Genomic DNA, 57,671 nt, shown 5'->3' on the forward strand with positions numbered 1-57,671 from the left:
GCGCCGCAATTCTCGGGTTTTCTGTGAACTTTGTTCACAAAAAACGCCTCGCGGAACGTTACCAGTGAACAGTAACGATTGCTGTTCACAGTATAGACCGTATTGGAAGAAATCATGCGAATGTATGATTTCTGTGCAGTGTGAAGTGCGTTACCAGTCAGGTTGTGAACAGGCTCTAAGGGAAAAGGAGGAACTATATTTATGAAATTCAGAGTTGAGGGCATTTATGATGCCAAAAAGCTGGGAATCCCACAGATGCTGATTCTGGGGCTCCAGCATATGTTCGCCATGTTTGGCGCTACCATTCTGGTGCCGATCCTGGTAAACAACTATTTTCACGGCGAGGGCTTATCCATTCAGGTAACCCTGTTCTGTGCCGGATTTGGAACACTTCTGTTCCATGTACTGACTAAGCTGAAGGTACCTGCATTCCTAGGATCATCATTTGCATTTCTTGGCGGATTTGCCACCGTTGCAGAGCTTGACACCGGAATTTTTGCCAACATGTCTTATGGAGAGAAGCTTCCATATGCATGCGGTGGTGTGTTTGTAGCAGGACTTCTGTATCTGGTACTTGCAATGATCGTTAAGGTAATTGGCGTAAAGCGCGTCATGCGTTATCTGCCTCCGGTTGTAACTGGTCCGATTATTATCTGTATTGGTCTTAGCCTTGCACCGTCTGCAATCAGCAACGCATCCCAGAACTGGATCCTTGCTTTGATCGCACTTGGAACTGTTATTTTCTTCAACATCTGGGGCGTTGGAATGTTCCGTATTATTCCGATTCTGATGGGTATTGTTGTTTCTTATGTGGTTGCCCTGATCATGAATGCCTTGGGTATGACAAACGCAGATGGAAGTGCTATCCTCAGCTTTGCAGGAGTAGCAAGTGCGCCGATCGTAGGTGTTCCGAAATTCTTCCTCTGCAAATTTAACATTACTGCAATCCTTGCAATGGCACCGATCGCAATTGCTTCCATGATGGAGCACATTGGCGATATTTCTGCTATTTCCGCAACGGTTGACCGCAATTTCATCGAAGACCCGGGGCTTCACCGTACACTTCTGGGTGACGGACTTGCAACCTCTCTGTCAGCACTGATCGGTGGACCTGCAAATACAACTTACGGAGAGAACACCAGTGTTCTTGCTCTGAGCCGTGTTTACGACCCGAAGGTAATCCGTCTGGCTGCTATTTATGCAGTTATCCTCAGCTTTATCCCGAAGATGGCTGAGGTGATTAGTTCCCTTCCGTCTGCGATCATCGGTGGTATCAGTTTTATTCTTTATGGAATGATCTCTGCTGTTGGTGTCCGTAATGTAGTTGAGAACAAAGTAGACCTGACACGTTCTCGTAACCTGGTTATTACAGCGGTTATCCTGGTTTGTGGTCTTGGCATTTCCGATGGACTTACATTTACCATCGCAGGCGCACATATTACTCTTACAGGACTTGCACTTGCTGCAATTGTAGGAATCCTGCTGAACGCCGTTCTTCCGGGAAATGACTATGTGTTTGAGACTGCAAAGAAGAAAGAGGAGATGGAAGACGACTGATCCGGCTGGCTTTCCTATATGGTGATGCTGCCGGAAGGTGAAATGTCTGTTTAGCTGATATATAAAAAGAACTCGATTCAAAGTAAATAAATGCGGGAGTCTTTTTCAAAGAGGCTCTAAGTACATTTATTTGCCATGTATGAATCGAGTTCTTTTTTATGTTGTAATAGGAAATGCTGTTGGAATTTCCTATTACCAGGCAGAATCGCACTGCGGCGGAAGGGGAGGTGTCGTTCGAGGCGACCTGCCGCAGTGCAATTCTGCAAGAAGGAATCTTTTTAGAAGCTTCCGCCTGTACCTCCGTGATCGCTGTCTGAGCCGCCGGAGGAACTGTCACTATCCTTCGGTTTCGCTGTTTTGGTAACTGTGTGATACAGGAAAATATCGTTTGATCTTGTCAGTGCCATACTTCCCTGGCGCACATAATCCACTGCGCTGTCCTGTGTCCGTACGCTTTTCAGCTGGGCTCTCATGCCCATGGTGCACAGAAACGCAAGCACAAGACCGATTCCCAGGGAAATGAGAATCCATATGGGAGAAAAGGGCTCTGTATAAGGCTCCCCGTTAGCAGCCATTTCCAACAGATCCTGACACAGATCTGCGTAGGTATCGAAAGCGCCGTAGAAGTTTTCATCCTTTAACAGAGGCTCTACATTTTCCTTCAGATAAGCAAGTCCGTCATCGTTAAACGCAGTCATACCATATCCGTGGGTGGTAATGTGCCATTCACGGTCGCCAATGCTGACCATGAACAGGATTCCGTCGTGGTTTTCGCCGGTTCCGTAACCATTCTCATCGAAGAAATGATCTGTAAAGTAGTTCATCTCATTGCCGTCTTTCGACTCTACTGTGGCAACTGCCACTTCCAGATTGTATTCCCCGGTGATGGCTTCCAGCTTATCCAGAAGCTGGGATTCTTCTTCATCTGTGAGAAGATCCGCCTCGTCCAGGACAAGGGAAAATTCGGAGGCTGCAAAGTCCTGATAAGAGTCATCTTCCTCACTGCCGGATCCGCCAAAGCTGTTGGAAGCTTCGGCCTGTACCGTAACAGCTCCCGTACCTGGCAAAGCAGTAGTAAAAAGCGCATCCGTGCCTGGAATAACTGCACTGAAAAGGCTTCCTGCTCCCAGCACTGCCGCCAGAATAATTCCAAATGATTGTTTTTTCATGGCATGTTCCTCCTTAACAAAATGTGTGAATCAGCCATGCAATGGCGTAAGCAGCAACGGAAAAACCTGCAGTAAGTCCAAGGAACCATTTAGTGAAAATACCTTTATCTACAGGCAGATTTCCTACAAATTTACCAGTCTGTCCGTTCATGCCGAACAGATAGTGGTTGCCCTTCCAGGTGGTGGAAAGAAGCCATACCGGGAAAAGGGCATAGTGGGTTTTACCGCCTTTTAACTGAATACGGGTATCTTCAGGGGTAACGCTGTCATAACCGATGACCGTATCGCGAAAAGCATCCTCAGCGGCTTTTCTTACACGCTGGTTGGCGCGCTCAGCAGATTCTTCTGCGGATACATCATATTTGTCCGCAACGTATCCTGCCAGGTAAGGAGTGGCAAAGTCCACAGCCTCGGAAATTACGTAAGGCTCCAGAGACTCTGTTAAATCATTGTCAATTTTGGAAGAACCGTCTACCGGAATCTGGTCGAACCCGATGTTTCCAGCACGGAAAACAGAGTAATGGCTGGTTTCCGTATAATCATAGTCGCTGTCACTCCAGAAACGGGTCTTGGTGGCATGATAGCGGATATCTGCAGAAGCGTCGGTGTCAAAAAGCCAGAAAGGCACATAAACACCTTTGATCTCGTCAATGTGATTTTCCTTTTTAAATACTTTGGGTAAAAGGATCTTGCCGTGAAGATGTTTGACCAGACCTTCTTTGGCTGCCTTTTTGTCCAGCTTAAACGGAATGATAAAATCCGGACGCAGGGTACCGGAAAATTTGCCGGACATTACTACCGGATTGCCGCAGAATGGGCAGGAAGAAGCACCTGTGCTTTCATCGGCAACGATTTCTCCGCCGCAGGACTGGCATATGTAAACGGACATTCCGCTGGCTTCATCTTCCTTCCAGGAGTTGTCTGAAGCACTTTCCCAGTTCAATTCATCAGATTGCTGGTTAGCTGCTGCTTCGTTAAATTCTTTGACGGTTTCCATATCAAATTCAGTGTCGCAGTAAGGACATTTCATCTTCTGGAGCGTACTGTTGAATTCGATTGCTCCGCCGCAGCAGGGGCATTTATATTCAAGTAAATCGGACATAGTTCATCTCCTTTTATGCTGCTTTTTTACTGGGTATCGTTTTCATTAAATGGATCGCCACAGTTCGGACAGAATTTTGGTGGATTGGTTGGATCTTCCGGTTCCCAGCCGCACTTGTCACAGCGGTACCGAGGCTTCATAGCCGGTTTAGGAGAACCGCAGTTGGTGCAGAATTTGCCTGTATTTACAGCGCCGCAGGAACAGGTCCAGCTTGCATTTGCTGCAGGTGTCTGAGGCTTTTTCGCGCCGCATTCCGGGCAGAAATTACCGGAAACCATAGCACCGCAGGAGCATTTCCACTGGTCAGTTGCCGGAGCAGAACCGCCTGCCTGAGCCTGGGATACGGCCGGATTTGGCTGTGGCTGTGCCATCTGCTGTGCCTGAGCTGCCTGCTGCTGTCCCATAGCGTAAAGATTCTGTGCGTTAAAACCGCCAGTCATGCCTGCCATATTCATGCCCATGAAACCGGTCATGGCACCGCCAGCGTTGCCTGCTGCTGTCTTCATGGCGTCTGCCTGTGCTCCTGCAAGAGTAGCGGCTGCCATGGCAGGATTGCGGAGGATAGCCATACGCTGCGCTTCTTTGATCATCTGGGCATCTTCCTCAGGAAGAGTGATCGGATTCATGGCAACAGATACGATCACGAGACCACGAAGCTGACTCCATTTCTGGGTGAGAGCCTGATTCATGGCATCACAGAGCTCCAGTGCATGAGCCGGAAGTGCGCTTGGACGGATTCCCTGCTGGGAAATGCTGGCAAATGCCGGCTGAAGAGCTGAGATAAATTCTGTCTTCAGCTGTCCCTCAATCTGCTCTCTGTCGTACTGCTGTTCAAAGTTTCCGCAGACGTTGGAATAGAAGAGAAGCGGGTCTGCAATGCGGTAGGAATAAACACCGCTGCAGCGGACAGAAACATCAATGTCCAGACCGATGTTCTGGTCTACAACACGGAATGGAATCGGGTTCGGAGTTCCGAATTTATTGTCTACCAGTTCTTTGGTGTTGAAATAGTAAACACGCTGGTCTTTGCCAGTGTCACCGCCGAATGTGAAACGCTTGCCAATGGTGTGGAAAGTGTTCATGATGGCGTCGCCCAGATTTCCGGAGAAAATACTTGGCTCGGTAGAAGCATCGTAGGTGTATTCGCCTGGTTCCGCGCAGATATCAACGATCTTGCCTTGCTCTACGATCATCATACATTGTCCGTCTGCGACTGCGATTCCGGATCCGGTGGTGATAATGTTGTCGCTTCCCTTGGTATTGGAGGAACGTTTGGATGTGCGTTTCTGACCTTTTACTGCCAGAACGTCATTGTCGATGGCATCACAGTAGAAAAATTCTTTCCACTGATCTGCAAGTGTACCGCCTGCGGCGCCAAGTGCTGCTTTAATAAGTCCCATATTGTAACTCCTTTCTTTTTGACCGGTCAATGACTGGAAAAATTATGTAAACGAATGCCACCTGATGCCAATAGCAGGAGTGCATTGGCGCAGAAACCATGGATTTCATATCTGGTGGTGCCTGTGTGAGCAGACATAGTGGTTTCGTTAATTTGTACAGTTATTGTCCGAAAATGATTTTATTAATTATTCTACATAACGATTCAGCAGACATTATTCCGCGAGGTGTTTTTGTGAACGAAGTTCACAGAAAAAACGAGAAATGCGGCGCGAAATCGTATAAAACATGATTTCTGTGTATCCAGAAGGATATCACTGTGAATGTGCGGAATCGTTACTACTCTACTATAAATTTTATCTGATTTTGTCTGAAAAAACAACCTATATGTGATAAATGACTGGTTTTCGTGACAATAAGACATAGATACTATCTGATTTGCAGTAAATAGGAATTGTATACCAGCCATTTGATGACAAAAAAATGTTTGGAATGCCGGAATAACAAAAATCTGCAGCCTATATATTATAGTACTGCAGATTTTGTCATTAGTAATATTGAACCTGGTATGGGGCACATTTAACCTTCTGAATTGTCATCAGATGCGTCTGAGCTGTCTGATCCGGAATTGCCTGATCCAGAGCCGTCAGAACTGGAACTGCTTTGGGTGGCAAGTGTCTGATAGTACCAGGAGGAGGTGATGGAATCATTATCCTCCACGTAATTTCCGTTGGAATCCAGCATATTTCCGTCGGAATCAAATGTGACATCCAGAAGATCCGTCTTAGTAGATGGTGTGACGTTCATGGACATGATTTCATCATATTTTGTCTGAAGGTTTTCTAGGGAAAACTCATCTCCGATGGACTGGCGGACGCTGTGTGCAGCTGCAAGAGCGTCCGTATAATCGTCCAGCTTATATGGTGCATATTCCGGGGTATCGTAGCTGTAATGCATAACCAGCGGTGTCAGTGTGGCATCCTGGATCTGGATGCTGGTCTGATCGCCGTCTACGGTCTTCTGAATGGTAAAGGCTGCCATTCCGCCAAGAAGCTGCTTCAGTGTTTCCTGACCAGTAACAAAGTTGCCAAGGGAGTAGTAGATCAGCATGTTGTGACCAGAGTCATCTGTAAGGTAGCCATATGGCTGGAGCACATTCGGATTGGTTCCGATCACAACGTCAACATCTTGCTCCATAAGGAAGTTGGCCCATTCTTTTTCGTATTCGGTAGGCATTGGTTCTTCGGTCTTGCCCCAGTTTGCAGAGAAAATCACACAGTCTGCGGAAGCTTTGGCCTGTTTGATGGCGGCTGCAACATCGGCAGTGCTGAACGTGTCAATCATAGAGCCTTTTCCGGAAGTGGATGTATCTGTACTTCCAGAACTGTCTGCATCTCCTGTTGAACTGTCGGAAGTATCCGAGCTGGCAGAGTCGTTTGCAGAACCATCGGAATTATCGGTGCTGTCGCCGGAGCTTACAGTCTGGCTTCCATATGACGGGAAGGTATAGTTAAGGAACGCAATCTTGATTCCGTTAATTTCTACAATCTTCGGAGCGTCTATACCGGACTGGTTTTTATGAATACCAACCAGAGTGACATCCGGATGGCTGGTTTCCCAGTAATTTAAAGTTTCGTTGATCATGGAAGAACCATTGTCATCGATCAGTGCTGTGGCAGATGTGACCACATTAAATCCGGCATTTACAAGTGCGTCGCCAACCTCTGTAGGAGTGGCGTAAGGCGCGGTACCGCTGACTGCGCTGTGGTCTGTGGTGAAAGGTGTTTCCTGATTGACCATAGCAATGTCGGCAGCCTGTATATCAGATTTCAGATTGGCATAAACACTGTTATAATTCCAGGCGTCGGTTTCTGACTGGCCGGATGCAAGAAGACTTGGCTGAACCAGGTTATCCCCAACTGCAAGGACTGTGGCTGTAGTGACTTCCTGGGTGGTGGCAGCTGCCTCTTCTTCCTTCTGTTTTTGTAAGTCAGCTGCCTTTTTCGCCTGGGCGGCTGGCTGGCGGATCATGGTGTAGTCCATCTGGTTAAACACCAGGCAGAGAACCACCAGAACCGCGATGGATACCAGAAAGCTGGTTCTGGAATTCAGGCGTTCTTTATAATTTAATGGGAGATTATCTCGTTTTTTCATGATTTTGCCCTTCTCTAATGTAGGAAAATATGACCAGCAGGATCAGAAAATCAGATTGCTCCTGCATATTTTCAATGTGAGTTCATTATAGCAAATTATTGTGCTCAAAGAAAGAAGTTATTACATAAATATTTAAAAAAATGTTACAGCATTTCGGGAATTTTCGGGTAATATTGCGCGTGGATCTGGCAGGCAGAAGCCGGGCGAAAATACTGCAGCTTCAGAGGCAATCACAATTTCTCGTTCATGTATTTTCGCAAAACCGGAAACTGCACAGGGCCGATTTCCAGTATCTTCTGATGAAAACTTTTCAGATCAAAGTTTTCGCCAAGGAGGGATTGCTGTTCTTCTTTCAGATCCAGAAAATTCAGATATCCCACATAGTATTTCAGATAATTAGCAGGTGTTTCGGTGATATATCGGTAAATCTCGGCCGTGACAGCAGCATCACGGATTCCGAAAAGTTTCAGGAAGCGGGCGGCTTGCGCAGGAGTCCAGCCGTGGTAATGGATTCCCACATCCAACAGGGAGTAAATGCACAGATTCACGCTGCGGTTCAGCCAGGAAAGTCGCGTGCAAGCAGAAGCTTCCTGTGAGGATAAGGTGCCGGCAGACAGATAATCTGCTGCATAATCATACGCGTAACTTTCCACATAAGTGGCCCAGCCTTCCACGTATCCGCTGTAATCGATGAGATACCGGATATGGGATGGACTTTGTCGTCCGAAATAAACGGTCTGGTAAAGATGACCGGGGAAGCCTTCGTGCGCCAGCGTGGTAAAAAGCTCCAGATTGGAAATTTGCCGTCCATGATTGATGTAAATAACATTTGGCGCTCCTGTGTCCATTGGCGGTGTCAGGTAAAACGCCGGGCTGAGAAATTCTTCCATGGATTTATGTACAGACCGGATTTCGAAATCTACAGAAGCAGTGGAGGGGAAATCCTGCTGAATATTTTTTTCCAGAAGCTCCATGACCCGTGTGGGCTCCATATCTGGCAAATCCATTTTCTCATTTAGCAATGTGAGAAGTTGTGGATGCTGTTTCAAAAGTTCTGAAATTTCCTGAGAATCGGTGGAAAGCTGCTGGGTGAGGCGCTTTTCCAGTTTTTCCACAGGTATGTAGATTCCCACCTGGCTTTTTAGAAGATATTGGTAATATTCCTTTCCACCGGAAAAATTGACCAGTCCTCCGGTATTTTTGCCTGTTCCCCGAAGCTGCTCCAGACCTTCTATCAGCATTTGATATGCGGGGAGAACCTTTTCTTTCAGAATCTGTTTATGGGTCAGGTTCAGCTGTTTCTGGTCCTTTTCGGAAAGCTTTCCATAGGCTTTTAGTTTCTGTGAAAAAATTTCCAGCATATAATTGGAATCCGGGTTTTGAATAAAAGCACGGCATTGGTCCTGAATGCGTTCCAGAGTTTCGTCGCACATAAAAAATCCGGCATCAGATTTTGTCTGTTCAAAGGCGAGAATGCTCTGGAAATATTCTTTTGTGCTGCAGAGCAGATTCAGGTAGTCGGTGATGTCCTGATTGGTGTAGAAGGAGTATTCGGCCAGCAGTACAGGCAGCTGCGCCTGGATCCCGAGGCTTGGGCTAAGCGGCTCTTCCAAAAGATAATTGTCGCCCAGAGAGGCTTCGGTGTGGTAGTAAAGGAGGAGCAGATCAAGGGTCAGGCGATTGGAAGTACTGAGCTTTGACTGGGAAAATTTTTTCAGCTTTTTTACATATTCCTGGCACTGGGCAGAGGCTTTTTCATTGTTGGGATGTATTGTGCCAAGGGTAGCGCGGGGGCGTGAGATGCCCTGTTTTTCCGGATAAGCCAGGGAATAATGAAGATTCAGGGCGTTTCCGGAAACCTCTTTTTCAAATATGGACTCCGCGAAGTTTTCGAAGCGGGCATTTTCGGAGAAGACATGACTGAAAAGCCAGGAAAATGTGAAGCAGATAATAAGAAAAAAAGCCAGAATAGCGGCGGTGAATTTTGGTCTGTTTGACATAGGATGCCCTCTGCTCTGGGGGATTTCTACTATATTATTGAGAATTTCAGTGTAGTATGCGAAATATTTGGTTCCATGGCTTTAAGATTATGTGTATTTTGTGTACAAGACTGACGGGAATGACGAAATTAGTTGGGGATGTCATGGGGAAGTTGTTGGATTTCACGGAAAAGGCGATTTTTTTATTTGTGGGAGCAAAATTGACGGTAACAGATTGTTGTGATATTATGCGTAATTGTTACATATGCTTAATATAAATGTAACATTTTGAAGGGTGATTTTATATAAATTGAGAGGTGTATGAATGTTAAAAAATAAAATGAAAAAACTGATCTGCGGAATGACAATGTGTATAACGGTCTGTTCTCAGATGATTTTTCCACAGACTGCGTTTGCAGCGACTAAGGCTGCTGTGGAAAAGGCGGGCGAGGCATTTGTAGCTGGGATGACAGAGACTGCAGAGGCAGAGGAGGTACTTTCTGAGGAAGAGCTTCGTCAGCAAATCGTGGATTTTGCGCTGCAGTTTGAGGGAAATCCTTATGTTTACGGTGGGACAAGTCTGACAAACGGAGCAGACTGTTCCGGGTTTGTAATGTCTGTGTTTGCACAGTTTGGCTATTCACTGCCCAGAGTAGCAGCAGATCAGTATAATCAATCAGCGAAAAAAAGCGTGGAAGATCTGGAGCCAGGAGATCTGATTTTCTATGGAAGCGGAATCAGCCATGTGGCACTGTACATTGGAACTGGACAGATTATCCATGCAAGTACATCTGCGTCTGGAATCAAGATTTCCAACTATGATTATGAGGCGCCTGTGGGAGTAGGAACTTACATTGAAGCGGACGGCTTCTTTAGTGAATAAGAGTGAGGGAGCGGAGCATTTGATAAAACAGATATGAAATCCGGTTATCCTGTTCTGACATTTACAGCCGGGGAAGGTTTCCCCGGCCTTTTTGTACAGTGACGGGAGTCTGCAACGTTGTTATTCGCTGATAACATTCCGCGAGGTGCTTTTTTGAACAAGGTTCGCAGAAAACCCGAGAATTGCGGCGCGAAATCATGCAAAGCATGATTTTTGTGCATTGCGAAGCTTGTTACTGTGAAGGTTGCGAACGGTAACCATGCCACGATACAAAGGGGAATGGTGAGAGGATAAAATTGATTTGTGTGTATTTTGTAAGGTATTGTAAATACGATATTTTGCAAGGAAAAATGTCGAAAAGTGTTGAAATTAGCAGATTGCACAAAGACTTAAAAAAAATGTGGATAGGTGAATTAATAGGTAGAAAGTTTTCCACTTTCAAAAATATGAAAAAATGTTGAAAAATCAAGTTATGCACAAAGTTATCCACATTATCCACATGGAAAAGCATGTGGATGAGTTGATTTACATAATGGGAATCGAAACAAATGTTTTGGTTATTGTTATGAAAATGTAAAATTCGACAGAAATCGGCAAAAAGGTATTGACTTTTACAAAATCAAAATATTATAGAATATTCGCGGAAAATATTACAATTAGAGGTAAAAAACATAAAATGTCTGACAAAATAAATTGTTCATTACAGGGCATATTTTGCCTGAAGCTCCGAAAAACTATAGAGAAGTTACAATGAGATTCTGGTAAAATATGGAATTATATTAAGAAGCCCTTTGCGGAGAAAATTTCCTCTGCAAAGGGCTTTCTTTATAATGTTTTTGATATTATTTTGGCGTTACTGGAAGATATGATTTTTCTTTGCCTGTTTTAAGGTTTTTTTATACCAGTAGTAATCGCCCTGACCTTTACTGTAGTTCTGGATTTCTACGTCTACATCGTAGTAATATTTTTTACCATCTACGATGGCATAGTTCCAACTGTGGCCGGCTCTGGTGCCATCCAGATTCTTATAGTAGCCGTTGCAGACACCGGCATCTACGCCTACGTGGTTGCAGAGGATGACAAAGATTGCGGCCTGGTCGCTGCAGACTCCGCCGCGTTTCTGCATATAAGGAGCCATAAAGGATGACCAGGAGGAGCCACCGAAAATAAGTTTGCCGTTTTGGTAGTTCTGGAGAGTCTTTTTCTTGTAGTTTTTAATCCGCTTCTGGGCTTTGGTGCTGGTGAGATCGTAGTAATTTTTGGCTTTTACAAATTCATCGGCGTGTTTATGCTTGAAGTTTACAGTCATCCAGTGGTAGATACGTCGAACTTTTTCATCCTGGCTCATAGTGAGCTTTATTTTGGCTGACTGGATCATTTTTTCTGCCATGTAGTCTACAGTATCGACTCCGGTGTATTCTGGAATTGTGGTGGAAGCTGCGAGACCTTTGCTTCCGGATGGGGCTTTGGAAGATACTTTAAAACTTTTGGTTTTGGTGACAGATTTTATGCAGATCTGGTCTTTTTCTACATAATAGAAAAGCTCAACTTTGTAAGTGCCATTTGATGCGTAGGCTGTGGGCTTTTTCCCAGCTTCATTTCCTTTTGAGGGTTTTCCGTTCCAGTCAAGGCGAATGGTTTTATGTTCAAAAGAAGTGACCGGATCGCCCCAGAAATTTGTTCCGCCAATGTTTTTGTATGTTTTTTCATAAACATATTTACCAGATTTGTTTAGAATCCTAAGACGTACATTGATGGCCGTGCCCTCAAGGTCCTGTTCGGTGTTAAATGATACTCCAGCACGAATGGAAAGATAGTTTCTTTTGCTTGGATGAAATCCTTTGGAGCTGATGCCTGTGAGCAGGCTGTCTACTGACATCTGGATTTCATCTGGATTGATCGTATCCGTTTCTTCCTCTGCTTTTACATTCTGTACACTGAACAGGAATATTATTGACAGCAACAGGAACGTGCTTAAGCAGATGTTTAAAAATTTTTTCCCTTTTTCAAGCATTTCTTCTCCTCCTTTGTTTTCTGATCTTCCTTAATTTTTTGTATAACCTGAAGTTTGTTCATTTTTGCAGAAGCAGCTTCGACCTCTTGGACGATACAGAAAAATTCTAATATGAGTATATTGGTTTTATTTAAGAGATTCAAGCTTAAAGTAATATTTTTCAAACACGCTCTAGGTTTCTGAAAAATTGGGATAGAAAAATAAAATGTATTCATGCAAAATAGGGCATAAGGAGGAAGGGATTTTTTACTTTACAAAAGATAAATATCGGAGTTTTCCGAGTTAAAGAAATTGATGAAGACGATAGCATATTTCAGCAATTGATGGAGGAATATAGACTTATCGGGGAAAGACTGGAGAAAGAACTTCTGGATGTGGGAAAAGAGAAACACTATCGAGATCTGATTGAATTGATTGACAGAATTGCAGATTATATTTTCAAGGAATCCCCCGGGTGAAGAAAGGAATTGGTGAGATTATGGGTGGACAGGTATTGGAACTGGAGTCGGAACGATTGGAGAGATTGATTAGAGAAGGATGTGAAGCGGCAAGAGTTGATTTTACTGGCTTTAAGGGCACAAAAAAACACCGTCCCCGCGGCAATCGCTTTGTCCGCAAAAACAGTGCTTTCAGTGCGCCTTCAGGGGTTCGAACCCTGGACACCCTGATTAAGAGTCAGGTGCTCTACCAACTGAGCTAAAGGCGCATTTCCTATTTCGTTGATTTGTTATTTCCTCAACGCAAGATGTATTATATATCAAGTGTAGGACAAAAGTCAATAGGAATTTTATAATTTTTTTAAATTTTTTCGAAAACTTTTACGATTGCTATTTAGTGTGTTGGTCATTATTCCGGACGCGATTTCACAATGTATATTCACCGCCGCGCGTCGCAACGTTCCGGCAAGCTAATGACTAACTGCGACTAAGACGCTCAGGAGAGCCTTCGCGCCTAAGTCTCCGTAAGTCATGGATCTCGCCTCCACTAAAACCGCTCCTGAAATGCGCGGCTTGCGAATATACATTGCAAAATCGCTGGTTATTGGAAAGAGAAGAAAGAAACAATAACGACAACAATGGGGGTGGGGTGAAGTAGTTGGTATCCCGCAACTTTATTGTTTTTTGCCAATCTATCGTTGTCAAGAAAGTGTAGGGAAACCAATCACTCACCCACCCCTCTTCATTAAAAGTTCTTATCAACCAGCAAGTCCCAGCCAGTACACAGCATTTGGGCAATGTGTATTACTCCAGCGAGCCATTTCAGGCGCGCTCTTAGCGTAAGCGAAATCCAGCGCTTACGGAGACTTATGCGTGAGGGCTCTCCCGAACGCATTAGTCGCAGTTAGCGATTAGTTCGCTGTAGCGTTGCGCCGGCGAGTGAGTAATACACATTGTCCAAATGCGTCCGCATTGAAGAACTTTTAATCAACTAAATAGCAATAGTACCTTATTTCCTACAACAATTCCAGAATATCCTCCCTGCTCATACCACTCAGCTGTCCCATATCACCGCTGATGATCTGCTCTGCCAGATCCTGCTTTGCTTCCTGGAGCTTCTGGATCTTTTCTTCGATGGTATTGCGGGCGATAAGCTTGTACACCGTGACCTTCTTTGTCTGACCGATGCGGTGGGCACGGTCAGTGGCCTGGTTCTGGACAGCCTGATTCCACCAGGGGTCATAGTGGATAACCACATCTGCACCTGTCAGATTCAGTCCAACGCCGCCTGCTTTCAGGGAAATGAGAAATACAGGAGTGGTATCAGAATTGAACTGTTTCACAAGCTCCTGTCGTTTCTGCTTGGAGGTTTCCCCAGTGATGATGTAATAAGGAATCCCCTCTTTTTCCAGTGCTGCCTGAAGAAGAGACAGCATGGAAGTAAACTGGGAAAATAAAAGCATACGGTGCCCACCATCAATAGCACTCTGGATCAGCTGCATACAGCTCTCAGCCTTGGCAGATTCGCCGCGGTAATTTTCAAAGCAAAGAGAAGGAGAGCAGCAGATCTGTCGCAGCTTCGTCAATTCAGCCAGAATCCACAATTTGCTCTTATTAAATTCGCCCTCGTCCTGCTGGGCAATTTTTTCCTTCATATGTACAACCTGGGCATCATACAGCTTCTGCTGGGCATCCTCAAATTTCACGTAACGGACTTCTTCCAGTTTTTCAGGAAGATCCTTCAGCACATCCTCTTTCAGACGGCGAAGGATAAATGGGGACACCATTTTCTGCAGACGGGTCATGGCAGACTCATCGTCGTTCTTTACGATCGGAGTTTCAAATTCCTTTTTAAAGGTATCGTAACCGTAGAGAAATCCTGGCATTAAATAATCGAAAATACTCCAAAGCTCACTGAGGCGGTTCTCAATTGGTGTACCTGTAAGTGCGTAGCGGGTCTGGCTGTGGATCACCTTTACAGATTTGGCTGCTGCTGTTGTGTGATTCTTGATATACTGTGCCTCATCAATGATCTGGTATAAAAATTCTTTTTCCTCATACTGGTCAATATCTCTTTTTAAAAGGTCGTAAGAAGTGACCAGAACATCGAAATCTGAGTATGTCTGAAGCTTCGCCTGACGCTCGGACTGACTTCCTGCGATCAGGGAAACCTTCAGCTGTGGGGCAAATCGGGCAAGCTCTTCACCCCAGTTAAAAACAAGGGCAGCAGGAGCCACTACCAGAGATGTGCCGGTTTTGCCTTCAAGCTTCGCTGCGAGAAGAACTGCGATTACCTGTAAGGTTTTTCCAAGTCCCATATCATCGGCGAGAATTCCGCCAAATTTCCATGCTTCCAGGGTACGCAGCCATTTGTAACCGTTCTTCTGATATTTTCGCATGATCCTGGAAAGGCTTTCCGGTTCTTCAAAATCAGCATCGTTAATGGTTTTGAAGCCTTTTACGATTTCACGGAAATGACGGTCACGGTTGGCATATATGTTTTCGTTGCTTTCCAGCATCTGATCCAGATATAAGGTGCGGTATGCCGGAATGTGCATTTTTCCTTTGACAAATTCTTTCGGAGTGAGATGAAGGGTTTTCATCAGTTCTGCCAGCATTTCCAGGTTCTGCTCCTGGAGATTGACAAATTCGCCGCTTTTCAGCTTGTAATATTTTTTCTTCAGCTGATAGCTTTTCAGGATATCCAGAAGCTCCTGGCTGGAAATATCATCTGTGGAAATATTCAGATCCAGGAGTCCGCCGGACACGGACACCCCAACGGAAACCTTTACAGTCTTTAAGGTATGTCGGCTGCGGAACCGGTTGGTGCAGCGTACTTCGCCAAGCTCCATGAGGGCGGCAGTTCCGGATTCCATGATCTGATAGCTCAGTTCTTCGTCGTGATTGCAGTGAAGAACGTCAAAGTCGGGATCATAGTAAGGCAGCCATTCCATTGTTTGATCCAGAATGCTGTTTTCCAGAGGAAAATCTCGGAACTGCTGGTCAGGGGAGATGTTCTCATGAAGTAAAAGCTTTCCTACAGAGAATTCCTTTTTTCCATAAAAGGCGCTTACCTTGCAGATAACGTTATCATTTTCTATGTCCAGATAAAATACGAAGTGCGCTTCAGGGGTGAGGTACTGCCTGAATTTCTCCGGATTTTCCTCTGTAATATCCGCCACCTCCTGAAGTTGAGGCAGCACATTGTGATAAAAATTGGACAATGTATTGCGCCCCATCTGGAAGTGGAATTCTCCATTTCTGGAAAGCGCTGTCAATGGACGGACCTTTTCCATAAAGGCCGGTTCTGTTTTGCAGAAGCTGTCATCCTGGATAAAGTATGAAGAGTCCATACCTTGAAAAAGCTCTGGGATGTATCCCTTTACTGTGACACCGTCAAACTGCTTTTTATCCTTAGAGGCATCCAGAATCCGTATGGAAATCCGTGGATTCCCTGTTTTGCAGTGAAGCTGGGCTTTTTTACGGGCTGCATCCGGAGTTTTATCTTCAAAATCTATTTTCTCACTGCCGACATTGTCGTAAAAACTGTCCAGACGCCAGCCAAAAAGATCCAGAGAATTGCCAACATTAAACTTCTTTGGCAAATAGATGCCGGAATTCTGGATTTTGTCTACGAACTGCTCTTCCTCGCGTACGATCCGGTCAATATAGCGGATCCATTTGCGGCTCTCCTCTGTGAAATCCTGCGTTTTGTGGCTGATCTGGGTGCTGGTTCCATACTGAACGATCTCACCGTTGCGAACCTGGCGGCAGAAGTCATCCAGTTTTTTTACCACGAACATTTTGGAAGTGCCCACTTTAAAAGAAACGGAAAGTTTATTGTCATTCTGAGTCAGCCTTGGAATCAGGGAAACGCTTGGAGAAACCTGGGCCGGTGTTTCTTTCTGGCCATTTTTGAGCTGCCCTCTGCGATAGGAGTTCAGCAGATAGTCTCCGTTCATGTCTGTGGCATCTGAAAAATTATTGTGGCTTACATAATCCCGAACATAAAAAGCCAGAGCAGCGGTATACTGGCATCTGGAATTATCAGAGTACCAGCCCCAGTATTTCCTGCTGCATTCCGGGCATCCGCATCTTGCGTAAGTTACTTCTTCGTGAGAAAAAAGGAGTGTGACATCAAAATTATTTCTGCCGGTCTGGAAAGTTGCCTCTACCTGGCCAAGGCGCTGACCGTTCATCCTGTCGTAACCGCAGGAAATGTCAGTGACATTCATTTTCCCCTGGCGATAGATGGCTTCCCCGCTTTTTCGGTCTTTGGCAGTGAGCTTTAAGGATTCGAGAATTTTGTTGCCGTTAAAATAGCTGTAATTTTCCAGCTGTTGGATATTTCCTTCTAATGAGGAATCGTCGTCGGTGTCACTGTCATTCTGGGAACCGCCAAGGAGCTGGTACGTTTCGTTACGCTTTTGTTTTTCCAGCTCTTCCTGACGTTTGCGCTCTTCCATTTCTTTCTTTTTCACTTCTGTCGGAGAATTTTTCATTTGTTTGGCTTCCTTTTTATGATTTTTCTTTGTCGTTTTTGTCCTTGGGAAACATGCTGTCCAGCAGTTTGGACAGTTCGTTGGCATGCTTCTTTATGCTGGAGAAGGGATTGCTTCTGTTTTTATGTTCATAGCCAAATTGAGCAGCAAATTTTTGCAAAGATCTGGTTCGCTTCATATAAAAACTCCTGCCAGATATTTCTTCCTTATAATATGAAAAGAAATACAGCAACGTGAAACATTTAACGACGAATGATCATCTTGCAGATAGGATTTCCTATAGAAGAAAATTTTTCTTCATATTCGGTCATTACATTGCCAACCATCATTTCTTCGTTGTGATGAAGATCAAAGGTATGTGCTTCAAGCTTCCATCCGGCTTCCGGGACTTCTTCTAGGGAAAAGTCGAACAGGCCGCGGTTGTCAGTTTTGAACTCGATGGTTCCGTCTTCTTTCAGAATCTTGTCGTAGCGGGCAAGAAATTCCCGGGAGGTAAGGCGGCGGGAAGCGTGGCGGGCCTTTGGCCAGGGATCGGAAAAATTCAGATAGATTTTTGAAACCTCGCCTTTTTCAAAAGTTTCCGGAAGGAGGCGTGCATCCATACGCATGAATTTCAGATTGGAAAGCGCCTGCCCTTCCTCAGCCAGCGCCTCCTTTTTCTGAATGGCACGAAGAAGTACGCTGTCATACATTTCGATTCCGATATAGTTGATCTCTGGGTGGAGCTTCGCCATATCCATAAGAAAGCGGCCTTTTCCCATGCCAACCTCCAGATGGACAGGCTGATTCTGTGGGAAAACCTTGTTCCAGTTTCCCTTATTCTCCTGGGGATTCTGGATCACGTAAATACTTTCTTCAATTGCGTCTTTGGCGCCTGGTATATTTCTAAGTCGCATGGTTTCCTCCTGTAATTAAATTTATAACCGTCTGAAACTGATTTCGGCTCTTTGCAAAAGTTTACCGGGTGGTAAAAAATGCTTGTCAGAATCAGCTGAAATAGTATTCATTCTTAACAAAACTACTATACATGATTTCCTGCTTTTTCGCAATAATATTGATATCGTGATTCTTCAGACACGCTCTATGTCAGGGGGGAACGCAAAGAGCTTCTAGAAAAAATTGACCAATTTTGACTGAATATGAAACCTATCAGCAAGAAATGCAAATGGAAAAACGAGAAAATTCTGTATAAATATGATTTTCTTCCTATTTATAATTAATACGTGTACCTAGTATAAAATTTCGATATGACAGGAATTGATAAGATCGTTAATTTTTAGTCAAAACATCTGGAATTGTATTGAATTTTTGTGAAAATTTTAGGCAAAGTTTGACTGGTATTTTCATCAAAATGGGTGTAAGATACTTAAAACTTGAAAAAGGAGGGGAAAAATGGAACAGATAATCGGTAAGTTATCCGAGATAGAGACAACTGCAGAGACCATTATGAAGGATGCACTGCAGAAGAAGAAAGCTCTTTCAGCTGAGATGGAAAGGCAGTCCAAGGAATTCGACACCCAGCTGGAGAAACAGACAGAAGAGCAGATTAAGGAAATTCGCCGGAATCTTGAGGGTGAGAAGGATAAGCGCCTGTCATCCCTGCGGGAAGACACTCAGGCTGCCTTAAGTCAGCTGGACGCTTACTATGCGAAGAATCACGAACGCCTTTCCAGAGAAATTTTTGAAAAGATCATTCAGGAGGAAGTGATGTAATGGGAAGCGTTCTTTCCTACAGCGGAATTTCCACGAAAATACGCGCTATGAGCAGTCATCTGGTGACAGATGAACAGCTTCAGGAAATCGTCCGCTTTTCGGACGTTCCACAGGTAGCCGCTTATTTGAAGAAAACGCCGGAATATGCGAAAGCATGGTCAGACCTTGATGAGAATAATCTTCACCGAGGTGAGATCGAGAAGCTTCTGAAGAAATCCATTTTCGGAAATTTCTCCCGCATTTACAATTTTGCAAACAAGGAGCAGCGCAAGTTCCTGGCACTTTATTCCAAGCGCTACGAAATCCGTGTTCTGAAAGAGATCATGACAAATCTCTTTGATCACAGAAGCACCGATCCTGTGGATATGAGTCCTTACCGCGACTTTTTCCTGCACCATTCCAAGCTGGACATTGACAGAGTGGCAGGTGCCGGAAATATGGATGAGTTCATGACAGCCCTGAAGGGCAATGAATTCTATGCTCCGCTTCAGAGCGTATATGAGAACGGCAATGGACTTTTATTTGACTACGGAATGGCTCTTGATCTTTATTATTTTAATCAGATCTGGAGTGTCCGCAAAAAGTTATTCAAGGGAAACGATCTGGACGAGATCACCAAGGCTTATGGTGAGAAGTTTGATATGCTGAATCTGCAGTTTATCCTGAGATCCAAGCGTTATTACAAAATGGAGCCGGCAGCCATCTACGCACAGCTGATTCCCGTGAATTATAAACTAAAGAAAGAAGAAATCACAGCTCTGGTGGAAGCTACCAGCAAAGAAGAAGGTGAGCAGATCTTTTCCCGTACCTGGTACGGCAGGAAATATCAGCAGCTGAACCTGATCTCCATGGAGGAGCTTTATAATAGTCTGCTCCGTACCGTGCTTGAGAAAGAGGCTCGCAAGGATCCTTATTCAGTAGCTGTTTTGTATTCTTATCTTTACCACAAAGAGCATGAGGTAAACCGTCTGACCATCGCACTGGAGTGTGTTCGTTACCAGGTTGATCCGGACGAGGCAATGCATTATGTTCACAACAATTAGTAACCCGGAGGTAGCAATGTGATTGAGAAAATGAAATTTGTCAGCATTACCGGGCCAAGAGAGGATATCGACCGAGTTGTAAATAATTACCTCAGCCGGTATGAGATTCATCTGGAGAATGCTCTTACTGAGCTCACAGATGTGAAGAATCTTTCCCCTTATCTTGAAATCAATCCTTATAAAGAAGCTTTAAGCACAGTCGGAAGCTTCTATGAAGAGGTTGAGAACCCGGAGCAGGCTTCTGCGAAGAAGCTGCCAATCGAAAAAGCTCTCTCTTTCGTACAGCAGATCAAAGATGAAGCGGATGTCCTTAACAAGACCCGTCAGGAACTGGAAGAGAAACGTGATTCTCTGGCAGAATCACTTCGTATCATCTATCCTTTCCGAAATGTAGACTTTGATGTGCAGTCAATCCTGAAAATGCGTTATATCCATTATCGCTTTGGACGGATCGAGAAAGATTATTTCGATAAATTTAAAACATACATTTATGATAATCTGGATACGATTTTCATTAAATGTGATGAAGATGACCGTTATATCTGGGGAATTTATTTTGTTCCCGTTCATGAAGCACAGCGGATCCATGCCGTATATTCTGCTATGCACTTTGAAAAAATCTTTGTACCGGATCAGTATGATGGAACTGCCAAAGCTGCATACACAGCACTTGAAGCGCAGTACAAGAAAACAATTGCAGATCTTGATGCAAACAAAGCGGCAAGAAAAGCTTTCTTCAGAAAAAATGCATCCGACATTGTTTCCTGCAAACATACACTTTCCCAGTTTTCACGGAACTTTGATATCCGTAAACTGGCAGCATGCACACATGGGGACAATAAGGGAGAGGCAGCAGTCGATTATAAGCCGAAGGAACCATTTTATATCCTTTGTGGCTGGATGACAGAGAAGGATGCTAAGGCTTTCCAGAATGATATTTCCGGAGATTCACGTATTTTCTGTCTGATTGATGAGAATGAGCAGGAGGATGCCCATAAGACACCGCCTACCAAGCTGAAGAACCCCAAGCTTTTCAAGCCATTCGAAATGTACACCAAAATGTATGGCCTTCCGGCTTATGGAGAGATGGATCCAACCTGGTTTATCGCCATTACTTATTCCTTTATTTTCGGCGCAATGTTCGGAGATGCAGGACAGGGTCTGGTTTTATTGATCGGCGGATATCTTCTTTACAGATTCAAGCATATTGATCTTGCCGGAATCATCAGCTGTGCAGGTATCTTTTCCACATTCTTTGGCTTCATGTTCGGCAGTGTCTTCGGATTTGAGGATATTATAGAGCCTGTATGGTTAAGGCCTATGGATGCCATGATGAATGTGCCTTTTATCGGAAAACTGAATACCGTATTTATTATCGCTATTGGCTTTGGTATGGGAATCATTCTTCTGTGTATGATTTTTAATATTATGAATTCCCTGAAAGCAAAGGATACAGAGAAAGTATGGTTTGATACCAACTCTGTTGCAGGCCTTGTATTCTATGGATCCGCAGTGATTGTAATTGCATTGTTCATGACAGGCCATAAGCTTCCTGGCGGTATTGTTCTTTGCATTATGTTTATTCTTCCGCTGCTTGTAATGTTCTTAAAAGAGCCTCTTACAAACCTTGTGGAAAAGAAGCCGGCAGCCTTTGAAGGCGGTGTGGGAATGTTTATTGTTCAGGGATTTTTCGAGATGTTCGAAGTCCTTTTGAGCTATTTCTCCAACACACTTTCTTTCGTGCGTATCGGAGCTTATGCAGTCAGCCATGCAGCTATGATGCAGGTTGTACTGATGCTGGCCGGTGCCGAGAACGGAAGCCCGAACTGGGTAGTGATTGTTCTCGGAAATATTTTCGTATGCGGTCTTGAGGGTCTGATCGTTGGTATCCAGGTACTGAGACTTGAGTATTACGAGATGTTCAGCCGTTTCTACAAAGGAAGCGGAAGAAAATTCGAGCCGTTCCGTTCTGACGCGGAGGCAAAGTAAACTGCCGCTGGTAGTGAAATATTTATCAAATGTCTCTGTGAAATGCAGTGACATTACAAATGTTAAAAACACGAGGAGGTCAATTATCATGACAGTTATGACACAGATTATCTTAGCAGTAGCGCTTGTATTAAGCATTATCGTTCCATTTGGTTATTATTTCATCGGCGAGAAGAGCCGTGGACGCTATAAAACAACAATTGCAACAAACGCATTTTTCTTCTTTGGTACCATGTTAGTAGCAGCAATGGTTATGTTTGCAGGAAGCTCTTCTGTACAGGCTGCAACAGGCGCTGATGCAGGTATTGCAACAGGTCTTGGATATATTGCAGCAGCTCTTGTTACCGGTCTTTCCTGTATTGGTGGTGGTATTGCCGTAGCCAGTGCGGCAAGTGCAGCTCTTGGTGCAATCAGCGAGGATCAGAGCATTCTTGGTAAATCCCTTATCTTCGTAGGTCTTGCCGAAGGTGTTGCTCTTTACGGTCTGATCATTTCCTTCATGATCATCGGTAAATTATAATTATGAAAATGTTTTTGATCAGTGACAACATCGATACCTGCACAGGGATGAGACTGGCAGGTGTGGAAGGCGTGGTAGTCCATGAGCGTGACGAACTGAAGGACGCTCTGGAAAAAGCAATCGCCAACAAAGAAATCGGGATCCTTCTCCTGACCGAAAAATTCGGCCGGGAGTTTCCCCAGATCGTGGACGATGTAAAGCTGAACCATAAAACGCCTTTGATCATCGAAATCCCTGACAGGCATGGTACAGGCCGCAAACCTGATTTTATTACCGGATATGTTAACGAAGCCATTGGCTTAAAGTTATAGGCAGGAGAAGACCAAGCATGACAATTGAAGAAAAACTGCAGCATTTCTATGACACTTCCGTTGCGGAAGCCCAGACAGAGGCTGAGAATACACTGGAAGCACATAAGAAGAGTCTGGAAGAAATGCTTGAAAAGCATAAAGAATCAAGAAAAATGGATGCCGAGGCACAGATCAAGGCAGAGACAGAAAATGCTACCCGAGAGGTAAACAAGGCACTTTCTGCTGAGCAGCTGACTTTAAGACGTGACTGGACAGCCAAACAGAATGAGCTTAGAAATGAGCTTTTTGTAGAGGTTAAGAATCATCTGGAGGACTTTATGGAGAGCCCTGAATATCAGGATTATCTTTGTACAAGAATCCAGAAGGCAAGAGAATTTGCGGGAAATGATGAAATCTTCATCTATCTTTCCCCGGAAGATACAGCATTACAGCGTTCTATCGTTGCAAAGACAGGATTTACAGTTGAGATTTCCAAGGAGCCGTTTATGGGCGGTATCAAAGCTACCATCCCGGCGAAAAATATCCTGATCGACAATTCTTTCATGAGCGCTTATGAGAAGCTGAAAAAAGAATTCAAATTTGACGGAGGGCTGAGCCATGAATAAAACAGGTATTATCTACGGCGTTAACGGTCCTGTTATTTATCTGAAAGGCGACCCGGGATTTAAGATTTCCGAGATGGTTTATGTTGGACCTGAGAAGCTGGTCGGTGAGGTTATTGGTCTGAAAAAGGGCATGACTACCGTACAGGTTTTCGAGGAGACAACAGGACTGAAGCCAGGCGATACAGTAATGGGAACAGGCGATGCTATTTCCGTTCTTCTGGGACCTGGAATCATTCATAACATTTTCGATGGTATCCAGCGTCCTCTGGAGGAGATTGCAAAATCCTCCGGAAAATATATTTCCCGTGGTGTCAGTGTTGATTCCCTTGATACTGCTAAGAAATGGGATGTTCATGTAACTGTTAAAGTTGGAGATATGGTAAGCGCAGGTACTATCATTGCAGAGACTCAGGAAACAGCTTCCATTCTTCATAAATCCATGGTTCCGCCAACAATTGGAGAGGCTGAGGTTATCAAGGCAGTTCCGGACGGAGCATATACCATCCTTGACCCGATTGTAACGGTTCGTCTTTCTGACGGCAGTGAGCGCGATATCGCACTTGCGCAGAAATGGCCGATCCGTGTGCCAAGACCTACCTACAAGCGTTTCCCTGCAAGCGTGCCGCTTGTAACCGGACAGCGTATCCTGGATACCCTTTTCCCAATTGCAAAGGGTGGTACAGCAGCGATTCCTGGCGGTTTCGGTACTGGAAAAACTATGACACAGCACCAGATCGCAAAGTGGTCTGACGCTGATATCATTATCTATATTGGATGTGGTGAGCGTGGAAACGAGATGACACAGGTTCTGGAGGATTTCAGTAAACTGATCGACCCGAAATCCGGAAACCTGATGATGGACCGTACCACTCTGATCGCCAATACATCAAACATGCCTGTTGCAGCCCGTGAGGCTTCTATTTATACAGGTGTTACACTGGCTGAGTATTATCGTGACATGGGTTATGACGTTGCCATCATGGCAGACTCCACTTCCCGTTGGGCTGAGGCTCTTCGAGAGTTATCCGGACGTCTGGAGGAAATGCCTGCCGAGGAAGGTTTCCCGGCTTATCTGGCTTCCAAGCTTTCCGCTTTCTATGAGCGAGCTGGTATGATGCAGAACTTAAATGGAACCGAAGGTTCCGTATCTATTATCGGTGCGGTTTCCCCACAGGGTGGTGACTTCTCTGAGCCTGTTACACAGAATACAAAGCGTTTCGTCCGCTGCTTCTGGGGACTGGATAAATCTCTGGCTTATGCCCGTCATTTCCCAGCTATCCACTGGCTCACAAGCTATAGTGAGTACCTGGAGGATTTAAGCCCATGGTACAGAGATAATGTTTCCGCTAAATTTGTAAGCGACCGTAATCAGCTGATGGCGATTCTGAACCAGGAGAGCTCTCTGATGGAAATCGTTAAGCTGATCGGTAGTGATGTTCTTCCGGATGATCAGAAGCTGACTCTGGAGATCGCAAGGGTTATCCGTCTTGGATTCCTTCAGCAGAATGCGTTTCATGCAGAGGATACCTGTGTACCGATGAGCAAGCAGTTCAATATGATGGAGATCATCCTTTATCTGTACGAGAAGTGTCGCTCCCTTGTAAATCAGGGAATGCCGGTTTCCGTACTGAAGGAGGATAATATTTTTGAGCGTGTCATTGCTATCAAATATGATGTTCCGAATAACAAACCTGAGATGTTTGACCAGTATAAGGCTGACATCGACAGATTCTACGATAACGTATTAGAGAGAAACGGCTGATAGGGAGGTAAGTTTTTTATGGCAATCGAATATTTAGGCCTTAGTGAAATAAACGGCCCTCTTGTAGTTCTGGAAGGCGTTAAAAACGCTTCCTATGAGGAAATCGTCTCCTTCCGTATGGATGACGGTACCGAAAAGCTTGGCCGTATCATTGAAATATACGAAGATAAAGCAGTAATTCAGGTTTTCGAGGGTACAGATAATATGTCCCTTGGAAACACTCATACACGTCTTAGTGGTCATCCTATGGAAATCGGGCTTTCCCCGGAAATCCTGGGACGTACCTTTAACGGTATTGGACAGCCTATCGATGGTCTTGGCGAGATCACACCAGAGGTCAGCCTGAACATCAACGGACTGCCGCTGAACCCGGTTACCCGTGAGTATCCGCGTAACTACATCAATACCGGTATTTCCGCAATTGATGGTCTGACCACCTTGATCCGTGGACAGAAGCTTCCGATTTTCTCTGGAAACGGTCTTCCTCATGATAAGCTGGCTGCACAGATCGTGCGTCAGGCTTCTCTGGGCGCTGATTCTGATGAGAATTTCGCCATTGTGTTTGCTGCAATGGGTGTTAAGTATGATGTTGCAGAGTTTTTCCGCAGAACCTTTGAGGAGAGCGGTGCTTCCGATCACGTTGTTATGTTCCTGAACCTGGCAAATGACCCTACTGTTGAGCGTCTTCTGACTCCGAAGATCGCCCTGACTGCAGCAGAGTATCTTGCTTTTGAAAAAGGTATGCATATTCTGGTTATTCTTACAGATATCACTTCTTTCTGTGAGGCAATGCGTGAGGTTTCTTCTTCCAAAGGTGAGATTCCTTCCCGTAAAGGTTATCCTGGATATCTTTACAGTGAGCTTGCTACTTTATATGAGCGTGCAGGTATTGTTTCCGGTGGTACAGGTTCTGTTACACAGATCCCGATTCTGACCATGCCTAATGATGATATTACCCATCCGATCCCTGACCTTACCGGTTACATTACTGAGGGTCAGATTGTTCTGGACAGACAGCTTCATGGACAGGGTATTTACCCGCCAATCAATGTTCTGCCGTCTCTTTCCCGTCTGATGAAGGATGGTATTGGTGAGGGCTTCACAAGAGCGGACCATCAGGACGTTGCCAACCAGCTGTTTTCCTGTTATGCAAAGGTTGGAGATGCGAGAGCCCTTGCTTCTGTTATTGGTGAGGATGAGCTTTCTCCTCTGGATAAGAAGTATCTGCAGTTTGGTAAGGCATTTGAGGCTGAGTTTGTCGGTCAGACAGATACAGAGAACAGAAGTATTATTGATACTCTGAATAAGGGCTGGGAGCTTCTTGGTATGCTTCCGAAGGATGAGCTTGACCGTATTGATACCAAGATTCTGGATCAGTATTATCACGAGACTACCAAATAAAGTGTGAGGTGACTTGAATGGATCCGAATACCTTTCCTACCAAGGGTAATTTAATTCTGGCTAAAAATTCACTTGCTCTTTCCCGTCAGGGTTATGAACTGATGGATAAGAAGCGTAATATTCTGATTCGTGAGATGATGAATCTGGTTGATCAGGCGAAGGATATCCAGGGACAGATTGATGAGACGTTCCGAACTGCGTATGAGGCTTTGCAGAAAGCGAATATGGAGATGGGTATCGCGTTTGTGGATCAGATTTCCCATACGGTGCCGGTGGAGAATTCTATTCGTATTAAGACACGTAGTGTTATGGGTACGGAGATTCCGCTGGTGGAGTATGATAAGTCGGGAAATGTGCCGACATATGCTTATTATAGTACGAAGATGTCTCTGGATGAGGCGAAGGCGGCTTTTGAGAGGGTGAAGGAGCTTTCCATTAAGCTGTCTATGATTGAGAATTCAGCGATTCGCCTGGCTAGTAATATTAAGAAGACTCAGAAGAGGGCGAATGCGCTGAAGAATATTACGATTCCGAAGTTCGAGGCTCTGACCAAGGATATTTCCAATGCTTTGGAGGAGAAAGAGCGTGAGGAATTTACGCGATTAAAAGTTATTAAGAGGATGAAGCAGGGTGCGTGAGGCACCCTGTTTTTTTTCGGGTGGGGGATGTGAGAGGAAGGGGATGCCGGCTGGGAGCGATGCCAAAATGGGCGTTTGACTGCGTCGCCTATTGTCAGGGAGAATTGCAAACTCGCCCTTGCAGGGCTCAGACAGTGCAATTCTCCCTCACGCTATACTCGTCAAACGCCCATTTTGGCAAAGCCCCCAGCCGGCATCCCCTTCCTCTCACTGTGTACTGGCGAGGGAAAAAACAGGACGGCGGCTGCGAGTGGGAGTAGTTGGAGGAGGGGAGGAAGTGACGCAGCGCCTGGGAAGAGAGGCGGATGGTAATTACGTTTGCTTAGCGTTGTGTACTGGTAGGAAACGTTGGCTGATTCCTTTTGGGGAGACTTTCGTGTTTACTATATTCTATTCTTTTGTATATTTTTAGTTAGCTTTCTTCTTGAGTTCTGTCAAAAATCATTTCTGTTATGTGTATTCTTTGAGTGGAGTATATTTCGCCTAAATTTGGTTGTTGCGGCATATTCTTTTGGGGGAGTTCACAGTTTCTTACCAGGTTGACCATGGAATGAACACAGTTTTCCCATTAATTGCACACATTTGGTCTGTATATTATTAGCCATAAGGAACACAAAACAAAATGATCCGGATGGAGAGAATGAGGACTTCGGAAGGGTTGAATGAATACAGAAAGGAAATGAATGGGTATGAAACGTAGATATTTAGCAGTTTTAATGGGAATTATGGTAGCAACAACTTCTGTTCCGGCTATGGTTTATGCGGAGGATAGTAAGACGGAGACGGCTGCGGATGCGGCGAATGATGAAAGTGGTGAGGCAGATGCTTCGGATGAGAATGGTGATGAGAGTCAGGAGAATGTGGTACTTGGTGAGGTTAAGTCGGTTTCTGATTCGGAGATTACCATTGCGGTTGGGACTATGAAAGAGATGGGGCAGCCTGGTGGAGATGGACAGAATGGCGGAGCACCGGATGGAAACGGTCAGGGTGGTGAGGCACCGAGCGGTCAGGATGGCGAGGCGCCGGAGAAACCAGAAGGTGACGGACAGGATGCAGAGGATTCTGATGGAGCGGATAAGAGCCAGGATGCGGAGAGTGCAGACGATGGTGATTCCGCAGATGCAGAGACGAATGCTGCTCAGGATAGCGAGAATGCAGATGGCCAGAATGGTGGAGTACCGGATGGAAACGGTCAGGGTGGTGAGGCGCCTTCTATGTTGGATCTGACTGGCGAGGAGCAGACGATTACAATTACTGCGGATACAGTGATCACAAAGCAGGCAGGCGGTATGCAGCCTGGCGGAGATGGACAGAATGGCGGTGCGCCAGAGAAGCCGGAAGGTGATGGACAGAGTTCTGATTCTTCTGATGGAGCAAGTGACAGTCAGGACGCAGCTGACGATAACCAGGAAAGTGAGAATACAGATAGCCAGGATGGAGAAGAGCCGGAAAAACCAGACGGTAACGGACAGTCCGCAGAGGCTGAGGAGATTTCACTTTCTGACATTCAGGAGGGCGATATCGTTTCTATTACTTTAGATGAGGATGAAAATGCTGCTTCCATTACTGTAATGTCCATGGAAATGGATGGTCAGGGTCAGCCTGGCGGTGATGGACAAGGCGCTCCAGGACAGGGAGGCCCTGGTGGACAGTCTCAAGGTGTGGACAGTTATACTGCGGTAAATGAGTATATAGAAGATACAACTGTATCAAATGAGACAATTGAGTCAACAGGAACTGACGAGAATGCAGCATTGATTTCTTCCGGAGCAAACGTAACCCTTGATAATGATACCATTACAAGAACTTCTGCAGACAGCCAGGGCGGAGACAATTCCAGCTTCTATGGTGTAGGCGCAGCAGTTTTGGCAACAGAGGGTACTGCTTATGTGAAAGATGGCAGCGTGACTACAGATGCAGCAGGTGGTGCAGGGCTTTTTGCATATGATGATGGAACTGTATATGCTTCTGGTACAACTGTAGAAACGACTCAGGATACCTCTGGTGGTGTTCATGTAGCTGGCGGTGGGACTCTTTACGGATGGGACTTGGATGTAGAGACAAACGGTGAGTCTTCTGCTGCAATCCGAAGTGACAGAGGCGGCGGAACAATGGTGCTCGATGGTGGAAATTATGTTTCCAACGGTGTTGGTTCTCCTGCTATTTACAGTACAGCAGACATTGCAGTAAGCAATGCCAGCCTTACAGCAAATGGTTCGGAGGCAGTTTGCATTGAAGGTCTGAATTCTATTCATCTTTATGACTGTGATCTCACTGGAAATATGAGTGATCTGGATCAGAACGACAATACCTGGACTGTAATCCTTTACCAGAGCATGTCTGGTGATTCTGAGGTTGGTAACAGTACCTTCCAGATGGATGGTGGCAGCCTGACTTCTGAGAACGGCGGTGTGTTTTATACAACTAATACAGAGAGTACGATTACTTTAAATAACGTGGATATTAACTATAATGATGACAATGAATTTTTCCTGCAGTGCACAGGCAACACCAACCAGAGAGGCTGGGGACAGGCCGGGGCAAACGGAGCTGACTGTCACTTTACAGGAATCAGTCAGGATATGCAGGGAGATGTGATCTGGGATTCTATCAGTGATCTTGACTTTTATCTCACAGAAGGCAGCAGCCTGACAGGTGCAGTTGTAGATGATGAGAGCTATGCAGGCGAAGGCGGAGAGGGATACTGCAACGTTTATGTAAGCGCAGATTCCACCTGGACTGTAACTGGCGACAGTACTGTCTCATCTCTGGAAAATGAGGGAACAATTGTAGATAGTAATGGAAAAACTGTAACAATTCAGGGTACAGACGGAACTGTGTATGTACAGGGCGACAGCGAGTACACCATTACAACTGGTTCCTACAGCGACACAGCAGATATGTCTGGAGCAACGGCAATCCAGGATCAGAGTGTTTATACAGTTGAGAAACCGGATCAGCTTTAAAATTGGATAAAGAAACTCTCCAATTTGAAGATTATGGGCTTGATGAGTTATAAGAAAAAACACTGGGCTACACTTTATTGTGGCTCAGTGTTTTTTCGTTAAAAGAAGAGTGAACCTGAATTATAAAAATCCCGGTCAGAAAAGAAATATCAAGACAGTTCTTTTCTAAAGACCGGGATTTTTTATGTTAAATTTATAATCAAATTCGAATTCTCCGACGTAAGCAACTTCCGAAAATTCTCCTAAAAAGAAGGAGGGCCGGACCTTTTGGCCCGGCAAGTATGAAAAAGAAAAAGTATATTTATAATCTATGTAAAAAAGCTTTCGCTTTATTTGTTTATTAATATACGCGGAATTTGTGATCAATCTGTGAGAACAAATTGAAAAATATATGAGGAAAATCTAAAGAACTTATAAACTGGAACGCACCTGAAGTGACCGGCATAGGAATATACAGTATGAAAAAGCTGTGCATTCAAACTTAATTTCATGGTGATAAAATCTATCTACGATATATTGAAAATTTTATTCAGCTAAGAAAATTAGTCGTTGTAAAAGTTGTAATACTCATTTATAATGGAAAGAAGATTCAAGGTTATTGTTTACCGGAGATTTTCCAGTGTGAACAGTAACGATTCCAATGAGAATTTATAGGGAAAAACAGGAGGAAAACCTTGAAGAAAGAATTAGTTATTGTAATTGATTTTGGTGGTCAGTACAATCAGCTGGTTGCAAGACGTGTCAGAGAATGTAATGTATATTGTGAAATCTATTCTTACAAGACCGATCTTGAGAAGATCAAAGCCATGAATCCAAAGGGAATCATTCTTACCGGTGGACCGAACAGTTGTTACGAAGCTGATTCACCGACTTACCAGAAAGAATTATTCGAACTTGGTATTCCGGTGCTTGGGCTTTGCTACGGTGCACAGCTTATGATGCATGTTCTCGGCGGTAAAGTTGAGAAAGCAGATGTAAGTGAATACGGCAAAACAGAGTTGCTGGTTGACAAAAAAGATTCTAGAATTTTTGAAGGAGTATCAGAGAAAACAATTGTCTGGATGAGCCATACAGACTATATCTCCCAAGCAGCACCAGGATTTGAGATTTCTGCACATACAGCAGACTGTCCAGTGGCTACAGCCGAGAATGCGGAGAAGAAACTGTATGCGATCCAGTTTCATCCGGAAGTTCTCCATACAGTAGAAGGAAAGAAGATGTTATCCAATTTCGTACTTGGTGTATGCGAATGTGCCGGAGACTGGAAGATGGATGCATTTGTTGAGCATACAATTAAAGAAATCCGTGAGAAAGTGGGCGACGGCAAAGTCCTTCTGGCACTGTCTGGCGGTGTTGATTCTTCTGTAGCAGCAGGACTTCTTTCCAGAGCTATTGGCAAGCAGCTGACATGTGTGTTCGTAGATCATGGCCTTCTTCGTAAAGACGAGGGCGATGAGGTTGAGGGTGTATTTGGTCCTAATGGACAGTTTGACCTGAATTTTATCCGTGTGAATGCACAGCAGAGATATTATGATAAACTTGCGGGAGTTACTGAGCCGGAAGTGAAGCGTAAGATCATTGGTGAGGAATTTATTCGTATCTTTGAAGAAGAGGCTAAGAAGATCGGTGCTGTTGATTTTCTTGCACAGGGAACCATCTATCCAGATGTGGTAGAGAGTGGTCTTGGCGGAGAGTCCGCAGTGATCAAGTCTCATCACAATGTAGGCGGACTTCCTGATTTCGTAGACTTCAAGGAGATTATTGAGCCGCTTCGTGACCTCTTCAAAGATGAAGTCCGCAAAGCAGGACTGGAGCTTGGAATTCCAGAGAAACTGGTATTCCGTCAGCCATTCCCAGGACCGGGACTTGGAATCCGTATTATCGGCGAAGTTACTGAAGAGAAAGTTCGCATTGTGCAGGATGCTGATTTCATTTACCGTGAAGAAATTGATAAGGCAGCAGAAGCTTATAAAGTTGAGAACGGCAAAGAACCATCCTGGATGCCGAACCAGTACTTTGCAGCTCTTACCAATATGCGAAGCGTAGGCGTTATGGGCGATTTCAGAACATACGATTATGCTGTGGCACTTCGAGCAGTGAAGACGATTGACTTTATGACAGCAGAGTCCGCAGAGATTCCGTATGAAGTTCTGAACAGGGTTATGAATCGTGTTATTAATGAAGTTAAGGGAGTTAACCGCGTATTCTACGACCTGACCAGTAAGCCACCGGGAACGATTGAGTTTGAATAATCCACACAATTTGACAAAGCCAGTATTTATTGTTGATTGTCAAGTAAAATTGACCCACTTTTACGTTTAATTCTGACCCACCTGAATTCAGAAATCACCTGATTTTCAAGTGGGTCATTTCTGTATGTAAATCTGATTTTTTACACTGTGAATTGACCCGTCAAGCGCATCAGCTGAACGGAAGTTCAGCATCCGGATCCATTACCGGATCACTCCATTCAGTATTTATGATTATGCTGTCTGAAACAGTATCATAATCCCCGCGAAGCTCCCTTAATTCTTGTTCTCGTTCTTCTTCTGAAAGACTCATCCACCATTCATACATTTCATCCTGGAAACGCATTGCGCTGACAAAGTCCATTGGGCATCCGTTTTCGCTATAAATATAGTCTCCGTTATCATAGGGGCTTCGTCCACTGGCTACCCATTTTTCTAATTCACGTAACTCATCTTTCGACATGGTTATTTCTTTTTTGTATTGTTTTAACTGTTCCTGCAGGAATTCTCTGTGCTCCGCAGGCACATTTTTTCTAAATCTCATATCTGCCTCCTAATTAATGAGCACCTGATATCCGTCAGTCTGCATTGAACTTTTATCGATCAGTATTCTTTTGCCGATTGGATCCAGCAATACATACTTACTGAGTTCCAGTAACCGGTCACTGATCAGGGAATGTACCATGTTCTCCATGGCTTTTATACGGTCATTTCGATTTATAGCTCCTTCAGATCGGTCAGATGTTTCGATTTTATTTTCACAGAGCATCTCTAAATTTAAAAATATATCATCTTCCTTACGGCTGTCTGATTCAAAACGGTCAGTATCATAGTTATATCCAAGACTCTTGTCTGCTTTCATCCTTTTCATAACACAAGTTGGATTTTTGATCTCATAACAGCTTCGCATTAGGTCATAGGCGGCTGTTTTTCCCTCTGTATTGTAAACTTCTATGATCTGCGGATATTTATCCGGTGTGATTTTTATACTCATTTCTATGCCTTCCTTTTTTAATACTCAGTTTTTGGACCTTTGACACGATAGCTGTCACCCGTTATACTTATGACATGGCAATGATGGACCAGGCGGTCAAGGATCGCTGCAGCGGCCAGCTTGCCGGTGAATAGTTCATCCCATCTGCCCATGGGCAGGTTTGTGGTGATAATGAGGGAGCTTTTTTCATATCTTTGGCGAATGATCTGAAAGAAAAGGCTCTCTCTTTCTTTATCCATTTTTAAATATGACAGTTCATCGATGATCAAAAGCGGAATCTTACTGATCTGTTTCAGAGTTTCTTTCAGATATCCTTTCTGCATATCCTCATACAGCTGATCGACCAGTTCTTTTGCATTCACAAAGAGAACCTTATATCCGGCTTCACATGCATTCCGGCCAATCCCGGTGGCGATCATACTTTTACCGACTCCCGGCGGCCCAATGATTATGATATTTTCATGGTTATCCATAAATTCAAGTCTGCCCAAAGATTGAATTTTATCCGCATCCAGGTTTGGATTGAAGCGGTAATCAATGTCAGACAGCCGTTTATCAGAGTCGAAATTAGCTGCATCTGTCAGGCGTTCAGCCTGTCGGCGTTTCTTTCCTGTTTCCTCCGCTTGTAACAGCATGATCAGGAAATCTTCATACGTCATAGACTGTTCTGAAGCTACACGTATAAGTTCCTGATATTGTTCGCGCATATCGACCAGTTTAAACTGTTTCATTCTGGCTTCTATATAAGCTGCGTTTACAGCACTTGTCTCACTAGGCATTTACCGTTCCTCCTACATTCTGTTCATAGTAATCCAGATCCCGCAAAAGTTTTGAATCATCGTCACGGTATTCTCCGGTTTTACACAGAACTTCCGGTCTCTGTTCAGATATCTCAGGAAGAGACAGCCGGCCTGCATTGTAAGCTTTGAGCAGTTCTTTAAATGACAGGATGTCCATAGAATCATGCTGTATTGCATATCCAATAAAACGATTGAGGGTATCTGTATCATAAAGTTCTTCGAGCAACATGATCTTTCTTGCGTAATGTGTGGGCTGGTCAAACTTTTTCCCGGCTGCTTCCAGATAAGCCAGACCATTGCTGTATCTGGCAGTGAATTCCCTTCGTATCTGCGGAATCGATGTTGGCGCCTTTGGTGCTACATTTTTATAGTGCTCCGAATTTGTCGGGATTTCATGCTTGTTACGTGATGCTTCCAATTTCATGACATAGTTCTTTTTTCTGTCATAAAGCTCGATTCTGAACCCATAGATGATCCTGAAATACATGGTTTTGGCTGCAAAGATATCAGGAACGCTATACTTATTTCCGCCAATGCTGATATAACAGTCAGGACTGATGATCCTGCTTTCCAATTCCTTCAGTCGATAACGACGGTCTGGCAATGGCAGCAACAGATCCCGTTCTTCCTGAAGATAATGTATGTTTGGAATCCTTTTGATCGTTGTGTGTGTTTCATTACACCAGGACTCAACGAAATCTTTTCCACGACGATTCAGATCTTCCATTGAAGCAAAGTGTTTTCCCTTTATGAATTGTTCTTCGATATAGTTGAAGGGTCTCTCGATCTTTCCTTTCTTGCGCGGCCAGTAGCAGGGACATGCATTAAGTTCTGTTCCCAGATGTCTTGCCATAAGCAGGGCATGGGGATTATAACGGATCTCCATTTCGTTCCTTGGATTATTTTCGATGACCAATGCTGTTGGATTATCGATCAAAAGCTCCAGTGTTACTCCACCAAGATCTTCAAACAGTTCCTGAATTGCTTCATAAATGGCTGCCGCATCTGCCTTTAAAGAAAAACAGACTGCTTTCTTTCTGGATGCTGAAAGTATCATTGAAAAACAGTAAACAGTTATGATCACGCCATCAACAGGGACATTATAAGGTGACCAGTCGAACTGAGCCTGATCTCCCGGAGGGCTTTCATGCCTTACAGTAGCTTTGGAACTGATGTGGTCTTTGATATCCTCTTCAATTTTTGACAGATACCGGTAAACAGGGCCAATGCTTCCTGTATAACCTCTTGCTTTCAATTCTCTAAAAATCCGTGTTCCATTGAAAAGAAACGGTTCGCATCGCCATTCGATGATCTGTTCTTTGAAACCATCAATCTTGCTCTTATAAACTGTCCGTTTATACACCGGTGCTTCTTTTTCTTCTAAAAGACTCCTGACAGTATTTCTGGACATTCCAAGTATTTTTGCAGTTGCCCGTTTTGATCTTGTCTGTTTATAAACTCGCTGAACAGCTGCCCAATCTTGCAAATCATACACCTTCTTTCAAACCTCCTCTCTTGTATTGGTGCATACAGAGAGAAGTGTATCGTTTGCTATCAGGTGGGTCAATTTTCCTCGTTAAAACTGGGTCAGTTTTAAGTATAAATCAACATACGGTAGTTGGCAGAGTAAACACTAATTATTTCCGCAAAAAAGTATGTTACAGCGAAATGTAAGAGAAAGAGAGGAGAATTTGTATGAGTATTTACAAAGATAATGTCACTGGGAAGTGGCGAGTGGTCTGTTTTTTGCAAGACCTTTTTGCATAAAATTGCAAAAAGGTCTTGCAAAAAACATAATCGGGTTAAAAATAACGAAAAAGGTATTAGTAGTTGAATCATATAACCAATGACAAAGATGATCAATCATTTTAGAATATAAATATCAAATGTGACTGTTCAGGCGCCGACGGTTAAGAAAATTTGAGTAAATAATTGTGATGCAAGATTAAAAAAGTGGGATTATTTCTTATCATTACAACAGCAAGATTTCACTGGGCTTTATCAACCCGGACTATGCAAAAGAGGGAACAGAGCTGGGAATGATTTGGGGTATTAGCGGAATAAGGAGGAAAGTGTAGTGGAGGATTATATTGGAGCGAGAGTAGATTATGAGCCCAAGTATAAAGATGTTTTAACCTATTTTCAGAATATTGGGAATCTTTATACTTGGGAAGCTGATCCTTGGTATGAAACTTGTAAATCGTGGGCAGAAACATGTTACATTCATGCAGGGATTAGTGGGGCTGAAATTACATTCCAAGGAAAAGATGCACAGGCGTTTCTCTCAAAACTTTGTATGAATAACATTAGCAAATGGAAAAACGGAAAAAATAAACATTTGGTTATGCTTGATGAAGAAGGATTGATAGCAGCTCATTGTCTTAGTATGAAAGACGACGATAATACATATCGGATTACGGCTGCACTTCCATTTGCAGCAATGAAACTGTTGGAGACTGGTGCTTATGATGTGAAAATGACCATGCGTGATATCTTTGTCTTTCAATTTTCAGGACCAAAGTCATTAACAATTATAGAAAAACTTACGAATACGAATCTTCATGATCTAGCATTTTTGCAATTTCGTAAGGTAAGTATTCCGGGACTGAATATTGAAGTGGAAGTGAACAGGATTGGGATGAGTGGAACACTTGCATATGAAATTCGTGGTTTAAAAGAAGATGGTCCCAATGTATATCATGCGGCTTATGAGATCGGAAAACCTATGGGATTAAAGAGGCTTGGATGGCGGAGTTATCCGGTGAATCATGCTTTTGGAGGATATCCGCAAGTTACGGTATCATTTGAGAGCGCTTCCTATAAAGATTCGAAGGTTGTAGAAATGTCACCTGCAAATATTTCATATACTGGAAGTGTTGAACCAGAGAATCTTCGTGCACGTTTCCGGACGCCGGTAGAGGTTGGCTGGCAATGGATGGCAAAATTGGATCATGACTTTATTGGAAGAAAAGCTCTTGAGAAAGAAATGTCAAATCCTCAAAAGATGATTGTATCTTTAATTTGGAATCCGGAAGATATTTTAGATGTACAGGCATCTTTGTATGGAGAGGGGGAGCCTTATAAGCAGATGGAGTATCCCTGTTGCGTTCCGGGCATGTGTGGAGGACATCAGGACTATGTTACCACAAGGGATGGCAAGGTTATTGGTTTATCCAGTAGTGCGGTATATAGTTCCCATTATCATAAAATGATTTCTGAATGTACCATAGATATGGAATATGCCAAAGAGTGCGAAGAAGTGATTGTAAAATGGGGCGATTATGGAAAGCGTATAAAGGATATCCGTGCAGTAATTGCAAAATTTCCATTAAATGATCTGGTTGAGAATAAAAATTATGATATTAGTTCTTGTCCGTATGGCTTTGAAGAATGAAGGGAGTTTCCATGAGTAAAAAAAATAGAAAATGGCTGGTATTTACGATTATGTGTCTTGCATATATGCCGGGAAGTTATGCACAATACCAGTTATCCGTGTATGCCTCGGAACTAATACAATCTTTTGGACTTACAACATCGCAGTTTTCATCTTTATTTACGGCGCCTATGATTGTAGCAATTTTCTTGAGTTTTGTAGGAGGAATGATTTCTGACAAGGTTGGTTCAAAGAAAGTCATTAATATTTCATTTGTTATAGCTGGAATTGGAATGATTGGGAGAGTTTTTGCAAATAGCTATATGCCATTTTTTCTTTGCATGGCATTAACCGGTTTCTCCAATATGTTTGTCAATATTAATGCATCCAAGATTACTGCAAGTTGGTTTGAGCAGGAAAAGCTAGGAATTTTGATGGGCATATTTGGATTTTGCGGACAACTTCCGGGAGCCTTTGCGACAGCAACGACGGCGGTTTTGTTTGATAGCAGGACATCTGCTTTTATTGTATCAGCAATATTCTGTATTAGTGTATTTGTTTTATGGTTGCTTTTTGTGAAAGATAAGCCAGAGGATACAATGGAAGAAAGGGAGAAGATAGATCAGGAAAATCAACCTTCCATTGGGGATTCTCTTAAGGTAGTACTTTCTAATAAAGGTGTATGGCTGGTTTCTATTTGCATTATGATGGCTCTTGGCAGTACGGTAACTTTATCCACTTTTATGCCGATGGCATTGCAGACCATGTATGGAATAGATATGAAAGTATGTGGTACGATTGCATCTATGTTGACATTGGGAAATTGTATTGGCTCTATTACAGGTCCCATTGTATTCTCTAAAATCAAAAATGTTAAAGTGTTTGTATCAGGAGCTGCCGTGTTGAGTTTTGCCGGAATTATTATGTGTTGGAGATTTCCGTCCATATTCGTTTTACACATACTGGTTCTTTATACTGGAATTATGCTTGGAGCGTCAATGCCTATTTTCCTTTCCGCACCGGTTTTGTTAGAAGGACTTGGAACTAAATATGCAGGAAGTGCGGCGGGTGTCATCTCTACATTACAGCTTCTTGGAGCTGTTTTGATTCCAACTTATATCTTAACACCGATTGCGGGAGAAAATTATAGTTTGTTGTTTATGCTTGCATCCATATGTATGGTAATTATGTTCCTCTGTGGGCTGTTACTCCCTCAGTTTGGAAACAATCAAAAGTAAGAATCACAAAATAAATGAAAATCTTCCTATGTTGCAATGAAATTGCTGTCGCAAGCCAAATTTCAAGCATAGGAGGATGTCCAAATTAAAGTGTTTCGCAGATGAGGCAGGATATTAATAAATAGAGAAGCATATTTTCATCCAGGTAATCCAGTGAAATATGGAGCAGGTCTTCGATTTTTCGTAGCCGGTAGATCAAGGTGTTTCTATGAAGATGAAGCGTCCGGGCAGTCTCCGCTATATTTCTTCCGTTGATAAGATAGCATTTTAAATTATGAATGAGTGTGAGATCCTGCTCCATATGGCTTTGCCACAGGGATAAAACAGCTGGGTGGCAGAAGCCCGGCAAGGAGTTTTTTTCCTTAAGGACACCATATAAAACATGTAGAAAGGCTTCATCAAACCTTTGAATATGTTTTTGAGGCTCCAAAGGGTAAGATTTCATAAGCCTGCATTGTCCATATGCCATGGAAAGCTCCGTGAATCTAAAAAAACGGGTGCTTATATAGACCTTAAGGGAAAGCCGTTTTAGCAAATCCTCCAGTGCGGCGTATGATTTTTCATAATCAGGATCAAAATCCCGCCTGCGGCAAACCGCAACAATAGAATGTTCAAAATAGAGGACAACTCCATGAGGCAGAATGTTTTTTATCTGATGAATATAGGCAGACTGACGGGTATCCGAGACGTCAGATTCCGGAAGGGAAAATTGATAAAGATACCAAATATCCTGGTTCGTATAATTTCTGGCTTGGAGATAATAAGAGGTAGAAAGCTCATCTGCCGGATATCCCTGTAAAAGCCGTATAACATAATAGTTTTCTTCATCCTGCAAAAGAAAAGGCTGAATCTGGTGATTCATAGCAAGCTCTGTAAAATGAACGACTTCTAATAACAAAGCCTTTTGTGCTTCCGTAAAGGGACCGTTTATATCTGTCGTACCGAATGCTCCAAAGTTTTTTCCCTCAAAATAAAGCGGAGCGGTCAGAGAGTGATGGGATGGATCCTGACGAAAGACGCTGGAGATTAAGCGGTTTCCGCTGTGAATTTCCTGCATAACTCTCTGGTGTTCGTCAGGATATATGGATTCTGTCGGTGTAAAGCCGAAATTGATAACCTCGTCCCAGAGAGTTCCCTCGATTTTTTCCTGAAATTTCCCGGTATAATGCAGCAGCTTTCCGGTTGGAGAAAAAAGGGCAATCGGGTTGCAAAGAAAGGTGGTCGCATAATCAAGCAGATCTGAAACGTCTTTGTTTTCGATAATTATATTTAGGCATTGCTCATACCAGGCATAGTACTTATCAAAAATATCCAGAAACTCACGGAATACCTTATGAAAAGGCTCGTCCGTATATAAGATGGCGGCATGCTCCATCCAGGAAGGGTTTATCTGTCCCTCCCTTGATCCGGTTTTGGTACAGAAAATCAGGAACCGGGGCTTACGTATATCCCATTCCCTATCAAGGAAAGAGCTCTCTTGTGTTAAATACAGAAAATCATTATCGATTATTTCCATGGAATCATCAAGCATGCGGGCATGCCGGAATAATTGATCTAAGCCCGTAGATTTATAAAAAATCCTGTATTTATCAGGAATCCAGTCAAGGATGACAGAAATGCTCATAGATTTCATTGCAAAAAACTCCTTTGGTTATTTTTGACGAAAAAAGACGGTATAAATGAATTATATAACTGATGACGGGAGATGGCAACTGCTTTACTATGAATATATAGGAAACACTGTTCAGGCGCCGACAGTTAGAGAGGAGATAATATAATTCAGACAAAAGGAAGGAGGCAATAAAAAGAGCTGAGGGAGCATCCTATAAAGGGGTATCGATTTTTTAATATTATAACTATATAGTTGAAAGGATTATTTTTTATGAAAAAGATATTATTAAATGGAGTAGACGGGAATTTTGGAAGCAGATCAGCCCGTGTATTGCTGGAAAAATATCCTCATGAAGCTTTGATTTTTACGGCTCCAACAAAAAATGGTCTTGAAAAATACCAGGCAATGGGCATTGAAACCAGAATTGCCGATTTTAACAATGCGGAAAAACTGACGGAAGCATTTAAAGATGCGGATACAGTTATTCTGATCTCCATGCCATTCGTTGGACCGAAAAGAAGAGCGGCACATAAAATTGCAATTGATGCGGCTGTGGCGGCAGGTGTAAACAAACTGGTTTATACATCGATTGTAGGAGCCGGACATGAGGATATCAATGCTTACGAAGTAAACGATCATGTATGGACCGAAAGGTATATCAAAAAACAGCCCATCCATTATTTGATTCTTCGGGATTCCCAATATGCGGAAGCAATGGTCTCCACATTTGTGGAAGCAGTTGAAAATACAAACGGCATCATCCGCAATAACATGGGAGATGGGAAAATGGCATTTGTTTCGAGGGATGACTGTGCGCTTGCGGCGGCCTGTGCGGCAATGTCTGATTGGGAAGATCGAATTGTTGATATAAATGGAGCCGAGCTTCTGACAATTGCACAGTACATGGCAATCGCCTCGGAGGTTACGGGTAAAAAGACGGAATACCAATATATCAACGATGATGAGATGTATGAGTTCTTTGACTCCATCGGCGTTCCAAGGACAACGGAGGAAATGTGGGCGGACACGGCGAAGAACTTTCCATTTTGCTCAGATGGAATGGTGTCCTTTGGCAGGGCAATCCGTCTGAATCAAATGAGTACATTTACAGATGATTTTGAAAAGCTGACAGGGCAAAAACCCATCACGGTAAGAGAAATGTTTGAAGATATGGAAAATCATTTAATCGGAACAAGAACATCTACAGATAATTAAAAACAGTAGGAGGACGAAAAATGGCAGAAATGATGAATCCGGCGCTGGAAGGCGCCACCTTATTGTTCCCACAGGGATCTTTTATTACGGCCTATGCTTATACGGGCGTGGAGGATGAGATCAAGGCATATCAGACCAGCGCATGGATTGGAACGGCGCTTATGACATCCCCCATTTATGATGTATACGGACCGGATGCCGTTAAATTAATGGGACAGGTTTGTACAAATGATTTTACCACGCTGGGAATGAACGGCATACGCCATGCCGTAATGTGCAATGAGAAAGGTCAGATTCTGACAGACGGCGTTGTAATCCGTATCGGAGAAGATCGTTACAGAACCTACTGGCTTGATCCGGTGATCTCTTATTATGTCAATACATCAGATCTGGATGTGCATGGCGAAAACATGAGCGGAAAGGAATATTTTATCCAGATTGACGGTGAAAAGTCCTTAGAGATTCTGGAAAACGCATTCCAGGCTAATCTTCACGACATCAAATTCGGCAGACATAGAATCCAGGAGGTAAACGGAAAACAGGTACGCATCATCCGGCTTGGCATGTCCGGCAACCTTGCTTATGAAATTCACGGAGATATGGCGGATTATGCGGAGATCTATAATCTGGTATGGGCGGCAGGTGAAAAGCTGGGAGCAAGAAAGCTTGGGCTCCAGGCTTATAACATGTTTAACCATACGGAGGCCGGATTCCCGAATATCAATCTTCACTATCCGCTTCCGTGGCTGGAAACCAGCGAGAAAATGACAGAATATATGCGCACAGTGCCTCAGTTATCCATGTTCAATCTCAATCGAAGGCTTCTCGGAAGTGTGGGGGATGATCTTCAGGCTCGCTTTGTTACTCCCTATGATGTGGGATGGGATTTCCTGATTAAATACAATCATGACTTCATTGGAAAAGAAGCCCTCCTTGAAATGTCGAAAAAGCCCCCAAAAAAATGCGTAACCCTGGAGTGGAACGCCGAGGATGTGGCAGAAGTCTTTGCAACCATGCTCAGACCTGGGGAGGAACCCTGCGAGGATATTACCAAACCATGCGCTCTTGAATACTATTTCTGTGTCAGAGAGTTTGGTTTTGAGTACCGGGCGGATAAGGTGCTGGCTGCAGATAAGGAGATAGGGATCACAAGCGGAAAAATCATCTCTTATACCTATAACAGCATGATTTCTCTGGCCTTCATTTCCGCAGAATATGCCAAAGAAGGGACGGAGCTTGAAATACTCTGGGGAACGCCGGGAACCCGCCAGATGAAGGTTCGCGCAAAGGTTGCCAGATTCCCGTATAATCAGGATTATATCCGTAATGAAAAGCGGGATGTTTCGGATATACCTGTTTTTGAAAGATGAAACCGGAGATGATTACATAGGGAAAATAAAATTTATGTGTTCCCCTGCAGAGTTTTCAAGCTTTGCAGGGGATCTGCTGTTTACGGGTTTATTCTTTTAACTTAATACATATACCTGTATTAATTATTGAACATAATATAGAATTTATTTCTCATGTAGCAGATTATCTTGTAGATGTAGGAAGAAATGCAGGAAATAAAGGTGGAGAGACTATAATTCAGGGAAAACCAATAGAAGTTGTTAGGAACGTAGAATCATCATGGAATAATATAATAAATTGATTGACACCACATATGACACCATATATAATATAGATAGGATGTATGACAAATGTCAAAATGGGATAAACTGATAACATGTATATGCAATTTATCGAAAGACCTCCGGTTTGATGAGTTACGGAAGGTATTGGAAAGTTATGGATACGAAATGAATGCACCAAGAAGTGGAAGTAGTCATTATACTTTCAGAAAACAAGGGTGTATGCCAATTACAATACCAAAGCAGGAACCAATCAAGAAAGTATATGTAGAAATGGTAAGGCAGATTGTAGAAAGCGAGGCGAAGAATGATGAAGACGCTGAATGATTATATGGCAATGTCCTATCGTATGGAAATTGTGGAAGATAAAGATGAAGGCGGATTTGTAGTTTCTTATCCGGATTTGCCTGGTTGCATTACTTGTGGTGAGACAGTGGAGAGTGCGGTAGCAAATGCACTGGATGCAAAAAAAGCATGGATTGAAGCTGCATTAGAAGACGGTGTAGAGATTCATGAACCAGACAGTCTGGAAGACTATTCTGGACAGTTTAAATTAAGAATTCCACGAAGTCTGCACAGATCACTGGCAGAACATTCTCAGAGAGAAGGAATCAGCATGAATCAGTATTGTGTGTACCTTCTTTCCAGAAATGATGCAGTGTTCTCAAAATAAATGTTGTCAAACTTATTTACATCATTTACAATAAGCTGGCAACAAATTGGCAACAGAAAATCAGTGAGCCAAAATAATATATGCAACAGAAATAAAATAACGGCTAAAAAGATATAAAACTTAAACAAATATATTTAGTAATATCTTTGGACTTGCCGAGTTTGAATAAAAAAGTGAAATAAACAAAAAAGCGAAATTGGCTGTAGGATAGAATTCCTGCAGCCTCTTTTCGTGCAAAAAATAGTAGCTTTTACAGATTAGGACTGGTCGACTGGACAACGTCTTGGTACAATGTAATCAGTGAAACAATCCGCAGGTATGGTAGTCGGGGACTTTTGCCTCCGACATTATATATAAGTAACCCCATGTATGAAAAGAAGGAGAGGCCTCATGCAGGTATCAGATAAATTAATCAAACCACTGACAGAAGCGAAATATTTAAATGCAGATAATGTAAGCAGATATCGCTGTATTATGCGTATTTTTTTTGAACATTACGAGAAACTGAAATACTGGCTGTACCAGGAAGAGGTTTACGAAGAAATGATAAAGGATCCTTTTTTTGCAGATTACAGACCAGAGCAGTGTCAGCAGGATCTCACAATGTTGACAGAATGGAAGAATCTGAATACGATCCAGGATACGAAAAAGGTGGCATCCATTGAAGAATTTAAGAACAAAAAGTACCGCTATCAGATGACAGAATATAGTGTAGAGATAGAACGTCTGGTGCTTAGACTTGAGAACCTGTTCATTGAAGGTGCATCCCTAGAACCCACATTATTGGAGCGGATACGAAGAGGTATAGAACGGTTTCCGGAGATTGTGGAAAGAGATAAAAATGAAGTATATACCTGGTGGACAGATCTGAATAATGATTTTGTACGCCTGAATCAGAATTATCAGGACTATATCAGAGATCTGAACAGTGTGCGGGCAGAAGAAATGATGCATACGAAACAGTTTCTGGTGTTTAAAGACCGGTTGATCGAATATCTGCGCAGCTTTATTAAGGGATTACAGAGAAATGTAGGTGTGATAGAAGAAAGCTTATGCATGCAGAAGGAAGAGATGAAAAATCAGGTATTTGAAAAAGTAGTTGATTATGAATTGTCGATACCGCGAATGGATGTGGAAGTATCGAAGGAAATGATCTGGCAGAAAGTAAAGGGCCGTTATCAAAGTATCTATGACTGGTTCGTAAGAAAGGAAGGTCAGGAGAATGAAGCGGGAAAGCTTTTTGATGCGACAAATGACATTATTCGCAGGATCACAAGATATGCAGCGCAGTTAAGTGAAAAGAATGCATTGGGGGCTAACCGAAAAGAAGAATACCGCAAGGTGGCAGAATTATTTTTGCAATGCCAGGATATGGAAGAAGCCCACAAAATGTCTGCAATGGTATTTGGCATGGAGTGCCCGCAGCATATTGCCGGAGATCTGGTACGTGAAACGGATAGCATGAATATCGGAGTATACGAAGAACAACCCATGGAAATCAGTTTAAAGCCAAGGATACGTACATACAGGGAGAAATCCAGAAGAAGTGCGATCCGCGAATCAGCAGAGCAAAAGCAGGAAACAAGACGTAAAATGCTGGAAAAACAGAGAGAAGAAATGGAAAAATTGCAGGCGTTGGAAGTAAATGGAAGGATTCATTTTGGAGAATTACCGGTGCTGGAACCAAGAATCAGAGAGATCCTTTTGAAATGGCTGTCGGATGCCATGGAATCTGCGGATTTTTCTGCAAGAACGGATGATGGAAGAAGATACATATTAGACAGAAGCCGGGCAGATGAGACCTGTGTTGTGCATTGTCTGGATGGTAATTTTACTATGCCTGATTTGTCAATTGTATTTCAGGAGGAAACGTGATGAAGGAACTGGAGATCCTGTTAAATAAAAGATGGGTATTAAAATCCAGAGATAAGGAAACCTATTATAAATTAAGAGATGCCCTTGGAGAACTGCGTAAATTTACTACAGAGAAAATGGGCTGCCAGATCATTGACAATTCACTTCTGATAAAGATGGAGAAGATTCCGGTGATACCGGAAAGCTTTATGGGGATCCAGAAATTTTCCTCAAAAGAAGAATATGCATATCTCTGTATTCTGCTGATGTTTCTGGAAGACAGAGATGCACAGGAGCAGTTTATCATATCACAGCTGACGGAATATATTACAGCAAATCTGCCTGGGGAAATCTCTGACTGGACATTGTATACGAACAGAAGAAAGCTGATTCGTGTAATGAGATTTGCAGCAGATCAGGGGCTTATTGGAGTTACAGATGGAAAAGACGAGGCATTCATGGACGATGAAGGAGGAGAAGTGCTTTATGAAAATACAGGGGCATCCAGGTATTTTATGAAGAGCTTTTCAAAAGACATTATGGAATATACGAAACCGGAAGATTTTCAGGAAAGTGACTGGTTTGAAGTGGATGAAGACCGAGGCTTTGCAAGAAGACACAGGGTTTATAAAAGACTGATTTTTGCACCTGGTATGTACAAAGCGGATGGCTCATCGGAGGATTTTGAATATCTGAAATATTACGGACGCAGATTAAGCGAAGAACTGGAGCAGATATTTGACTGTCATGTGCACATTCATAAAGGAAGTGCATATCTGCTATCCGGAGACGACTGCAGGATGGGAACGGTATTTCCCGGCAATAATTCCATATCCGATATTTTGCTTTTGTGTTTTCGTGAAATACGCAAGAAAATTGAGAAGGGTCAATGGAAGACCGGATTGGATGAAACCTGTCTTATAGATCAGATTGAATTTGAAAATATGATAAAAGAAATAAAACAGGAATATGGAAGTGGATTTTCGAAAAATTATCGCGAGATGCCGGAAGGGGAATTTGTAAAAAGTGTGTTGGATGAGATGGAGTTGTGGATGTTCATAAGAAAAGAAGAACTCGCTCATCAGATAAAAATATGTCCGCTCACCGGAAAAATACAGGGAAGCTATCCGGAGGATTATATGGGAGGAAGAAATGATGAATAGCAGATGGCAGGCAAATAAGATCGGACTGATTAATTTCTGGTATTATGACGAACAGGAATTCCCATTTGTGAAGGGAAGAATGCTCCTTCGAGGTTCAAACGGATCGGGAAAATCAGTAACCATGCAGAGTGTGGTGCCCCTTCTTCTAGATGGAAATATGAGTCCGGAACGACTGGATCCCTTCGGTTCCAGGGACCGTAAGATGAGCAGCTATCTTCTGGAAGAAGATGACGGACGTGAAGAACGCACAGGCTATTTGTATCTGGAACTTAAAAGACAAAACAGTGATACATATTTGACCATCGGAATGGGTATCCGCGCAAGAAGAGGAAAGAATCTGGATAAATGGTATTTTAGCCTGACCGATGGAAGACGTATCGGTAAGGATTTCTTTTTATACAAGGATTCAGGAGAAAAGGTTACACTTTCCAAAAAAGAGCTGGAAAACAGGATTGGGGATGGCGGCCGCGTTATTGACAGACAGGTTGATTATATGGAATATGTGAACCGTCAGATTTTTGGATTTGAGACAACAGAAGAATATAAGGAAATGATAGATCTTTTGATTCAGCTGCGTACACCGAAGCTTTCCAAGGATTTTAAGCCATCTGTAATCAATGATATTTTAAGTGATTCCCTTCAGCCTCTGTCTGATGATGACCTGCGTCCTATGTCGGAAGCCATTGAAAATATGGATACCATGACCATGAATCTGAAAAACAGAAAAGAAGCCAGACAGGCAGCAGAAAAGATTCAGGCAGTATTTTCAAAATATAATCAGAAATTATTATATGAAAAAGCAGAACGCTGCGAACAGGCTGGGCTAAAATTGGAAAATGCAAGAACACAACAAAAAGAACAGGAGAAAAAGCTGTGTGAATGCAGAAAGAAGATTGAAGCTCTGAAAATAGAACATCAGCAGCTGGATGTGAAACGTGAGTCCATGGAGAAAGAGAAAGAATCTCTGAACAAAAGCGACGCGGTAGCATTGAAGCGAAGAGAAGCGGAGCTGATTACAGAATTAAACGGACAACAGAAAAACCTGGGAGAAAAGCAGAGATTCCTGGAGCAGAAACAGACTCAATATCAGGATGCACAGAATCAGATTAAAACAGAAGAAGACAGGAAATATGAGAAAGAAAAAGAACTGGAAGAGCTTATAGAAGAGATGCAGGATGAGGCTGATACCATGGCCTTTGAAGAGCATGCATTTATGAAGGAAGAGCTGGAAAAACATCCGGAAGAACCATACAAATTCAATTTACACCAGCAGCAATTTGATAACACAAAAGAAAAAATTAATGAGGGAACAGAGATACTGGCAGAGACAGATCGTCTGGAAAGACAGAAGGATGATCTGATAAAAGAAAGAGAAAGACGGATTCGTGAACTGGATACGCTTCAGAGAAAAGTGTCAGAACTGGAATCTGTATTTGTGCAGACACAGAATGAATGGAAAGAAGCATTGTATCAGTGGAACGGTGCAAACCAGGAGCTGGCATTAGAAAAAGAATTATTAAGAGAATTAAGTATATTTGCCGAAACGTATAAGGAATCCTCTGATTTTGCCGAGGTTCGTCAGAGGATTGCAGATGTATGGATCAAGAAAAATGGGGAAATCGAATCTGAACTTTCGGTAAATGATACAGAGAGCCAAAATACAAAAAAAGAGTTGGAAGAAGTAAGGGCAGATCTGGCCGAATGGGAGAATCAGAAAGAACCACAGCCGGAACGCTCAGAGGCAGTTATACGTAACCGTAAGAGACTGGATGCTCTTGGAATTCCATATCAGGAATTTTACAAGGTCATAGAATTTGGAGATAATCTGGAAGAAGAAGCCTGTAACCGTTTGGAAGAAGCTTTATTAAAGATGGGAATTCTGGATGCACTGGTAATAGATGAGCAATACAAAGAGCAGGTTTTGAAAACAGAACAAGGATGTGAAGATCATTATCTGTTTATCTGCAAGAACAGTCAGAAGAATCTGCAGCCAGACAGAAGTCTGTTGGATGTATTGGAACTGAATGAAGAAGTGAATGACATATTTTCCAATCAGCGTCTCACCGGAATCCTGGGAAGCATTGCATATGATAGTGAGAGCTTGTTTACCGTTGCAGAAGATGGAACCTACGGAATGGGAGTGCTTGCCGGAACTGTAACAGGAGAATATGAGGCAGGATTCCTTGGAACAAAGGCCCGTGAAAAACACAGACAGGCAAAGATAGAAGAGTGCAGACAGAGAATCACAGAGTTGGAAACTGCATTACAGCAGCTGGAGGAACTGCATAGAAAGCTGTCTGACAGAAAAGTTATTCTCAGAAAAGAATACGAGAATCTTCCGAAAGACACAGATATGAGAGAAGCACTTCGGATGCTGCAGGCCGAGGAACGAGAGTGCGAACAGCTGAAGCGAGAGAGTGATAAACTGGAATTTCAGATCCGTGAACTGGCCGAGATACTGAAAGAAAAGAAAAAGAAAGCACTGGAAATTGCAGAAGCACTATATCTGACCTGTTCTTATGATATATTTAAAGAAGCAAAAAAAGCAGCAGAAGAATATGGAAAGCATTTGATCAGCCTGATTGCTGCACATGAAATGTATCTTAGAAGTCTGATGTATCTGAGAGAGCGAAAAGAACATCTGGAAGATCTGGATGCAGATATGGAACAGATACGGTATGATCTGCAGGAAATTCAAAAAGAAATCAGGAGAAAGACAGAAGAACAGACTTCCATTCAGGAACAATTGCGTCTGACTGATTACGAAGAAATTAAAGAACGGCTTGATGCATGTATTAACTGGCTGCAGGATTATCCGGAGCAATTACGTGTATGCGTAAGCAGACAGACACATGAAGAAGACGAAGTGGGACAACTGACACTGCGTTTAGACGAAAACAAGAAGAAAATTGAAGAATATGAAAAGAAAACGAAATATTTTTCAGAATGCTATGATATGGAAAAGGCTTTGCATTATGTGGAAATACCAAAAGAGATACCGGAAGATGCCGCACATATCAGAAGTTATCTGGAATCAGATGTAAAAGCGCTGGATAAAGACAGTGTGATCCGCGATCTGAATAAGGTATATTTTGAAAACAGAGGCTTTCTTACAGACTATCATTTAATGCAGAATGAGTTGTTTACGGAAGAAGAACAAACGGAATTTCCTGCAAAACGACTGGACATTTCGGCCAGATATCAAGGCGTAAAGATATCATTTGCCAGTCTTCTTTTGCATCTTGAAGAAGACATTACAGAGCTGGAGAATCTGATCAAAGATGGAGACCGGGAGTTGTTTGAAGACATTCTTGCCAATACGGTAAGCAGAAAAATCCGTGGAAAGATTAACGGTTCCAATACATGGGTACAGAAAATGAATTCCCTGATGAACGGTATGAATACCTCCAGCGGATTAAAGCTTAGCCTTAGATGGCGAAGTAAGACTGCAGAACAGGAAGACCAGCTGGATACGAAAGAACTGGTAGAATTACTGAAGAAAGATTATCGGCTGATGAGTGAAGATGAGGCAGCCAGATTGTCTGCCCATTTCCGTTCCAAAGTGGCAGAGGCACGAAGAAATGCGAAAGACAGTGCGGGAATGATATCCTTCTATCAGATCATGAAGGATACGCTGGATTACCGTAAATGGTTTGAATTCCAGCTGTTTTCCCAGAAAAACGGGGAACGTCAGAAGGAGCTGACAAATAGTGTATTCGGAACCTTCAGTGGCGGAGAAAAGGCAATGTCCATGTATGTACCGCTGTTTTCAGCAGTTGTGGCCAAGTATCAGGGAGGAAGAGAAGATGCACCGAGATTGATATCTCTGGACGAGGCATTTGCCGGAGTAGATAATAAAAATATTCGCGATATGTTCCGTCTGATGACAGAATTCCGGTTTGATTTTATTATTAACTCACAGGTTCTGTGGGGAGATTGTGATACGTTGGACGCATTGGCAATCTATCAGTTAATCCGTCCGGGAAATGCGAAATTTGTAACCGTTATGCCTTATTTATGGAATGGTCACAGGAAAGAATTGTTAGAACACGAGGAAGAAGTTGAACAGAGAGGAATAGAGCTTGGACAGGCAGAAGGAGTATAAATTTGAAAATAAAATGAAAGACTGTCTGGCTTATTTTCACCTGAGCCCGGTCTGGGAGAAGGTTCTGAAAGGCTTCCGGGAGAAATATATTTCTTACGGAAGGTTTGGTGGGAAAGTAATTCTGAAGAATCTGAAACCAACAGATATTGAAGAACTGGAAGGATTTTTTGGAAAATCTTTTCACAGTCAGAAAAGTGTAACGGTGTCCTCAGAAAAATTCAGACAGGCGCTGGAAACAAGCAGATATAAAGAGATAACGCCGGAATGCCTGTTGGAGAATTTTTTTGAAGAGCCACTGCTTGGAAGACAGGAGCAAAAATCCTTACGGGAACAGGAAAAAGAGCGTATATGGGAGATTTTTCAGAGAGACTATGAAGGAACTCCTGTAGAGACAGCCTTAGAATCGTTGCGAAGCATTGTGAAAGACAACGGGAGTCAGGAACTGGCCAAATGGGACAAGATGCTGCGGCTTGGAGCAGAAATCTATAACAATCTGCCATATCGCAGCACAAAGATGTACCTTGCCGTATTTGCAGCTATGCGGACAGGCAATCCACATGCGTTTGATATTGGAACAGCAGATGGGAATTTTTTATATCAGATCATACAGATGGATTTGGAAATACGAAGAATTACAGTAGAGACATCTGCAATATTTCCTGCGTATAAGCGTCAGAAAAGTTATCTGCTGGCAGGAATCATGCTGGATGATGTTTCCAATTATACCATGCTGTATCAGGTGCAGGCTGTGAAAAAAGATGGAAATTATCATAAAGGTATGGCAGGTTTTGCGAAAGAACAGCATATTGTACAGGTTCCTCTTGCAGTGCTTACAGAATGGGATGCACTCTATTGTCCCCAAAATGAAATATATATTGTGGAAAATCCTTCGGTTTTTGCCATGCTTTGCGGAAAAGAAGAAACAGATCATAAGGAAAAAGCATATATGTGCATGAACGGTCAGCCAAGACTGGCAGGTTTGATGGCATTGGATTTACTTGCAAAATCCGAAACACGGATTTATTATGCAGGAGATCTGGATCCGGAAGGTGTGTTGATCGCACAGAAACTGTCACAGTATTATAAGGGCGAATTTTATTACTGGCATATGGAAGCCGCGGATTACGAAAGATGCAGGTCAAAAGAGGTCATATCACCTAAGCGGCTGAAAATACTGGAACGAATAACGGATGAAAGGTTAAAGCCGGTGGCAGCGCTGATCGGAAAATACAGGACAGCCGGATATCAGGAGATGCTGGCAGAAGATATGCTATAGAAATCAGATGAAGATCTTTTGAATGAAAAGGAGAAGTTATGAAGACACGGAAACGAATTTTGTCAATTGTATTAACAATTGCAACACTGCTTCTGCTTGTACTGGATATTCCTGTGACAGCAGCTGGGACGAAAAAGGTAGACGTTTTGTTTACCCATGATACTCATTCCCATTTGGACAGCTTTTCAACAATTGTAGATGGACAGCAAAAAGAAGTTGGCGGTTTTGCGAAAATAAAAACCCTGATGGATGAAAAGAAGAAAGACAATCCAGATACCCTGGTATTGGATGGCGGAGATTTTTCCATGGGTACACTGATCCAGACCGTATATGATACGGAGGCAGCGGAGCTTCGAATGCTGGGATATCTGGGGTATGATGTGACTACTTTTGGAAATCACGAATACGACTACCGGTCAAAGGGACTGGCAAATATGCTGAAAGCAGCCATAAATTCCGGTGAGACAGTGCCGGAGATCGTAGTGTGCAATGTGGATTGGGATGCTATGGAGAAAGATGGCTTAAAAGATGGGCAGAAGCAGATCAAAGAAGCGTTTGAAGCGTACGGCGTGAAAGATTATGTTGTGGTTCAAAAGGGTGATACGAGAATTGCTGTGGTTGGTGTATTTGGAAAAGATGCCCTGGAATGTGCGCCTACATGTGAACTTCTGTTTAAAGATCCGGTAGAAGCAGTAAAGCAGACGGTAGCTGAGATTAAGAAAAACGAGAATGTGGATATGATCGCATGTGTGTCTCACGGCGGAACCTGGGAGGACGAGGATAAGTCAGAGGATGAAATCCTTGCAAAAAAGGTGCCGGATCTGGATCTGATCATCAGTGGACATTCCCATACAGAGCTGAATGAAGCCATTAAGCATGGGAATACATATATTGTATCCTGCGGTGAGTATGGGAGAAACCTTGGATCACTTTCAATGACACAGAAGGAGGACGGGCGTTGGGAAATGACTTCCTATGAGCTGATTCCTGTGTCTGATGAGATCAAGCCGGATCAGGAAACACAGAAACGGATTGATGAATTAATGGATACAGTAGACACCAATTATCTTGCAGATTTTGGGTACACCAGGGATGAAGTTCTGGCTCAGAACGATATTGAATTTAACAGTCTGGAAGAGATGGGAACAAAGCATGAAGAACTGAATCTTGGCGATATTATGTCTGATGCGTATGTATATGCTGTGGAAAATTCAGAGTATTACGATGGGAATCCGGTAGACGTAGCGGTTGTGCCAAGCGGAACGGTCCGTGACACATATACAAAAGGCAATATTACAGTAGAGGATGTTTACAATTCTTTTTCTCTGGGAATTGGAAAAGACGGTGTGGCAGGATATCCTCTTATCAATGCATATCTGACAGGAAAAGAATTGAAGCTGGCAGCAGAAGTAGACGCTTCTGTTTCGGATTTTATGACAACTGCAAGATTGTATTGCAGCGGACTGAATTTTACATATAATCCTCATCGAATGATTCTGAATAAGGTGACGGACTGTTATCTGACCAGAGAAGATGGAGAAAGAATTGAAATTCAGGATGATAAACTGTACCATGTTGTGACTGACTTGTATACAGGACAAATGCTTGGCTCTGTAATGAAAATGTCCTATGGTCTGTTGTCTCTTGAACCAAAGGATAAGAACGGAAATCCAATTGAAAATCTGGAAGATCAAGCAATCATGGAAGATGGCAGGGAATTGAAAGCGTGGGATGCTATTGCAAGATACATGCAGTCTTTTGAAGATACAGACGGGGATGGAATTGCTAATGTACCGGAATATTATGCAGTCACTCATAACCGTAAGGTTGTAGATGACAGCACAAATATTATTGATCTGGTGAAAAATCCCAATAGATTCTCAGTAATGATCGTGCTGATCTGCCTGCTCTTCCTTGTAATTATTATTCTTATTGTAGTCCTGATCCGAAAACTGGTCCGCAAGGCAAAAAAGAAAAGTATGTGATACTATCACAGAAATGGGGGGGAATAAAATCTGATATAATACTATAAACACCATAAAGTTACAAAAGGGGCTGTCAGGAAATAGACAGCCCCTTTTACGTTCAGAATCAATCTTCTTCCATCCATACCTTCATGGTTTTCAGAAGCTTTTGTTTCTCTGGAATACTCATTTTATGTACCTGCTCGGAAAGCTCGCGGTCCAGGGCAGTTTCACGGTATTCAGAATCAATTCTGCCAATCAGGGAATCCAGGGAGATGTTCAGCAGCCTTGCATAATAAATAAGGATACGCAGGGACATTGCAGTACGGTTATTCTCCACGTTGCTGATGTAGCCAGGAGTTACATTCAGAGCTTTGGCAACTTCTGCCTGGGTAAGCTTCATTTTGATTCGCAGTTCTTTCATTCGGGATCCTAAGTTTTCGTAATCAATCTGATTCATATTCGTTCTCCAATCTTTTTAACAGGTGCCGAACTGGCTTACCTGTGATTTTACACGCATTTAAGCTGCTTTCCAATTTGAACAAAATCTCCTGCAAATTCTGACGCACATCTTGCAGAAAACCCTTTTCAAACATGCTCCGGCAATCAATGGAACGGTTTCACCGCTTCCTGATTACCTGCGAGTTCTTATATTATGGAATGACAGCTTCTTTATCCATAATATAAAGTATATAGAAAATATATGAAAAATGTAAGCTGTAAATTGTATGCTATTTATTTTATAGCTATATATCTGTTGTCGTTATTTTGACATTTCTGTCAGATACCCATATAATAATATGAGTGTCAAAAGATCTTTTGCCACTCATTTGATACCCCCGGATTGCGACCCAGCTACGCTGCTCCCGCAATCCTCCAAATATTTGAAATCCGCTGATTTACTGCGTAAATCGCTACTTTCTCATATTTGGCGTGTCCCAAGTTCAAACGCCTTATCGTGCAAGCACGAACGGCTTTTTGACCTTTTGACACTGGTATCATATAATAAAAAGTGAAATTGGAAACAGGAATCGAACAGTTTGAGGTAATCACAAGATGCAGGATACATTTGAAATGCTGGAGGAGCTTTTGGAACAGGAGCAATTTGAATTGCTGTTTCCGAAAGAAAACGGAGCACAGGCTGAATGGGAATGTTATGAGACATATGAAAATAATGAGAGAAAACAGGGCGAAAAAGACAGCCTTGCCAGAGTGGGAAAAGAGAAAAATCCAGGCGATATCCGCCTTGTTTATTTGATGAATGATGCCGTAGAAAGCTTTCTCATTTTCCGGGACGCCAGACTTACAGGCTCTTATCTGGAGAATTATGAAGGTCCTCTGAAATCATCCTTAAGTCAGGAAGGGGATGAATATATACTGGTAGTATGGCAGGGGGAGAACGTAGTCACCCTGTTTTTCAGAATGCTGGATCTGGAGGTTTATCTTTATAACTATGGGGAAATCGGTCATTTCTGGGTACCTGGGTATGAATATCTGCGTCAGTTGGAATATCGGATCGCCATTGCAAGAGATAAGCTGGAATATCTGGGAGAAGAGTTTTGTACAGAAGAAGAAAGGGCACTTGTGCAGCTGGCGGACTTTCCACCGTTGAATTATTGCTGTTATCCGGCAGTGCCGAAACAGTATATTGTGCCAAAGGAAGACCCCTGGAAGCCGTCTGCAGCAGCATTTCAGGTAATGGAAGAGCTAGCAGAAGAAGCCCGGGATTTTTCTCTGCTTCGGTTGTTGCATGTTTATAAGAAATTTCCAGTTCCATTTATCGCCAGGATTTTTGCCAGGGCATTACACAAGAATAAGCATAGTGCAGTGATTGAGCTTCTTACCGGAAAAATAAAAAGCGCAGCGGCAGCTTATCCTGACCGGAATTTTGGAAATGAGGCTGATCAGCAGTTAAAAAGTCTGCTGTCAAAAGCGGGAAAACTGCAGGAAAAACTGACCCGGGACGGAATCCATGCGGAGGTATTAAGAGAAGAGCCCTTTACAACAGCCAGGGACAGCCTGGATTTTCAGGTTTTTCTCATGGTTTGGAAAAAAGGCTGGCGGAATCGCAAGGTGGAAATCCGGAAACTGTGAATAAGAAACTATCGTGCTTTAACACTTCTCAGAAAATAACAGATCGCCCACGCAATACTCATTCCCGCGGCGATTCCAAATGCGAAGAGAAAGGTGTCCCTCCCATAGTTAAGTGCCTGCATGGGATTTCCCTCCACAATACTGCTCATGCAGTAATAAAGGGTACTTCCGGGAATTAACGGAATCACGGAAGTAACGAAAAAAGAAGTGGAAGTTCCCTTGCAGATTCTTGCCAGGATTTCCGCATACACATCTGCAATAAAACCAGCCAGCAGTGCCGGAAGAAAAACACTTCCCCACAGATTCTTCCCAAAGAGAAAGACCAGCCAGCTAAGAAAACCACCGGCAGTAGCCAACGGCAGATATTTAGTTTTCATGTGAAAAAGAAGACCAAAAGCCACAGATCCGATAGCTCCGGTAATCAGCTGTATAACCGTCATTGTGATCAAAGTCCAAACCTCCCAAAAAGAATAATTGCGCCCATAAAACCAAGTGCCAGTGCTGCTGCAAGAAGTAACGCGGCGATCAGTCTGATAATACCCGAAAGGGTATCACCAATGAGTACATCGCGGATTGCATTAGTTGACATAAGTCCTGGGATCAGAAGCATAATATCACCAATCATGATCTTGTCCATGTGAAGGAAAGGACAGAGCAAAGTAAATCCGCAAATGGCGCAGCCAGTGAGAAAAGATGCTGCAAACTGGAAAGTAACCTCGTTCATACATACTGGTCTTAGATATTTTTGTAGGCTCCATATCAGGATTGCAGCGACGCCGGCAGTAATGGCATCCGGAATAGTGCCGCCGTAGAAAAGGGCAAAACTGCTGGCTGCAAGAACGCTTCCAAGCAGTTTCCAAAGAGGCTTAGGTCTGTTTGCATTGATCTTCTCAAATTCATTTCGCAGCTCCGCAGCAGAAACCGGATGACTGCAGAAGCGGCGGCTCAGGTCATTGAGCTGCTCCAGCTTGGTGAAATCATTCCCCCCACATTCATGAATGCGCCGTGTTTGCGTCCGTGCGCCATCTCCGGGAAATTCCATAGTAATAACAATGCTGGACGTGATGACGAAAACATTCATATGGGTAGCACCACAGGCATACCCCATCCGGTTCAGGGTATCCTCCACCCGGAAAATCTCTGCGCCGCTGTTTAACAGTGCGTCGCCCATATCAAGAAAAACATGCAAATAATCTTTAGATGTCTGCATAAGGAATACTCCTTTAAGTAATAGAAAAGCCCTGATGGGCAGGATTCTTTCGCGTATCATTTTGCTACGGGAATGAG

General features: G+C 43.2%; 43 protein-coding genes, 1 tRNA gene and 1 pseudogene. 27 read left to right on the forward strand and 18 right to left on the reverse strand.

Features of this window, described 5'->3' with window-relative positions:
* The first annotated feature begins 201 nt into the window (after nucleotides 1-201).
* A complete protein-coding gene (locus AB5642_RS08535; protein WP_118579324.1) occupies nucleotides 202-1,557 on the forward strand; it encodes a uracil-xanthine permease family protein in 1,356 nt (451 codons plus the stop codon).
* A 278-nt stretch (nucleotides 1,558-1,835) separates the two neighbouring features.
* Here AB5642_RS08535 and AB5642_RS08540 read toward each other — a convergent pair whose 3' ends face one another.
* From AB5642_RS08540 to AB5642_RS08560, 5 genes are all read right to left on the reverse strand, one after another.
* Complete coding sequence (locus AB5642_RS08540; protein WP_148463722.1) at nucleotides 1,836-2,726, reverse strand: TPM domain-containing protein; 891 nt, start codon at nucleotides 2,724-2,726, stop codon at nucleotides 1,836-1,838.
* A 13-nt stretch (nucleotides 2,727-2,739) separates the two neighbouring features.
* Entirely contained in the window at nucleotides 2,740-3,828 is a 1,089-nt protein-coding gene (locus AB5642_RS08545) for a hypothetical protein (RefSeq protein WP_173718511.1), read from the reverse strand.
* A gap of 26 nt (nucleotides 3,829-3,854) precedes the next feature.
* On the reverse strand, nucleotides 3,855-5,228 hold the full coding sequence (locus AB5642_RS08550; RefSeq protein ID WP_173718510.1) for an SPFH domain-containing protein: 1,374 nt from the start codon (nucleotides 5,226-5,228) through the stop codon (nucleotides 3,855-3,857).
* Between the two features lie 577 nt (nucleotides 5,229-5,805).
* Nucleotides 5,806-7,380 carry a CapA family protein gene (locus AB5642_RS08555; RefSeq protein ID WP_173718509.1) on the reverse strand — a complete coding sequence of 525 codons (1,575 nt, stop codon included), beginning with the start codon at nucleotides 7,378-7,380 and terminating at the stop codon, nucleotides 5,806-5,808.
* Nucleotides 7,381-7,610: 230 nt separating this feature from the next.
* Nucleotides 7,611-9,380: a DUF885 domain-containing protein gene (locus AB5642_RS08560; RefSeq protein ID WP_173718508.1), complete on the reverse strand. Its 1,770-nt coding sequence runs from the start codon at nucleotides 9,378-9,380 to the stop codon at nucleotides 7,611-7,613.
* A 304-nt stretch (nucleotides 9,381-9,684) separates the two neighbouring features.
* On the opposite strand from AB5642_RS08560, the gene AB5642_RS08565 reads away from it, so the two are divergent.
* A complete protein-coding gene (locus AB5642_RS08565) occupies nucleotides 9,685-10,242 on the forward strand; it encodes a C40 family peptidase (protein WP_148463726.1) in 558 nt (185 codons plus the stop codon).
* An 853-nt stretch (nucleotides 10,243-11,095) separates the two neighbouring features.
* Here AB5642_RS08565 and AB5642_RS08570 read toward each other — a convergent pair.
* Complete coding sequence (locus AB5642_RS08570; protein WP_148463727.1) at nucleotides 11,096-12,256, reverse strand: transglutaminase domain-containing protein; 1,161 nt, start codon at nucleotides 12,254-12,256, stop codon at nucleotides 11,096-11,098.
* A 320-nt stretch (nucleotides 12,257-12,576) separates the two neighbouring features.
* Between AB5642_RS08570 and AB5642_RS08575 the strand changes: the two genes are divergently transcribed.
* Nucleotides 12,577-12,714 carry a hypothetical protein gene (locus tag AB5642_RS08575; protein WP_195698967.1) on the forward strand — a complete coding sequence of 46 codons (138 nt, stop codon included), beginning with the start codon at nucleotides 12,577-12,579 and terminating at the stop codon, nucleotides 12,712-12,714.
* A gap of 175 nt (nucleotides 12,715-12,889) precedes the next feature.
* Here the strand turns inward: AB5642_RS08575 and AB5642_RS08580 are convergent.
* The 4 genes from AB5642_RS08580 to trmB form a co-directional block, all read right to left on the reverse strand.
* Nucleotides 12,890-12,962 (reverse strand) — tRNA-Lys (locus tag AB5642_RS08580).
* Nucleotides 12,963-13,709: 747 nt separating this feature from the next.
* On the reverse strand, nucleotides 13,710-17,195 hold the full coding sequence (locus AB5642_RS08585) for a DEAD/DEAH box helicase (protein WP_368371543.1): 3,486 nt from the start codon (nucleotides 17,193-17,195) through the stop codon (nucleotides 13,710-13,712).
* 16 nt (nucleotides 17,196-17,211) lie between these two features.
* The gene (locus AB5642_RS08590) at nucleotides 17,212-17,373 is read right to left on the reverse strand and encodes a hypothetical protein (RefSeq protein ID WP_173716921.1); all 162 of its coding nucleotides are present in this window, start codon (nucleotides 17,371-17,373) and stop codon (nucleotides 17,212-17,214) included.
* A gap of 64 nt (nucleotides 17,374-17,437) precedes the next feature.
* Nucleotides 17,438-18,091 (reverse strand): tRNA (guanosine(46)-N7)-methyltransferase TrmB, encoded by a 654-nt coding sequence (trmB, locus tag AB5642_RS08595; protein ID WP_173736218.1) that lies wholly within the window; start codon nucleotides 18,089-18,091, stop codon nucleotides 17,438-17,440.
* Between the two features lie 496 nt (nucleotides 18,092-18,587).
* Between trmB and AB5642_RS08600 the strand changes: the two genes are divergently transcribed.
* From AB5642_RS08600 to guaA, 11 genes are all read left to right on the forward strand, one after another.
* A complete protein-coding gene (locus AB5642_RS08600; RefSeq protein ID WP_118579350.1) occupies nucleotides 18,588-18,908 on the forward strand; it encodes a hypothetical protein in 321 nt (106 codons plus the stop codon).
* On the forward strand, nucleotides 18,908-19,951 hold the full coding sequence (locus AB5642_RS08605; protein WP_118579353.1) for a V-type ATPase subunit: 1,044 nt from the start codon (nucleotides 18,908-18,910) through the stop codon (nucleotides 19,949-19,951). Before AB5642_RS08600 ends, AB5642_RS08605 begins: the two co-directional genes overlap by 1 nt.
* An 18-nt stretch (nucleotides 19,952-19,969) precedes the next feature.
* Nucleotides 19,970-21,940, forward strand: a complete 1,971-nt coding sequence (locus AB5642_RS08610) for a V-type ATP synthase subunit I (protein ID WP_195391842.1) — start codon at nucleotides 19,970-19,972, stop codon at nucleotides 21,938-21,940.
* A gap of 88 nt (nucleotides 21,941-22,028) precedes the next feature.
* Nucleotides 22,029-22,460, forward strand: coding sequence for an ATP synthase subunit C (locus AB5642_RS08615; protein WP_118579356.1), 432 nt, complete (start codon nucleotides 22,029-22,031; stop codon nucleotides 22,458-22,460).
* Nucleotides 22,461-22,462: 2 nt separating this feature from the next.
* Nucleotides 22,463-22,771 carry a V-type ATP synthase subunit F gene (locus AB5642_RS08620; RefSeq protein WP_117851005.1) on the forward strand — a complete coding sequence of 103 codons (309 nt, stop codon included), beginning with the start codon at nucleotides 22,463-22,465 and terminating at the stop codon, nucleotides 22,769-22,771.
* Nucleotides 22,772-22,788: 17 nt separating this feature from the next.
* Nucleotides 22,789-23,376 carry a V-type ATP synthase subunit E gene (locus tag AB5642_RS08625; protein ID WP_195991211.1) on the forward strand — a complete coding sequence of 196 codons (588 nt, stop codon included), beginning with the start codon at nucleotides 22,789-22,791 and terminating at the stop codon, nucleotides 23,374-23,376.
* Nucleotides 23,369-25,138, forward strand: coding sequence for a V-type ATP synthase subunit A (locus AB5642_RS08630; protein ID WP_148462112.1), 1,770 nt, complete (start codon nucleotides 23,369-23,371; stop codon nucleotides 25,136-25,138). Before AB5642_RS08625 ends, AB5642_RS08630 begins: the two co-directional genes overlap by 8 nt.
* An 18-nt stretch (nucleotides 25,139-25,156) precedes the next feature.
* Complete coding sequence (locus AB5642_RS08635) at nucleotides 25,157-26,539, forward strand: V-type ATP synthase subunit B (protein WP_118579365.1); 1,383 nt, start codon at nucleotides 25,157-25,159, stop codon at nucleotides 26,537-26,539.
* 17 nt (nucleotides 26,540-26,556) lie between these two features.
* Nucleotides 26,557-27,177, forward strand: coding sequence for a V-type ATP synthase subunit D (locus AB5642_RS08640; protein ID WP_118579368.1), 621 nt, complete (start codon nucleotides 26,557-26,559; stop codon nucleotides 27,175-27,177).
* Nucleotides 27,178-27,866: 689 nt separating this feature from the next.
* Nucleotides 27,867-30,143 (forward strand): hypothetical protein, encoded by a 2,277-nt coding sequence (locus AB5642_RS08645; protein ID WP_173719415.1) that lies wholly within the window; start codon nucleotides 27,867-27,869, stop codon nucleotides 30,141-30,143.
* Between the two features lie 674 nt (nucleotides 30,144-30,817).
* Nucleotides 30,818-32,395: a glutamine-hydrolyzing GMP synthase gene (guaA, locus tag AB5642_RS08650; protein WP_173719414.1), complete on the forward strand. Its 1,578-nt coding sequence runs from the start codon at nucleotides 30,818-30,820 to the stop codon at nucleotides 32,393-32,395.
* Between the two features lie 169 nt (nucleotides 32,396-32,564).
* Here guaA and AB5642_RS08655 read toward each other — a convergent pair whose 3' ends face one another.
* Genes AB5642_RS08655 through istA form a run of 4 tightly spaced genes read right to left on the reverse strand, consistent with a single transcriptional unit; the run spans nucleotide 32,565 to nucleotide 35,681 of the window.
* Entirely contained in the window at nucleotides 32,565-32,936 is a 372-nt protein-coding gene (locus tag AB5642_RS08655) for a hypothetical protein (protein ID WP_118031848.1), read from the reverse strand.
* 9 nt (nucleotides 32,937-32,945) lie between these two features.
* Nucleotides 32,946-33,386 carry a hypothetical protein gene (locus tag AB5642_RS08660; protein WP_118031849.1) on the reverse strand — a complete coding sequence of 147 codons (441 nt, stop codon included), beginning with the start codon at nucleotides 33,384-33,386 and terminating at the stop codon, nucleotides 32,946-32,948.
* 17 nt (nucleotides 33,387-33,403) lie between these two features.
* Nucleotides 33,404-34,165: an IS21-like element helper ATPase IstB gene (gene istB, locus AB5642_RS08665; protein WP_118031850.1), complete on the reverse strand. Its 762-nt coding sequence runs from the start codon at nucleotides 34,163-34,165 to the stop codon at nucleotides 33,404-33,406.
* Entirely contained in the window at nucleotides 34,158-35,681 is a 1,524-nt protein-coding gene (gene istA, locus AB5642_RS08670) for an IS21 family transposase (RefSeq protein WP_368371544.1), read from the reverse strand. Before istA ends, istB begins: the two co-directional genes overlap by 8 nt.
* A gap of 582 nt (nucleotides 35,682-36,263) precedes the next feature.
* On the opposite strand from istA, the gene AB5642_RS08675 reads away from it, so the two are divergent.
* Both AB5642_RS08675 and AB5642_RS08680 read left to right on the forward strand, forming a co-directional pair.
* Nucleotides 36,264-37,580 carry an aminomethyltransferase family protein gene (locus tag AB5642_RS08675; protein WP_173718450.1) on the forward strand — a complete coding sequence of 439 codons (1,317 nt, stop codon included), beginning with the start codon at nucleotides 36,264-36,266 and terminating at the stop codon, nucleotides 37,578-37,580.
* A gap of 11 nt (nucleotides 37,581-37,591) precedes the next feature.
* Nucleotides 37,592-38,797, forward strand: a complete 1,206-nt coding sequence (locus tag AB5642_RS08680; RefSeq protein ID WP_173715791.1) for a nitrate/nitrite transporter — start codon at nucleotides 37,592-37,594, stop codon at nucleotides 38,795-38,797.
* An 85-nt stretch (nucleotides 38,798-38,882) separates the two neighbouring features.
* On the opposite strand, the gene AB5642_RS08685 is transcribed toward AB5642_RS08680, so the two are convergent.
* Nucleotides 38,883-40,430 (reverse strand): CdaR family transcriptional regulator, encoded by a 1,548-nt coding sequence (locus AB5642_RS08685; protein WP_173718449.1) that lies wholly within the window; start codon nucleotides 40,428-40,430, stop codon nucleotides 38,883-38,885.
* 249 nt (nucleotides 40,431-40,679) lie between these two features.
* Here AB5642_RS08685 and AB5642_RS08690 point away from each other — a divergent pair, with 249 nt between their 5' ends.
* The 9 genes from AB5642_RS08690 to AB5642_RS08730 all read left to right on the forward strand — a co-directional run bounded on the left by AB5642_RS08690 (nucleotide 40,680) and on the right by AB5642_RS08730 (nucleotide 54,311).
* A complete protein-coding gene (locus AB5642_RS08690) occupies nucleotides 40,680-41,624 on the forward strand; it encodes an NmrA family NAD(P)-binding protein (RefSeq protein WP_118514200.1) in 945 nt (314 codons plus the stop codon).
* A gap of 20 nt (nucleotides 41,625-41,644) precedes the next feature.
* On the forward strand, nucleotides 41,645-42,994 hold the full coding sequence (locus tag AB5642_RS08695) for an aminomethyl transferase family protein (protein ID WP_368371545.1): 1,350 nt from the start codon (nucleotides 41,645-41,647) through the stop codon (nucleotides 42,992-42,994).
* Between the two features lie 330 nt (nucleotides 42,995-43,324).
* Nucleotides 43,325-43,582 carry a toxin HicA gene (locus tag AB5642_RS08700; RefSeq protein ID WP_173718448.1) on the forward strand — a complete coding sequence of 86 codons (258 nt, stop codon included), beginning with the start codon at nucleotides 43,325-43,327 and terminating at the stop codon, nucleotides 43,580-43,582.
* Nucleotides 43,566-43,928, forward strand: a complete 363-nt coding sequence (locus AB5642_RS08705; RefSeq protein WP_117449528.1) for a type II toxin-antitoxin system HicB family antitoxin — start codon at nucleotides 43,566-43,568, stop codon at nucleotides 43,926-43,928. Before AB5642_RS08700 ends, AB5642_RS08705 begins: the two co-directional genes overlap by 17 nt.
* Before the next feature lie 390 nt (nucleotides 43,929-44,318).
* Nucleotides 44,319-45,803: a TIGR02677 family protein gene (locus AB5642_RS08710; RefSeq protein WP_195391840.1), complete on the forward strand. Its 1,485-nt coding sequence runs from the start codon at nucleotides 44,319-44,321 to the stop codon at nucleotides 45,801-45,803.
* Nucleotides 45,803-46,945 carry a TIGR02678 family protein gene (locus AB5642_RS08715; protein WP_173770934.1) on the forward strand — a complete coding sequence of 381 codons (1,143 nt, stop codon included), beginning with the start codon at nucleotides 45,803-45,805 and terminating at the stop codon, nucleotides 46,943-46,945. The genes AB5642_RS08710 and AB5642_RS08715 overlap by 1 nt, the downstream gene beginning before the upstream one ends.
* A complete protein-coding gene (locus tag AB5642_RS08720) occupies nucleotides 46,935-51,050 on the forward strand; it encodes a TIGR02680 family protein (RefSeq protein ID WP_237925946.1) in 4,116 nt (1,371 codons plus the stop codon). Before AB5642_RS08715 ends, AB5642_RS08720 begins: the two co-directional genes overlap by 11 nt.
* Nucleotides 51,028-52,326 (forward strand): TIGR02679 domain-containing protein, encoded by a 1,299-nt coding sequence (locus AB5642_RS08725; RefSeq protein ID WP_368371546.1) that lies wholly within the window; start codon nucleotides 51,028-51,030, stop codon nucleotides 52,324-52,326. The genes AB5642_RS08720 and AB5642_RS08725 overlap by 23 nt, the downstream gene beginning before the upstream one ends.
* 38 nt (nucleotides 52,327-52,364) lie before the next feature.
* Nucleotides 52,365-54,311, forward strand: coding sequence for a bifunctional UDP-sugar hydrolase/5'-nucleotidase (locus AB5642_RS08730; protein ID WP_187566099.1), 1,947 nt, complete (start codon nucleotides 52,365-52,367; stop codon nucleotides 54,309-54,311).
* 106 nt (nucleotides 54,312-54,417) lie between these two features.
* On the opposite strand, the gene AB5642_RS08735 is transcribed toward AB5642_RS08730, so the two are convergent.
* Nucleotides 54,418-54,750: a helix-turn-helix domain-containing protein gene (locus tag AB5642_RS08735; protein WP_173715800.1), complete on the reverse strand. Its 333-nt coding sequence runs from the start codon at nucleotides 54,748-54,750 to the stop codon at nucleotides 54,418-54,420.
* Between the two features lie 90 nt (nucleotides 54,751-54,840).
* On the opposite strand from AB5642_RS08735, the pseudogene AB5642_RS08740 reads away from it, so the two are divergent.
* Together AB5642_RS08740 and AB5642_RS08745 are read left to right on the forward strand one after the other, a co-directional pair.
* A pseudogene (locus AB5642_RS08740) lies at nucleotides 54,841-54,924 on the forward strand (hypothetical protein); the annotation flags it as partial.
* 422 nt (nucleotides 54,925-55,346) lie between these two features.
* Nucleotides 55,347-56,384: a DUF3878 family protein gene (locus tag AB5642_RS08745; protein WP_195391838.1), complete on the forward strand. Its 1,038-nt coding sequence runs from the start codon at nucleotides 55,347-55,349 to the stop codon at nucleotides 56,382-56,384.
* A gap of 8 nt (nucleotides 56,385-56,392) precedes the next feature.
* Here the strand turns inward: AB5642_RS08745 and AB5642_RS08750 are convergent, their stop codons facing one another.
* Both AB5642_RS08750 and AB5642_RS08755 read right to left on the reverse strand, forming a co-directional pair.
* A complete protein-coding gene (locus AB5642_RS08750; RefSeq protein ID WP_195391849.1) occupies nucleotides 56,393-56,824 on the reverse strand; it encodes a threonine/serine exporter family protein in 432 nt (143 codons plus the stop codon).
* A 5-nt stretch (nucleotides 56,825-56,829) separates the two neighbouring features.
* The gene (locus tag AB5642_RS08755; protein ID WP_173770206.1) at nucleotides 56,830-57,594 is read right to left on the reverse strand and encodes a threonine/serine exporter family protein; all 765 of its coding nucleotides are present in this window, start codon (nucleotides 57,592-57,594) and stop codon (nucleotides 56,830-56,832) included.
* Nucleotides 57,595-57,671: the final 77 nt, after the last annotated feature.

Origin of the sequence: Ruminococcus sp. 1001136sp1_2201st1_G3_2201SCRN_220225 (genome assembly GCF_040924365.1) — a bacterium.
Lineage (GTDB): Bacteria > Bacillota > Clostridia > Lachnospirales > Lachnospiraceae > Blautia_A > Blautia_A faecis.

What these genes read in the sequence shown, in the direction of transcription:
- AB5642_RS08535 (WP_118579324.1), top strand. Translation starts at nt 202, where the DNA reads ATGAAATTCAGAGTTGAGGGCATTTATGATGCCAAAAAGCTGGGAATC.
- AB5642_RS08540 (WP_148463722.1), bottom strand. Translation starts at nt 2,726, where the DNA reads ATGAAAAAACAATCATTTGGAATTATTCTGGCGGCAGTGCTGGGAGCA.
- AB5642_RS08545 (WP_173718511.1), bottom strand. Translation starts at nt 3,828, where the DNA reads ATGTCCGATTTACTTGAATATAAATGCCCCTGCTGCGGCGGAGCAATC.
- AB5642_RS08550 (WP_173718510.1), bottom strand. Translation starts at nt 5,228, where the DNA reads ATGGGACTTATTAAAGCAGCACTTGGCGCCGCAGGCGGTACACTTGCA.
- AB5642_RS08555 (WP_173718509.1), bottom strand. Translation starts at nt 7,380, where the DNA reads ATGAAAAAACGAGATAATCTCCCATTAAATTATAAAGAACGCCTGAAT.
- AB5642_RS08560 (WP_173718508.1), bottom strand. Translation starts at nt 9,380, where the DNA reads ATGTCAAACAGACCAAAATTCACCGCCGCTATTCTGGCTTTTTTTCTT.
- AB5642_RS08565 (WP_148463726.1), top strand. Translation starts at nt 9,685, where the DNA reads ATGTTAAAAAATAAAATGAAAAAACTGATCTGCGGAATGACAATGTGT.
- AB5642_RS08570 (WP_148463727.1), bottom strand. Translation starts at nt 12,256, where the DNA reads ATGCTTGAAAAAGGGAAAAAATTTTTAAACATCTGCTTAAGCACGTTC.
- AB5642_RS08585 (WP_368371543.1), bottom strand. Translation starts at nt 17,195, where the DNA reads ATGAAAAATTCTCCGACAGAAGTGAAAAAGAAAGAAATGGAAGAGCGC.
- AB5642_RS08590 (WP_173716921.1), bottom strand. Translation starts at nt 17,373, where the DNA reads ATGAAGCGAACCAGATCTTTGCAAAAATTTGCTGCTCAATTTGGCTAT.
- trmB (WP_173736218.1), bottom strand. Translation starts at nt 18,091, where the DNA reads ATGCGACTTAGAAATATACCAGGCGCCAAAGACGCAATTGAAGAAAGT.
- AB5642_RS08600 (WP_118579350.1), top strand. Translation starts at nt 18,588, where the DNA reads ATGGAACAGATAATCGGTAAGTTATCCGAGATAGAGACAACTGCAGAG.
- AB5642_RS08605 (WP_118579353.1), top strand. Translation starts at nt 18,908, where the DNA reads ATGGGAAGCGTTCTTTCCTACAGCGGAATTTCCACGAAAATACGCGCT.
- AB5642_RS08615 (WP_118579356.1), top strand. Translation starts at nt 22,029, where the DNA reads ATGACAGTTATGACACAGATTATCTTAGCAGTAGCGCTTGTATTAAGC.
- AB5642_RS08620 (WP_117851005.1), top strand. Translation starts at nt 22,463, where the DNA reads ATGAAAATGTTTTTGATCAGTGACAACATCGATACCTGCACAGGGATG.
- AB5642_RS08625 (WP_195991211.1), top strand. Translation starts at nt 22,789, where the DNA reads ATGACAATTGAAGAAAAACTGCAGCATTTCTATGACACTTCCGTTGCG.
- AB5642_RS08630 (WP_148462112.1), top strand. Translation starts at nt 23,369, where the DNA reads ATGAATAAAACAGGTATTATCTACGGCGTTAACGGTCCTGTTATTTAT.
- AB5642_RS08635 (WP_118579365.1), top strand. Translation starts at nt 25,157, where the DNA reads ATGGCAATCGAATATTTAGGCCTTAGTGAAATAAACGGCCCTCTTGTA.
- AB5642_RS08640 (WP_118579368.1), top strand. Translation starts at nt 26,557, where the DNA reads ATGGATCCGAATACCTTTCCTACCAAGGGTAATTTAATTCTGGCTAAA.
- AB5642_RS08645 (WP_173719415.1), top strand. Translation starts at nt 27,867, where the DNA reads ATGAAACGTAGATATTTAGCAGTTTTAATGGGAATTATGGTAGCAACA.
- AB5642_RS08655 (WP_118031848.1), bottom strand. Translation starts at nt 32,936, where the DNA reads ATGAGATTTAGAAAAAATGTGCCTGCGGAGCACAGAGAATTCCTGCAG.
- AB5642_RS08660 (WP_118031849.1), bottom strand. Translation starts at nt 33,386, where the DNA reads ATGAGTATAAAAATCACACCGGATAAATATCCGCAGATCATAGAAGTT.
- istB (WP_118031850.1), bottom strand. Translation starts at nt 34,165, where the DNA reads ATGCCTAGTGAGACAAGTGCTGTAAACGCAGCTTATATAGAAGCCAGA.
- AB5642_RS08680 (WP_173715791.1), top strand. Translation starts at nt 37,592, where the DNA reads ATGAGTAAAAAAAATAGAAAATGGCTGGTATTTACGATTATGTGTCTT.
- AB5642_RS08685 (WP_173718449.1), bottom strand. Translation starts at nt 40,430, where the DNA reads ATGAAATCTATGAGCATTTCTGTCATCCTTGACTGGATTCCTGATAAA.
- AB5642_RS08690 (WP_118514200.1), top strand. Translation starts at nt 40,680, where the DNA reads ATGAAAAAGATATTATTAAATGGAGTAGACGGGAATTTTGGAAGCAGA.
- AB5642_RS08695 (WP_368371545.1), top strand. Translation starts at nt 41,645, where the DNA reads ATGGCAGAAATGATGAATCCGGCGCTGGAAGGCGCCACCTTATTGTTC.
- AB5642_RS08700 (WP_173718448.1), top strand. Translation starts at nt 43,325, where the DNA reads ATGTCAAAATGGGATAAACTGATAACATGTATATGCAATTTATCGAAA.
- AB5642_RS08705 (WP_117449528.1), top strand. Translation starts at nt 43,566, where the DNA reads ATGAAGACGCTGAATGATTATATGGCAATGTCCTATCGTATGGAAATT.
- AB5642_RS08710 (WP_195391840.1), top strand. Translation starts at nt 44,319, where the DNA reads ATGCAGGTATCAGATAAATTAATCAAACCACTGACAGAAGCGAAATAT.
- AB5642_RS08715 (WP_173770934.1), top strand. Translation starts at nt 45,803, where the DNA reads ATGAAGGAACTGGAGATCCTGTTAAATAAAAGATGGGTATTAAAATCC.
- AB5642_RS08720 (WP_237925946.1), top strand. Translation starts at nt 46,935, where the DNA reads ATGATGAATAGCAGATGGCAGGCAAATAAGATCGGACTGATTAATTTC.
- AB5642_RS08730 (WP_187566099.1), top strand. Translation starts at nt 52,365, where the DNA reads ATGAAGACACGGAAACGAATTTTGTCAATTGTATTAACAATTGCAACA.
- AB5642_RS08735 (WP_173715800.1), bottom strand. Translation starts at nt 54,750, where the DNA reads ATGAATCAGATTGATTACGAAAACTTAGGATCCCGAATGAAAGAACTG.
- AB5642_RS08745 (WP_195391838.1), top strand. Translation starts at nt 55,347, where the DNA reads ATGCAGGATACATTTGAAATGCTGGAGGAGCTTTTGGAACAGGAGCAA.
- AB5642_RS08750 (WP_195391849.1), bottom strand. Translation starts at nt 56,824, where the DNA reads ATGACGGTTATACAGCTGATTACCGGAGCTATCGGATCTGTGGCTTTT.
- AB5642_RS08755 (WP_173770206.1), bottom strand. Translation starts at nt 57,594, where the DNA reads ATGCAGACATCTAAAGATTATTTGCATGTTTTTCTTGATATGGGCGAC.